The sequence below is a fragment of the Oceanospirillum sediminis genome, from assembly GCF_014164585.1.
GTDB classification, from domain to species: domain Bacteria; phylum Pseudomonadota; class Gammaproteobacteria; order Pseudomonadales; family Halomonadaceae; genus Oceanospirillum; species Oceanospirillum sediminis.
This window is the reverse complement of sequence record NZ_JACJFM010000010.1, coordinates 1-57,671: the sequence shown is the minus strand read 5'-3', so window position 1 is coordinate 57,671 and position 57,671 is coordinate 1. Positions and strand designations below refer to the sequence as shown.

Sequence of the window (57,671 nt, the reverse complement as noted above, 5' to 3'; positions counted from 1 at the left end):
ATTGTGGCGGACACACCCAATCAGACAAACAGTCCCAGTCCGGATAATCAATGCAACCATGAGGTGACATATGAAAAAACGTATTCTTTCTGCAGTAGTACTGAGTCAGGTTCTGTTACTGAGTACCCCAGCTATGGCTGGCTGGGGTGATCATGATGGAGGTAAGTGTGACAAAAGAGAGAAATCTGGTCAGAACCATGCCCATTCCGGTGGACATCATGACCGTAAAGGTGGCAAATGGGACCGGGACCTGGAACTGACCTCCGATGAAGTCAAAACACTGGTCACCTCCCGTCTTATTTATCGGGGCAATGACCGCCTGCAGGTTGGTAAAGTGACCTCTGGTGAAAAAAACACCTATAAAGTAGAAATCGTAACCAAAGACAACTCTCTGGTAGAAGTCCTCACGATCAGTGGAGCAACCGGCTTCCCTGTCGCTCAGAACTGAAACCTGCCGGTTTCATATCGATAAGGCCTGTATCTGACAGCGAGGGTACAGGCCCTATCCCGGAGTGCCATAAAAACTGGCGAATAAGCACAGCAGAAAAGCCTCCGTGTACCACATAAAAAATGAAAGGACACATGAGCTGAAAGCTCAGAACAGACTCAGGACCGTGAGATGAGTAACAATGAAATAGCGGTGAATCCCGCCGCATCAGACGACACAGATTCTGCAAACAGCACATTGGATAAAGCATCGGTGCTGTTACACTGGCTGACAGGCTGGACTATTATCGGACTGCTGGCGCTGGGCATTTATATGGAAGAGAACGAAGCCTGGCACCTGTATGACCTGCACAAATCCTTAGGTGCATTAATTTTTGTCATCGCACTGATCCGGGTATGGCGGCGCATACGCCAGGGCTGGCCTGAACCGGTCAGCCAGTACAGTAAACTGGAACAGTCGCTGTCTAAACTGGTGCATTACGTATTACTGATCGGCAGTGTGCTGATTCCGTTATCCGGCATTGTGATGTCTGTTGCCGGAGGCAATGGCCTGGGAGTATTCGGACTGGAGCTGATTGCTGAGAACCCGGACCCGGCGAACCCTGGTCAGTCCGCGCCTCTGTTCGGACCATTGGCCGGTATGGCTCACGGGATGCATGGTATGATCAGCAACCTGGTGATCGCAGCTCTGGTCCTGCATATTGTCGGTGCACTGAAGCATCATCTGATCGACAAAGACCGCACTCTGTCTCGTATGCTCGGTCGCTAAGCACGCCTTCTGCTCTGCTCAGGCCTCAGGTGTTATCTATCAGGTAACATCTGAGTCTTCAAAGGATAGATCCGGCTGCACCCTATGATGTCATCGGAATCATCCTGTAACAGAAAAATCAGTGAATCCTGATTATCCAATCGAGCCTGGATAAACGCTCTGGCGGCATAGAAGTCTGTCGGGCAATCACAAAACTGCCGGTAAAGATCAAATAAACGTGCAGTCTCATCCAGGTGCTGCCAGTCAGCCTGAAAAATTCTCATGATTACGTTCCTTCGGTTAACCAGACAACATCAGACAGTCTGTAACAAGACACATCACCGAACTATATCCCCGAAGGGGTAGCCTATAGCAGCTAAGGAGTCGTTGGTAAAAGCTCGGAGTAACCTGCTAGTCGTTAAGTTTCTCAACATGAATATTTCTTTCCTCCCCAGGCACTGGCCGGGGAGGAAAAGAGTATAAATATCGAAAAACCTTTGTAGGCATTTACAATACATAAAACGCTATTACAGGGAAAATAGCCGGTGTTTTACGTAAAATGAAGAATATTTCAGCTCTTTATGATTTCAAAATCGGCAATACATAAAAAATTCAATTAAGACCAGCCATGTTTCTATGAACGCCAGGGACGCAGAGTATCCACCAGTTGCTGGCACTGAGGCTGATCCAGTACCAGTAATGTCTCGTGATTCAGTCCGGCTGCAGACAGAGAATCCGTCACACGGAATAACGCATCCGGCAACAAGCCATAGCCTTCGCTTAAACGCCCGTCACTAATCAGAGCATAATTCAGTGGCTGTAAACGCTGTCTTTCCGGCAGGCAAAGCTTACCCACACGCTGCAGACTGTCCGATACTTTTCGATTCAGACCATCTCCCAGCGGCAAACTGGTTAATGGCAGGATCAGGTGCTGATCAATCAGGCTGCCTTCCTGCAATTGCTGTTGTAACCAGTCATAGAGATGATTAATACGTTGACGTGTACGCTGCTCCGGGGTCAGCGGCTGCAGAATCAGCTGTTGCTTCAACTGATCCAGTGAACTGGCAAAATAGATCCAGTGCTGCAAGTTAGTTTTCTGTTGTTCAGGTATAGAGCTCAGGCTGTTCTGACTCAGATGCTGATGCAGCGGTTGAATCGCCTGATGATGATGCAGGGATACCTGATAATGCCAGACCTGATTATGCCACTCCTGACTGATGGCAAAGGGTACACTGGCATGAATACGTTCGGAGAGTACCAACTGAACAGCCTGCAATGATGGCTCAGCTATGGAAGCAGACGTTAATTCCTGATGCTCTGAGACAGAATCCACCGGGGCAGATGCGGACTGTGGCAATACAGATGAAAACAGTTCGGACAGATAAGGTAGCAGGGAAGCTAAGGGGAAGCGGCACAGATGGCCAGAACAATCGCCAGCGGCGAAGAAAGATTGAAACGCGTGATTATCGACTGAAGTATTCTGAGCAAACATGATAATGATCCTGATTATAAAAAGCTGATGGTTCGACGGTCTGGTGTGCAACAGTGCGTTTCACAGGTTTAATCATTGGCATCATAATGCGTGTCATAATCATGGTTTTCATGGTCTTTTCCTCTGAGTTTCCGGTACTGATAATGAAGACCAGCACCTGAGTTGGTTGCTCCCACTGATAAAACGAATCAGCTTAAAAGAACAACCTTTTTAGAATTAAGAGTTATAAAAAACAGAAAAACCGGTGTTTTAACCGGTTTTTCTGTGTTGATATGAATATAGATAACATGTTCAGCCCTTGCCTGACAAGGGCTCCGGATCAGAAGAGATATCAGGGTGCTATTTTCTGCCGTTTATCCCTGAATACTTTTTTCTCCAGTTCCACCAGCACAAAGACACTGGAACTGACCAGAATAATGATCAGCCAGTCAGTCAGCGCAATCGCCTCGGTTGCAAACAGTGTCTGCATAGGGCTGGTATAGGTGAACAGCAACTGGAATACCACCAGCACTGCAATCGCATACAGTGCAATACGGTTACCCAGAATACCGGCTTTATTAACCACGGATTCAATAAAGAAACGCGAGCTGAACAGATAAAAGATCTCAAACATCACCAGGGTATTAACCGCAATGGTTCGCGCATACTCCACACTGACACCGGCGCTCTGATACCAGAGAAAGAGACCGAAGGTGCCAGCAACCAGAATCATGCCGACAAACAGGGTTCGCCAGATCAGAAAACCGGATAACAGGGGCGCTTTCGGATCTCTTGGCGGCCGCCCCATAACATTTTTCTCAGCGGGTTCAAAAGCCAGTGCCAGTGCCAGGGTGACAGCCGTGATCATATTCACCCACAGAATCTGCACCGGAGTAATCGGCAATATAGTCCCCATCAGGATCGCTCCCATAATGCTCAGAGCTTCACCGGCATTGGTCGGCAGAATGAACAGAATCGCCTTTTTCAAGTTATCGTAAACCGTGCGTCCTTCTTCTACCGCTCGGGCAATCGTGGCAAAGTTATCATCTGCCAGCACCATCTCAGCCGCTTCTTTCGATACCTCGGTGCCATTAATGCCCATGGCAATGCCTACATCGGCACGCCGTAGTGCCGGTGCATCATTGACGCCATCCCCGGTCATGGCAACCACCTTGCCTCTGGCCTGAAGGGCCGATACCAGACGCAGCTTATGCTCCGGACTGGTGCGGGCATAAACATCGACATCTTCAACGATTTTCTGCAGCTCATCATCAGACATCTCTTCCAGTTCAGAACCGGTCATTGCCCGATGCCCATCGCCAATACCCATCTGAGCACCGATGGCTTTCGCCGTATCCACATGGTCCCCGGTAATCATTTTGACCCGGATTCCAGCACTATGGCACAGCTTCACCGCAGCAATCGCCTCATCCCTTGGCGGATCAATCATGGCCACCAGACCTATCAGACACATATCGTCATTCAGATCAGAAAAGTTCAGTTCGATATGCTCTGCTGGTACTGATTTTTTCGCAATAGCCAGTACACGCTGCCCCTGGGCAGCCATGGCCTGCATACGATCCAGCCAGAACGTCTTATCAATGGCCTCTCGGGCCTGCTCCGGTGTTTCTGCTCCAGCCGCCGTTGCACTGCGCTGGAACTGGCACATATCCAGCACCCGTTCCGGGGCTCCTTTCAGATAAATCGTGCCATGCCCGGCATGATCATGATGCAGTGTCGCCATATATTTATGCTGAGATTCAAACGGAATAATATCCGTACGAGGATACTCTTCCTGCTCAAAAGCCGGGTCCAGACCCGCTTTTATTGCCAGAGCCACCAGCGCCCCTTCGGTCGGATCACCCGTCAGCAACCATTGTCCCTCTTTTTTGACCAGCGATGCGTCGTTACACAGCAAGGCAGCCCGAGCCAGTTTCATCAGCTCAGCTTCGTTATCCGAATCAACGGTCTCACCATTGAGAGTAAAACTGCCATGAGGATCATAACCGGATCCCGTCACTCCATAGCGTTGTGCACCCAGCTCAACAGTACGCACCGTCATCTCATTACGGGTTAGCGTACCGGTTTTATCCGAGCAGATATGACTAATCGAGCCCAGAGTTTCAACCGCCGGTAAATGCCTGATCACTGCACTACGTTGTGCCATCTGCTGCACGCCAATCGCCAGAGTAATGGTCATAATGGCAGGCAGACCTTCCGGTATTGCAGCGACAGCTAGACCTACTGCAGCCAGAAAGGTTTCAGCGCCGGTCATATCCTGCACGAACACCCCGTAGGCAAAGGTAAAGCTGGCCAGTATCACAACCGCCAGACTCAGCCATTTAGCCAGCTGATCCACCTCACGCAGGAGAGGCGTTTCCAGCGTTTCCACCTCACTGAGCATCTGGTTGATACGGCCAATTTCTGTTTTGGTCCCTGTGGCTACCACGACTCCCACAGCGTGACCATAAGTCACCAGGGTACCTGAGTAAGCCATATTACTCCGGTCTGCCACCACAGTATCCACCGATAAAGTGTTGTGATGCTTCTCTGTTGGTACGGACTCTCCGGTCAGAATCGCTTCATCAACCCTCAGATCGTGCACGTTAATCAGACGTATATCTGCCGGAATTTTATCTCCTGATTGCAGAGTTACAATATCTCCGGGCACCAACTGATCAGCATCCAGAGTGATATAAGCACCATCACGTTTCACCATGGCCTGGTGAGACAGCATATTGCGGATCGCATCCAGCGCTTTTTCTGCCTTACCTTCCTGGACAACGCCGATAATAGCGTTAACAATCACCACGGCAGCGATTACTGCCGTATCAATCCAGTGATTCAGTAGCGCCGTAGTCACACCTGCTGCCAGCAACACATAAATCAGAATATTATGAAACTGAAGCAAAAAACGCTGAAGCAGGCTTTTCTTCGGTGGTGAAGGTAAGCGGTTCAGCCCGTATTTCAACTGACGATCCGTCGATTCAGCCTGACTCAGACCGGCTTTCTCATCAGAATTCAGATATTGCAGACTTTCCTTATTATCAATGGCATGCCATTGAATCGCCGCCCCTTCAATCTCTGTTCTGTCCGGAGACAGTACAGATTGCGGTTTTATTTTTTCCCTTACAGACATAGGCCCACCTGGTAGTATCAAGAATCAGAGAGACGTTCTCTATCCGGTGTTATCTCTCCTGATAAATACTGAACAGCGGGTTCCGAAATTATCCAGCGACCAGTCGGATAATCAGGCAATAACAGGGAAACCTTTTGTTCAGATAATTTGCTTCTATTCAAGTAAACAGGAAATTTATTGCAATGCAATAACAATACGTTATTCCAGAGTAACTCTTAAGACCCTGTCATGATTCAGCTCAAATGATAGATAAAACCTATCACTTGAATTTATTTTTTATATTTCTAATGATGTACAAATCAGCCTATAGTTAATGCAACTTCACAGGTTACAGCCATACCCGGAATCATAAGCAATGTTTATCGGGAACAGGCAATATTCATTAAACGGAGATCGAGTATGTTAGAGAATCGCGAAGGCCAGGCAGTCCCTCAGGTTACGTTCAACACCCGTCAGAATAACGAATGGGTTCAGATCACATCCGATGATCTGTTTAAAGGTAAAAATGTTATTGTGTTTGCATTACCAGGTGCTTTTACGCCAACCTGCTCCAGTACGCACCTGCCACGTTATAATGAACTGGCTCAGGTTTTTGCAGAGAACGGTATTGATGACATCATCTGTCTGTCTGTCAACGATCCTTTTGTGATGGACGCCTGGGCAGGTGATCAGAGCGCTGAAAATATCTCTATGCTTCCTGACGGTAATGGCGACTTCAGCCGGGGTATGGGTATGCTGGTCAATAAAGCCGATCTGGGATTCGGTGATCGTAGCTGGCGCTACTCTATGCTGGTACGTGACGGTGTTATTGAAAAAATGTTTATTGAACCTGATGTACCGGGCGACCCGTTTGAAGTATCTGACGCAGATACCATGCTGAACTACCTGAACCCGGAAGCTCAGCCGCCAAAACGCATTACTCTGATTGGTAAGCCGGGTTGCAGCCACTGTACCCGTGCAAAAGCGGCACTGAATGAGCGCGGACTGAAATTCGAAGAGATTACTGTCGGCAGTCACGGTGTTAGTCTGGCCACACTGCACGCGGTATCCGGCCGGGGTACAACGCCACAAATCTTTATTGAAGGCGAACACGTTGGTGGTGCCGACGAGCTGGAAGCCTGGCTAGCCGCTCAATAATGCTCTGAACGAAAATATCAGAACACAACAGCAGTAAAAGAAAAGGGAAGATCGTCGGTCTTCCCTTTTTCTTTTTAACACAAGGTCAATCCTATCGGATCAGGAACACAGGGCCTGTGTGATCAGATACGGAACTGGCGTACCAGGTTATGCAGGTTATCCGCCTGACTGGCCAGTTCATCACTGGCCTGATTAACATGCTGGGTTGATTCTGCTGAAACCTGTGACAAATCGACAATATTCACAACATTACGATTAATCTCTTCTGCGACCAGTGATTGCTCTTCTGCCGCACTGGCGATCATATCATTCATATCCCGAATAGACTCAACCGCGGTCATAATCGAATCCAGCGACGCTCCGGCTTCTGTCGTTGTCGTCACTGTTTTCTGCGTCGATTCCAGGCTGATATCCATTGATTTAACGGCTTCCTGAGCGGCAGATTGCAGCTGCTCAATCATTGACTGAATCTCATCCGTACTTTCCTGGGTTCTCTGAGCCAGTGTACGCACCTCATCAGCCACCACCGCAAACCCCCGTCCCTGCTCACCTGCACGGGCTGCCTCAATGGCAGCATTCAGCGCCAGTAAATTAGTCTGCTCAGCCACACCACGAATGACATCCAGTACAGAGCCAATATTTTCACTGTCCGATCTCAGTTTCTGAATCACGCTGGCAGACCCCTGTACCTGACTTGCCAGGGTATTAATGGCTTCAATCGCGCCTTCAACCTGAATTTTACCCTGCCGGGCCTCCTGATCAGCCTGATTAGCTGCTCCAGCGGCTTCTCCCGCATTCTGTGCTACCTCGTGCACAGTAGCAGACATTTCGTTAATTGCTGTCGCCACCTGGTCTGTTTCTCTGGCCTGACGTTCAACCGTCTGACTCCCTTCATCCATAATCCGGGACAACTCTTCTGCCGAGGCTGATACTGCCGATGATGAAGTATTTACCTGTTCCATTACCCGATGTACTTTTTCAACAAAGCCATTGAAATAACGGGTCAGACCAGTAATTTCATCATTACCCCGTACCCGGAGACGGACCGTAAGATCGCCTTCTCCTTCACTGATATCCTTCAAGGCATTAACGGTCGTAACCAGTGGACGGGTAATACTTCGGGCCAGCATGATGCTGATCACAAATAACCCAGCCATCAGGATGGCAGAAATAGTGATTACAGAGATGGCCTGTTTCCAGAACTGGTTTTCGATATCATCGACATAGACACCGGTACCAATAGCCCAGCCCCACTGTGGATAAGCTTTCAGATAAGACAGTTTTGGTACTGGCTTTTCACTGCCAGGTCGGGACCAATAGTAACGTTCCAACCCTTCTCCCTTTGTTTTAACCTGCTGCACCATACTGGCAAAGAACAGCTTACCATTTACATCCTTAATACCATTCATATCACGGCCTTCCAGGGATGCTTTTATCGGGTGCATCAACATGGTGCCCTGCAGATCCTGAATCCAGAAATAGTCTGTGCCATTAAAACGCATACTGCGAACAATCGTGCGAACTTCCTGCTGAGCATCTGCCAGAGTCAGCTCTCCTGCAGATACTTTTTTATTCAGATCATCCACCACACTCAAAGCAGATTCAGTCAGATGCCGAAGCTCTGTTTGCTTGAGTTCTGTAAAGCTGGCTCTCTCCTGCTTAAGCACAATAAACAGCATCAATGCCATCACAGATAACGCGAGAAATAAAATCAGCCATATCCTTTGCTGGATAGGCACACGTCGGAACAACATCTCCATAGGGATACCTCGGGTTCGATTTGCATATGGAATTCGGCCGTATTATTTTTTTGATTACGACTCAAAATTCAGGCACTTAAAATACCTTTTATAAAAATGGACTGGATATTAAACAGTAACACTTCTATTCACACTATTTTTTTAGGGTTTAATTGCATTGCAAAATATAATCCTCCTGAATTAAGCAAGAAACAAGCCCATATAATAATTATAGTCTTTCTTCCGTGGTAAAGATCAGGCACTGGGATACAATGACGGCAGAGTCGGAGCAAAACTTGATCTTAAGCAAACCTGGCGAAAGTAACTGACAACCTGTTATCCATATGGATCAGGCTTTATCTTTGATCCGGCCATGTTGTTACCTGTGTTATATTTCTGAATCCGGAGAAGCAATCATGAAAGCAATGGTCATCAGGCAATACGGTGGTCCAGACCAGTTTGAACAGACAGAGTTATCAGAACCTGAACTTCAGTCTGGTCACGTCATTATTAAAGTGGCAGCCAGCAGTGTTAATCCTCTGGATACTAAAATCCGGGCCGGTCTGGTGCAGGCAAACCCCGCATTTCCGGCCATTCTTCATGGTGATGTTTCTGGCATAGTGACGGCAGTTGCTGAAGATGTTTCAACACTGCAACCCGGTGATGAGGTCTTCGGCTTTGCCGGTGGGCTTAAAAATTATCAGGGTGCTCTGGCAGAATACATGCTGGCAGATGCCCGCCTGTTGATAAAAAAACCAGAAAGCCTGGCTTTCGCCGAAGCCGCTGCGTTACCTGTTGTTTTTATCACAGCCTGGAAAGCATTGATTGAAAGGGCTCAGATTCAGCCCAGAGATAAGGTACTGATCCACGCAGGCACCGGCGGTGTAGGACATATTGCTATTCAGATTGCCAAATGGGCAGGTGCAAAGGTATATACGACAGTATCCAGCGAAGAAAAAGCTCGTATTGCAACCCGGCTGGGTGCCGATGAAACCATTAACTACCAGCAGGAAAGTGTGGAAGAGTATGTTCAGCGTTGTACCGGTGGACAGGGGTTTGATATGGTATTTGACACTGTCGGTACTGATAACATGGACAAATCCTTCCAGGCGGCCAGAGTCAGCGGCACAGTAGCGACTATCGCAGCCAGGTCCACCCACGACTTGTCACCTCTGCATGGTAAAAACCTGACCCTGCATGTTGTATTTATTGCCACCCCTTTACTGTATGGCCAGGATTTTGACAACCACAGAGACGCTCTGGAAGCGATGTTCAGTCTGACCGGAGACGGTTACGTACACCCTTTGCTGGATGAAGAAGTATATACTTTTACCGAAGTCGGCAAAGCCCATCAGAAAGTGGAATCCGGCCAGGCGCTGGGTAAAGTCGTGTTGTTACAGGGATGATTACGCTGATTACGATAAAAGTGCTGGTATCGGTTGCTATCGTACTGGCACTGTCCATGATTGCAGAACGTGTCAGCCCGAAAGTTGCCGGAATGTTATCTGGCTACCCTCTGGGAACAGCGATTGCACTGTTCTTTATTGGCTATGAGATCAGCCCTGACTTTGCTGCTGAAAGTGCTGTCTACACACTGGCTGGTTTTGCCAGTACCCTGATGCTGAGCACAGGCTACCTGCTAGGCTGCAAACCGGTAACAGACCAGCCATCAGAAGCAGAGCCACAGGCCATTCCTGTGGATAAAACGCAACCTGCAGCATCATGGCAAATTATTGGGCTTGCCAGTCTGTGCGGTATTACCCTGTTTCTCATATCCGGTTATCTGATTCAGATGCTGTCACTGAATCTGCTTACAGCGGCCTGTCTGCCAGCTGTAGCGATTCTACTGTGTCTGTGGGGATACCGGCATATTCCAGAGACACAGGTGACCCGTAAAGCCCCCATGTCTTTCATGGTTCTGATATTCCGGGCTCTGGTTGCTGCCGGTATTGTACTGGTAATTACCGGACTGGCTCATGTTGTACCAGCCAGCATTGCCGGTATTCTGGCCGCATTTCCCGTATCCATGTTCCCATTTCTGGTTCTTATGCACAGAAGTTATGGTTCGGGTAAAGCAGCTACCATCATTAAGCACTATCCCACAGGACTGGGGTCATTAATGGTTTATGCAACCAGCGTCGCCTGGTGTTATCCTTCCTCAGGTCTGCTGTGGGGCACGGTTCTGTCATTCGCTCTGGCCACAGTCTATCTGATGATAGCACCTCCCTGGATAGACAGATTGCGTAGTCTCTGGCAGAGGTAAGATGCCTGTCAGCAGGCAATAAAGCACCTGAGCAGCAGAACAGAAAGCAACCTGTCCCATAAGAAAGGAGTGATGTCAGTGACACCAGGTATCCGACAGGCTGAAAAAGCCGGTATCTCATTTGAAATAAAAGAATACAGTCATGATGCCAGCAGCGCGTCCTACGGCGAAGAAGCCGCTCAGGCTCTGGGCCTGAACAGTGAGGAAGTATTCAAAACGCTGCTGGCCCAGAGTAACGATGGCAAGCTGGTCGTGGCTGTAGTGCCTGTGTCCGGCACTCTGGATCTTAAGGCACTGGCTAAAGCAGCGAGTTGTAAAAAGATGGAGATGGCTGATCCGGTTAAAGCAGAAAAAACAACGGGATATGTTGTAGGTGGTATCAGCCCGTTAGGCCAGAAAAAAGCACTGCCAACCTTTATTGATGCCTCCGCACAATCCCTGGACAAAATCCACGTTAGTGCCGGAAAGCGTGGACTGGAAATCTGCCTGGCACCAGATGATCTGCTATCACTGACCCGAGGGCAATGGGCCAGTATTGGTCGTCAGAACTGATACCCTGCTGTATTCAGGATAGTTATCCTGTCGGTATCATTTCATTGCTACTTAATACAACAAAGCCTTGCCCTGCAGAAAGCAACAGAGTAAGGCTGTGCCAACAATGCTGATACGGTGACGGATACCAGACCAGAGCCTGTAGCCGGTACTGTCTGTTAATACCGGATATCAGAAGGCGTACATCAGGCGTACACGAGGCACAATCCAGGGCTCCTGCTTATCTTTCTCAGGATGATCTGGTCCGAATACCAGTTGAATATCTGCAGATAACACCCAATCCTGGAACGGGGAATACTCATAACCAACAGCCCCTTCGATACCAAAATCGGCACTGCCATCTTCCACATGCAGCATAGCACCCAGCTGCATAAAAGAACCCAGATAGTAACGGCGATTATAGACTTTATAATCCGCCCCCAGGATGTAGCGATCATCCTTCATAGAAAAGTCGATATGGATGGCGTCTTCCCGCCCCAGAGCCTTCTGAAACACAATATTAGCCATACCGTCATCCTGAGTCGGATCAACCCAGCGTATCAGGTCAGTACCTATGGCATAATCTGTCGCAGCAGCGGAGGCTGCCCCAGAAGTCAGAAACGCAGTCGCCAGCACGCAGGCCCGCATCAATCTCTTCATTATTCGCTTTCCTATTCCATCCAGGTCAAAATTGTCAGCTATTATACTGGAAACCTGCAATTGAGCGCAGCAAAGACTGAGCGGATAACTAATCGATGTATCAAAAAACCGAGCTGGCCCCTGTGCCAGAGCTAATCGCACGAATCGAGTCCCAAATTGGTCGGGCACCGAAAGGTATGCAGGCTATTACCGCAACCGATAGCCGGGGTACTCCTCTGGTGGTTCGTATGCCATCCATATCGGATAAAAAACCGTTTCCGACGCTATACTGGATGACCTCGGAGCTGCTGAAAAAAGAGATCAGCCATATTGAAGCCACCGGAGTGATTAAACAGCTGGAAGAGCGCCTGCTGGAAGACAGTGAGTTTATGCAGGCTTACCATGCCAGCCATCAGGACTATGTAGACCAGAGATTTCGTTATATGACGGGAGAAGACAGGGCTTTTGCCCAACAAGCCGGTTTTATGGCGTTACTGCAGAAAAGAGGCATTGGCGGTATTGCCAACTGGGACACCGTACGTTGCCTGCACACTCAGTATGCTCACCACCTGTGTGGATATAACGTAATCGGACAATGGATGGATGAAGAGTTTGGCATCATGGATATGATTCCCTGATGCAGCGCCTTTTCAACAGGCATACAGGAGCAGATGCACTGCTCCTGATTACCACAGAAAAACCTTAACTGCTGCGCAAACTTTCTCTGGCTTTGATGTAGTTCTCAATAAATTGCTGATCTTCAGCCGAAATCTTTTCGATCAGTATATCAAGACCGTAACTGCTCCCTGTGGATAACAACACGGAACTTCTGACCTTGCCATAAATAGTCAGCACCTGCTTTTTACCATCATGCAATGCCAGAACCTCAGCTCTGACCTTTTCAGACTCAGGAAGGCTCCATTCACTTTCCAGATGCAGGTGCTTAGGGGAAACACTCAGAGTACGGGCGATATAAGGTGCTTTATGAGCACGGGTTACCCGGGATTTCCAATGAACATTCACAGGTTTTTTCTGTATTTTTTTCTGCATTTAGTTATCTCGTTTAACCTGATATCACTGTAACAGGGATTACTGACCGTTATTATGCGCAACCAGATCAAAAAGACAAAATAGAAATTATTCTATCGCTCTTATGCCAAAAGATTCTAAATTCGCCACCTTAGAAGGGGTGCATTCCCATGACAAAAGCATTACATTGCCCAGCCCAATTATAAAATCCCCGAATGAGGCTGTAATTATGTACGTAGATGCTGCTGTAGTAGCTGGTCTGGCTGTTGTGATCGGTTGTGTGGCGATTTGTGGTTTTGGCATTCATTTTATTCGCCAGAACATCCTGGATGACGGTAAATAAGACGCGTCATTTTAGTCTGAATGCAGAAGCCTTCAGACAAAAAACGGGCTCCGGGCCCGTTTTTTTATTGGTATTGAAAGACATACCCGCTATCAGGAATCAGATGTCAGCTCATAGGTACGTTGTAGCATCCGGGCATCCGGCCCGGCCCGGTGACGATCAATATTCAGATCTGTTGTCACCTGCTGTTTAACTTTACTCCAGATCGCAATCTGCTTTTCCGAAAGTAACTTACTGAGTGTTTCTAACCGAAACAACTGCCGCAATCCAGCATGGTAGAACAGTAACGATAGCCAGCTGCTGTCAAACCCCCAACTGTCGGTATAAACCGTCTTGCCTTCCAGTTCTTCATTCAGCTTCTTTGCAACTTCCTGCACACTGCTGCCCTGCTCAAACAAAGTGGCTCGGGGAATGCCATGCACTTCCTCTGCACTCTCATCCCAGTGCTCCCAATCAGGTTCAGGCCTGATCAGGCAAGAGAATACACTGCCGTCAGGACGAGCAAAACCGACCTCAATGGGGTAACTTCCACGACCAAATCCCGAGGCTTCAACATCAATAATAAATGGCATATCTGTCTGCTTTGTCTGTGCTGTCAAAATAATCTCGTCCCGGATGGCGGCTCCCTGTGATACATGGACAACCACATCACGTCCGTTGTGCAACGTCTTTAGTCTAGTAGAAAAGCAATTAGCATGCCTGGAATTAGCTCACAGATTGTGACAGCGTCATCCCCGAGGTGTTCTCAAGCGATCGGTGGATTTTCTGTTGCCAGTACTGAACCTGATCCGGGTTCACTGCCAACCCTAATTTGCCCTGCTCACAGGCATCCGCCATTTTACGGCATGCAAGAGGGTGTCCCTGCTCAGCTGCTTTGACAAACCAGCGCACAGCATTTTCATAATTTTTCTGCAAATGGCCAAAGCCAGTCTCATAGATACAGGCAATCTGATACTGTGCCTTAGCATCTCCACGCTTAGCCGCATCCAGCAGATAGTTCGCCCCCTGCCCTTTATCCACCGGCGACGCGCCACGGAAATATAGCAAATGCCCATACATAGACTGGGCTTTAAGATGGCCTTCGCTGGCGGCCTGTTTAAACCACGCCATTATCCAGCGGTGTCTCAGTCTGGACCCTTTAAGCGCAGAAGAATGGAACATCCTCTCAGCCAGATAAAATTTCAGTCGGGTCACAACACTGATCTGCTCAGACATAATCAAACCGTTAGTCACCAGGTTATTTAAAAAGAATGCATGTCCTGCTCGGAGGCGGCATTCTATCACTCTGTTTTCGTGTCGCAAGACTGCACAGGATTATTATTGATACAAAAAGCAGAGTAAATCTGCAATATGGCAATAATGTGTTACACCACAAAATCATCTGTTTACCATAATTACCACAAGTGAAATCTGATCAGGAGCAAGAAATGATCTATCAGACACTGGCGAATACTCATCTCAATGTCAGCAAGCTTTGCCTGGGTACTATGACCTGGGGAGAGCAGAACACAGAGCAGGAAGCTCACCAGCAGCTGGATTATGCCCTGGAACAGGGCATTAACTTTATTGATACTGCAGAAATGTATCCTGTGCCGCCAATGGGTGAAACCCAGGGACGCACAGAGAGCTATATAGGCAGCTGGCTGGCAGCCCGTGCAAACCGCGACAAAGTGGTTCTGGCCACTAAAGTAGCAGGCCCCGGAGACTGGTTAACCTATCTGAGAGGAGGCCCTCGCCTGAATAAAGAGCATATACAGCAAGCACTGGATGCCAGCCTGCAACGTCTGCAGACCGACTATATTGACCTTTACCAGCTGCACTGGCCTGACCGTAACACTAACTTTTTTGGCCAGCTGGGCTACACCCATCAGGAAGAGGAAAATACCACACCTCTGCTGGACACTCTGGAAGCACTGAATGACCTGGTACAAGCCGGTAAAATCCGTCATATCGGTGTATCCAATGAAAGCCCCTGGGGCGTGATGAAATATATGCAGCTATCAGAGCAACATAACCTGCCACGCATGATCAGCATTCAGAACCCTTATAACCTGCTGAACAGAACCTTTGAAACCGGACTAGCAGAAATTGCTCATCGAGAACAGATCCCTCTGCTGGCCTATTCACCTCTGGGCTTCGGTGTACTGAGCGGTAAGTACCTGGATGGACAATGGCCTGAGAAAGGGCGTTTAACCCTCTATAAGCGCTTTCAGCGCTATACCAGCGAAAAAGCCGAACAGGCGACCAGTGCATACGTTGAGCTGGCCAGAGAACATGGCCTTGATCCGGCACAAATGGCGCTGGCCTTTGTCACCGGACGCAGCTTCACAGGCAGTAATATCATCGGCGCAACCACAATGGATCAGCTAAAAAGCAACATTGCCAGTGCTGAGCTGACGCTGAGTGAAGAGGTTCTGAACGGTATTGAGGCAATACACCAGCAGATGCCGAATCCATGTCCGTGATATCCTGACAATCGCTATAAGCCTGTGTGAAACGCTTCTGACCGACAGCCGGGGATATCTGCGTCCGGTTCGTCGGTTCTGTTAACCTCCACAGCTATATTCAGATAAACCGGATCTGGCCGATCTCAACAGATCCTTACTTTCCCAATCAGGCAGACACAGATACTATGATCTTTTCGACTATTACCATCTGGGCCGCTCTGGCCCTGCTGGCCGGAGCACTGATGCCAATGCAATCCGGCGTCAACAGTACTCTGGCACAGAACAGTGAAGGTGCAATATGGGCATCCTTTATCTCTTTTGTCGTTGGTACCCTTTCTTTATTTATTGTTGCCGTACTGACCCGTCAGGAATGGCCTGCTATGGCCAGTCTGAAACAAGCGCCCTGGTGGGCCTGGACCGGAGGACTAATGGGTGCGGTATTTGTCGCCACATCAGCATTTCTGGCTCCCAGACTGGGAGCCGCCACCATGATGGCACTGTTTGTTGCAGGTCAGTTAACCATGTCTTTAATGCTGGATCACTTTGGCTGGGCAACCTTCCCTCAGCACAGTATCAACCTGTGGCGAGTACTGGGCGTAGTCATGCTATTCTGCGGCGTGCTGCTTATCCGTTTTAACTGATCCGCAGAGTTACGGCACAGCCCCTTCGAGGTGCATCACAGATTCAACATGTATTTCAGCGCCTGAGAGACAAGTACCACACCCTGCTGTATATAACAGGCTCTGCAATATACAGCAGGATCGACTCAGGCAGGTTTACGGGCAATCACTGTTGCCAACCAGATACCCCCGAAAATCAGGGCAAAACCGGTAAAATGGAACAGTTGCAGGGTTTCCCCCAAAAACAGCACTGCCAGCGTAATTCCAAACACAGGAATCAGATGAATAAACTGACCACTGCGATTCGCCCCCAATTCAGCTACCGCTCGGTTCCAGAACAGATACGCCAGAATCGAAGCAAAAATGGTCACATACAACACACTGGCAACAGAAGTCACTGTAAATGGCATAGGTCGGCCATTCAGTGTCTCATAGAGGTAAAAAGGAAACAGCACAATCACGCCGACAAGAACGGTCAGGGCAAAAAAAGCAAAACCTCCCAACTCTGTCGGTTTCAGCCGCAACAGAGTGGAATAAACGGCCCAGCAGAACACTGCAGCCAGAATCCAGGCCGTACCACCATTCAGAAAATCCATATCAACAATGGATGCCGGGCTGCCCTGAGTCACTACAACCACAACACCTGCCAGAGATAACAGCATACCGGCGCCCTGTAACAGAGATACCTTTTCCCGGAAGAATAACCAGGACAACATCAGAATAATCACAGGACAGGCCGATTGCAGCAGAATACTGTTGCTGGCCGGAGCGGTTTGCAATCCCATATACACCATAGTATTGAAGCAGGCCACACTGAACACAGACAGTACCAGCAGAATAAGCCAGTGCTGACGAATGACCGGCCAGCTCTGTTTAAGACGAGGCAATGCAAACGGCAGGATAACAACCAGAGCAGTCAACCAGCGCCAGAAGCTGAGTCCAACCGGCGGCACATCCAGATGAACGGCACGACCCAGAACAAAGTTTCCGGACCAGAATAACGTAGTCATCACCAGCAAAAGATAGGGTGATACATTAAGAAATGAACGCTGCATCCTGTTTCCTTATCAGAACCAAACAAGTCATATCCATCCCAACCAATCTTAAACATGAGAGGACTGATTTGTGACTTGTCAGGATGGGTAGCACAGGATACTAGCGTAAAGCCTGGCTATCGCCTATCGCCCTTTTTGGGTGAGCAGATTAATTTTTCCCATCTGCTCGCCTCAGCTTATCACTGTACTACCTGCCGGACAGAGTAACTGGCCACCGAAGCCTGTAAGCCCTGCGCCAGAGATTCAATGTTCTGCCCCAGGCCGTTCAGTACCCTGACCTCTTCTGCGGTATGCAACACCACATCATTAATCTGACGAATATTATGATCCACTTCTATCGCAATCTGTGATTGCTGTTCCGCCACTGTGGCGATTTCAGCACTGCTATGGTTAATCGCATGAACCATATGATTAATCGCCGCAAAGGCATCACCAGAACCACTGACGGCTAATACACTGTTATCTGCCAGCTGATGCCCGCTTTTCACCAGATCAACGGCACTGCTGACCTCACTCTGCAGCTGACCAATGGTATCCTGAATATGCCGGGTATATCCCTGTGTCTGCTGAGATAGTGTACGCACCTCATCAGCTACTACAGCAAAGCCTCGTCCGGCCTCACCGGCTCTGGCTGCTTCAATCGCCGCATTCAGAGCCAGAAGATTGGTTTGTTCTGATACGCCTTCAATGGTTTCCAGTATTCCGGTGATGGCCGATGTTTTACTCTCCACCTGCTGCGTCACCCGATGCACTTGTGAGATCTGTTCGGCCAGTTCATGAATCCCTTTTACACTGTCTTTCACCAGATTGTGACCATTAGAGGATTGCTGAGTTGCTTCTTCTGTCTGAGCTGAGGTTTCACGTACACTGGCAGCCAGTTGTTTCACCGCAGCAGACAGCTGAGTAATAGCGGTAGTGATATGCAGACTCTGCTCTTTCTGACTGGAAACACCAGCCTCCAGCTCTTCGCTGGCTTTAGCCATCGCATGAGCATAATCGGTCAGCTCACCCGATGCGGATTTTATATCACCAATCGCTTTCTCGTAACTGTCCAGAAACAGGTTAAAAATAGCCCCCAACCGTTCATATTCACTGCCAGTGTCAACTTTCACTCTGCGGGTCAGATCACCATCTTTAATAATCATCTGCATTGCTTCCTGCATATCCAGCAGCGCAGAGCTGGCACCGTGCTCACTGACATTCAGGCCTCGCTCTTCATCTTCTGGTGGCACTCTTAATGCGCCAAAGGCTTTCAGCAGGGCAAAGATCACGTAACCCAGACCAAAACCCCAGACAAATACAGCAAATACACCGGTCAGTTGCACCAGCAACTGATCTGTCACACTGCCATTTACCAGAGCGGATTCCGGCGCAAAGAATGCCAGCATAATGGTTCCCAGAGCACCACAGACACCATGTGCTGCCACCACGTTAACCGGATCATCCACCCGCATCATATGCAGAATAATCCACTCCGCCAGATACAATACAGCACCTGCCGTAAAACCAATGACCACCGCACCGACAGGCTCTACCACAGCACAACCTGCAGTAATGGCCACCAGACCACCGACGACACCATTCAGCAGTTTTTCAACATTCACTTCACGGCGCTCATGCAGCATCATCGACAGGAAAAAACAGCTCAGGCCACTGGCACCGGCTGCCAGCATAGTATTGGCGATGATTTTAGCGATACTGGCATCGCCACTCAGAGTACTGCCACCATTGAAGCCAAACCAGCCAAACCAGAGAATCAGCACCCCGACTACAGCCAGAACCAGGCTATGTCCCTGAATTTTATTCACGCCACCCTGTTTATTAAACACACCTAAACGAGGCCCGACCACGATAGCCCCTGCCAGTCCGACCCAGGCTCCCAGAGAATGCACCACCGTTGAACCGGCAAAATCAATCATGCCTTGCTGAGCCAGCCAGCCATCACTATTCCAGATCCAGTGCCCGGACACCGGATAAATCACACAGGTCGTCAGAATAGCCACAACCACATAGGCCAGAAACTTTGTTCGTTCCGCTACCGCTCCGGATACAATTGTGGCTGCTGTTCCGGCAAAAGTGGCCTGAAAGGCAAAAGCAGCAAAATCAGAAGGTTCAGATAAACCGGACAGACCAAAACCGCTGCTGCCAATCCATCCACCCGAACTTGCGCCAAACATCAGGGCGTAACCGACCGCCCAGAAAGTCAGTACAGAAATAATGAAATCAGTAATATTTTTAATCGCAACATTGATGCTGTTCTTGGCCTGTGTCAGTCCTGACTCTAATGCAGTAAATCCAGCCTGCATAAACATCACCAGTGCAGCAGAGACCATAATCCAGACAAGATCCAGATTGGCCTGTACATTTGCCGCATCCATAAACCACACCCCATTTTTTCATCATAGTTATACCTGTCTCCTCGCAAGAGCTATGCCAGCAAAAAAAAGGTCAAATCATCTGACAAATAACTATATAACAGATGAATAAGCCACCAAAATTGTCATAAGACAGCAATACACTCGACACTTAGCGCACCAAAAAAGTGCAAAAAACACCATTCAGCAATATTATGGTGCACCGCAATAACCAACTATTTCACCAGGGTATAAGATGCTGTTATGATTACGCATTCAGTCAACAGCCTCCGGAATCTGCGATGAAAATTGTAATATCACCAGCCAAAACGCTGGATTTTGAAACCGCCCCTGTGACCGAACAATTCAGTCAACCGGACTGGCTTGATGATAGTCAGCTCCTGATTAATGAATTGAAGCATCTTTCTCAGGCTGATATTGCAACCCTGATGAAACTGAGTGATAAGCTGGCAGCACTGAACATGGCTCGTTTTGGCAGCTGGAGTCGCCCCTTTACCCAGGACAATGCCAAACAGGCTTTGCTGGCATTTAAAGGCGACGTTTACACAGGACTGGCGGCTGAAACCTTCTCGGAACAGGATTTTGTATTTGCTCAGCAACATCTGAGAATTCTGTCGGGTCTGTATGGGTTGCTGAAACCGCTGGATCTGATTCAGCCATATCGCCTGGAGATGGGCACAAAGTTTGCTAACCAGCGGGGCAAAGATTTGTACCAGTTCTGGGGTAATAAACTGACGGCAGCACTCAATCAGGAGTTAGCCGAACAGCCTGAACCGGTACTGATTAACCTGGCTTCAAATGAGTACTTTAAAGCAGTAAAGGCGAAAGAACTGCAGGCCCGGATTATCACACCGGTCTTTAAAGATTGGAAAAACGGACAATACAAAATGATCAGTTTCTATGCCAAAAAAGCCCGAGGACTGATGAGCGCTTACATTATTAAAAACCAGCTGACCGGACCTGAGCAGCTGAAACAGTTTGATCTGGACGGATATTATTTCAGTGAAGAGCAGAGTAAAGGCGATCAGTGGTGTTTCCTGCGAGATCATGAAGAATAACGCTGAACACGCTCAGATACCGGCATAGTCAAGATTTAAGCCTGATAATCACAATCGGAATAAATTTGATGAAGTTGTTCCGGAGCAACGAATCAGGGCACGATAACGATTATCCGGCCAAGACAAAAAAAGCCCGCTCATGGCGGGCTGCAAAGCACAATTGGCCTGGCAATAAACTTCCCCCTGCTAAGCAGAGATAAACAGGGAAAAGGACACGAACACAGTGCATACCGGACCTGGCAGGGCCCGGTATCTGTTCAGCGCAGCACTAAAGGCACTGAACAGCTGACAATAATGATCAGCCGAATGCCTGAATCCCGGTCTGTGCACGACCCAGAATCAGTGCGTGAATATCGTGAGTCCCTTCGTAGGTGTTCACCGCTTCCAGGTTCATGGAGTGACGGATTACGTGGAACTCATCAGAGATACCGTTACCACCGTGCATATCACGGGCAACACGGGCGATATCCAGCGACTTACCGCAAGAATTACGTTTAATCAGGGAGATCAGTTCAACCGGGCACTGGCCTTCATCCATCAGACGACCTGCCTGCAGACATCCCTGCAGACCCAGAGTGATTTCAGTCTGCATGTCAGCCAGTTTCTTCTGCACCAGCTGAGTCGCAGCCAGAGGGCGTTTAAACTGAATACGATCCAGAGAGTACTGACGCGCAGCATGCCAGCAGAATTCAGCCGCACCCAGTGCACCCCAGGCAATACCATAACGGGCTTTATTAAGGCAGCCAAACGGGCCTTTCAGACCTTTTACATTAGGCAGCAGGTTCTCTTCCGGTACAAAGACGTTGTCCATCACGATTTCACCGGTGATAGATGCACGCAGAGAGAACTTACCTTCAATCTTCGGTGTGCTCAGACCTTCCATACCACGTTCCAGAATGAAGCCATGAATTTCACCATCCAGTTTCGCCCATACCACCATCACATCAGAGATCGGCGAGTTGGTGATCCACATTTTGGCACCGGTCACACGGAAACCGCCATCAACACGCTCAGCACGGGTTTTCATACCACCCGGATCAGAACCAACATCTGGCTCGGTCAGACCAAAACAGCCAACCCACTCACCGGTGGCCAGTTTTGGCAGATACTTCTGACGCTGCTCTTCAGAGCCATACGCGTAAATCGGGTGCATGACCAGGGAAGACTGCACACTCATTGCAGAGCGATAGCCGCTGTCTACACGCTCTACTTCACGTGCCGCCAGGCCATAGCAAACATGGTTTACACCGGCGCAACCGTACTCTTCCGGCAGTGTGCTGCCCAGCAGACCCATTTCACCCATCTCATTCATAATTTCGCGATGGAAGATCTCTTCACGGTTAGCTTCCAGAACACGGGGCTGCAGACGACCCTGGCAGTATTCACGGGCCATGTCGCGCACCATGCGCTCTTCTTCTGTCAGTTGCTGATCAAGATTGAACGGGTCTTCCCAGTTAAACGCGACACGCTGGCTCATGTCTCACCTCTGTCTATTTACTCGTATCAGTTTGGAATTGTTATACCGCAGAAGACCACCCGGTCCGCTACGCTTATTGCTATTGGATAGGCAAGAAGTTATATCCCTGGAAGCAATAAGTACAATATATGAAATATATATTTTTTATAATTTTTGATTATCAAGCAACATATACAAAAACAGCGGGAATATTCAAAGATACTTCCGCTGTCAGTGATAGCTGGGTCTGTATAAGATCATTGAATCAAACAGATCTTTAAAAACAAAGCCTTAGCTATTGTTTGCTCTGATAACTCCGCAGTTTATATCTGTCCGGAGCCGGAGCTGATGCCAGCTCAGAGTCAGAGTATAAGCTCTGCTATCAGGCAAAATTTTCAGCCGCTTCCTGCAGAATATGTTTACCAATCGGAATCGCAGAGGTCGCTGCCGGAGAAGGGGCGTTACAGACATTAATGGTGCGTTTTGTCTTCACAAACAGGAAATCATCCACCAGATTACCATCCTCAGACACCGCCTGAGCACGTACACCTGCCGGGTAAGGCTGCAGATCCGATTTTACAATCTTCGGACAATATTTATTCACTTCCTTCAGGTACTGACCTTTAAACAGAGAGTTTTTCGTTTCGATCAGACCTGGCTTCAGATTTTTATACAGTACCTTCAGAATGCCCGGATAAGTCAGTGCTTCCAGACTGTCTTTCAGAGAGATATCGGTCTTTTTATAACCTTCACGCTTCCAGGCCATCACCGCATTCGGACCTACCGTTACCGTGCCATCGATCATGCGGGTCAGGTGTACCCCCAGGAAAGGCATGCTCGGATCAGGGATCGGATAGATCAGATGATTGACCACCTGATTATGCTCTGGTTTCAGCAGGTAATATTCACCCCGGAAAGGACAGATCTTAAAGGTCGGCTTAATGCCCAGCATTTTTACTACACGATCCGCCATCAGACCTGAACAGGAGATCATATACTGACTGGTAAAGCTGCCTCGACTGGTGAATACCGTTACATCAGAATCGCTTTCTTTCAGTGCCGTTACTTCGCAGTTAAACTGGATTTCGCCACCCATTTCACGGACTTTATCCGCCATCACTTCGGTCACACGGCGATAGCTGACAATACCGCTGGAAGGGACAAAGATACCGCCGATACCTGTGATATTCGGCTCACGCGCTTTCAGCTCTTCAGCATTCAGCCAGTAGCGCTCCAGGCCGTTGGCTTCAGTGCGCTCCCACAGCGCTTTCATGCGCTCCATTTCCAGCTCATTGGTCGCAACCAGCAGCTTACCGCATTCATCATACGGAATATCATTTTCATCACAGAAGGTTTTGGTCGCTTTATTACCTTCCAGGCAGAATTTAGCTTTAAGACTGCCCGGCGTGTAATAAACACCGGCATGAATCACGCCGCTGTTATGTCCAGTCTGATGCTGAGCGACCTGAGCTTCTTTTTCGACCACCAGCAGTTTTTTGCCGGGTTGTTGTTGCAGTAACTGCATCGCAGTGGACATACCAACAATGCCACCGCCGATGATGATGTAATCGTACATTTTATTCCTCGCCTGACGCGAAAACCCCTGAGAGGCAAGCCTCTCAGAGGTCTGAATTTATCTCAGCGACTATTGTTATGAATAGACACTGGATGAACAAGTCCCTGCCGGAACATTTACCTTAAGAAAACACGCCTCAGATTACTGACGTGGGTTGCGCAGCGTTTTCTTATGCGTGAAGTAACCACGCTGACGCATCAGCTCACGACGTAAACCGTCATGTGGTGTAAATTTATCGCGGCCGTGCAGCCACATGTGGTTGTTAATCAGCAGGAAACTGCCCACAGGTACACGGATCGACTGAATACCCTTGCTGCTTTCGAAAGATTCACCCAGCTCAGAGAGCCATACGCCTTCTTCAAAGTTAGCAGGCTGAGCAAACTGATCGATGTACGAGGTGATCAGGTCACCGTTTACATCCAGATCAAATACCGGGTGGTAAGTCTCTTTAGAGATATTCTTACTTGGCGGAACAGCCCAGCGGATATCACGGAATGCCAGAGGGTTAGTGGAAAACTTCTCCAGATCTTCCCAGTCATCCAGGTGCAGTAGCAGAGAGTTACCGCCTTCCATGTTCTGCTCATCAATCTTCAGCATCAGGTTGAAGTCAGTATCTTCTTCAACGTAAGTACCGTCGTTGTGCAGTTCCATAACACGGTGTGGCTGACGCAGGTAGCTGTCAGAGTTATCGCTGTTCACTACCGCAAAACGGGCATAGTACTTACCGCTCATGGCATCAAAGTTAGAACGACCCATCAGGTGACATACAGCTGTAGTGAAACGCACCATATCTTCTGCCTGAGATACATCATCCAGACCTTCAGGAGTAATCAGCAGAGCACCGGTATTACGGTCAACCAGCGTATCCACCAGCAAAGACTGCAGCTGATTACCACACAGATCATCCAGTACTTTCGCGACACGAAAACGCAGGAAAGATTTATACTCCAGCGCCTGAATCGGCCATTCCTCAATTGCAGCAAAGAATTGATCAACGGTTTCCTTGTTGAACGTCAATTGCAGCAGGCGGCCATTGCTCTGCTCAGATACAGCTAAAGTAAAACCTTGGTATTTCGTTTCTGCAGGAATGCCTGCCTGTTCAACAACACTCATCTCTCGACTCCTGAAGTGCATATAGGGTAATGCGACACATCAAATGCCATGTGCAGATGAATAATATATTTATTATTTAAAAATATCTACATTTTTATAATTTGAAGACAAAATAGCTGATTTATCCCTTTCCAGTCTGAGTTTATAATCAGACGATCTGGTCACAACGGATGCCGAAATGAGCAAAGACACCGCAGCACAAAGCAAGGCGAATCAGGCCACTATCGCTTACAGACTCCTGAAGCAGGATATCATCAAGGGAATACACCAGCCTGGCGATAAACTGCTGATGAGCCATCTGAAAGAGAGCTATGACATAGGTGCAGGCCCTATGCGTGAAGCTCTGTCACAGCTGGTGGCTGATCGCCTGGTAACCGCTATCAGTCAGCGAGGGTTTCGTGTTGCCGAAATGTCTTTAGAAGAACTGACCGATATCTATGATGCCCGCGCCCATCTGGAAGCACTGATCACCGAACTGGCCGTTGAGCGTGGTGATGACAGCTGGGAAGCCACAGTTCTGGGTGAAGCTCATAAATTATCCAGAGTGAACGAAGTCAATTCACCGGAAGAGATGCTGGAGGTCTGGGACAGTCGCCATAAATCCTTCCACAACGCGATTGCCAATGGCTGCAGCTCCGTCAAACTGCTGGAACTCAGAATGTCTTTACTGGACCAGGCCGAACGCTATCGTCAGCTATGGCTGCGTCAGACCGTATTTTCACAATCGGCCTTAGAAGGGAAGCGTCAGGAACACTCTGATCTGGTAGATGCCCTGCTTGACAGAGATAAAGCACGGGCTAAACAACTGATGTACGAACATATCCTCAGCCCGATCCCGGTTATCCGGAATCTTCTGCCATAACCGATAAACATTCTGTTAAAGGCGCATTGATCTGTCTGATGCGCCTGTCCAGAAAGGCCACCAATTATGGCAGCCTGTTCGGATCATCAGATACCGATAAGCATAATTAAGACGCTGTTTTACCAGCTATGATCATCCCGGATCACAAACACAGAACAATCCGCATGGCGCAGAATTTTCTCGGCATTAGAACCCAGCAGATAACTGGATAACCCCGGACGACCTGCCGCCACCAGAATGACATCCGGCTTGACCTTTCCCGCCTCTTCCAGCACCGCATCATAAACCACACCTTTACGCACCCGGCATTTACCCTGCAAAGCTTCCGGCACATGCTTTCTGAACAAGGCCTTCACCTGTTGTTTGGTTTCCTGTCGGGCCTGTTCAACAGCATCACCAGAAATAGAAAAATTGGCATGATGGATCATGGTTTCATCAACATAGACCCCATGAATAAAGCCATTCTCATTGCCTATCAGCTGTTGCGCCAGAGCGACAGCCTTAGGAAACATATCTTCATGTTCCAGATCCATCGGGATCAGAATCGATTTATACATATCAGTCCTTAAAGATCAGAGTCAGCGCTATGCTGCAAAACAAACGATAAGGGTGCGTCTCCGCACCCCTAATATGACACAAATAATTTATAGATCAGTCAGGGGCCCATCACCTTATTCGGCAGCCACATCACCAGATCAGGGAACAGCATACAAATGATCAGTACCATGAGTTTCAGCAAGATGAAAGGCGTCACCGATTTGTAGATATCCAGCATGGTCACTCCGGGAGGAGCGATCCCTTTCAGATAGAAAAGAGCAAAACCATAAGGCGGTGTCTGTACGGCAATCTCAATATTCAGAATCATCAGGATACCGAACCAGATAGGGTCAAAACCCAGATCCACAACAATTGGCGTAAACAGCGGCGCACACATCAGAACGATAATAAACTCGTCGATGATAAAGCCCAGCCCCAGCATCACCAGCTGCATCAGAATAATCACACCCAGAGGTGGTAATCCCAGATCTTCGGTAAAGCTGGCAATCATATCCTGAACGCCCATCAACAGATGGAAGTTACTGAACAGGGTCGCTCCGAGGATAATCCACATGGCCACACTGACCAGCATGGCGGTTTCCATACCCGCCATCTTAAACATGCCCAGTCGGAAACGTTTAAAGAAGAAGGCCAGAATCACGGCCCCCACGACCCCGATAGCACCGGATTCCGTAGGTGTGGCAATACCACTGATAATACTGCCCAGTACCGCAAAGATAAGCAGCACGGACATAAAACCATCACGCAGGGTGCGGGCCTTTTCTTTCGGCGTCATCGTCGCTTCCTGACCTGTGCCCAGAGGCGCTCGTTCAGGATTCAGCTTGCAGCTGATAATGATATAACTGACCAGGAAGATAATCGCCAGAACCGCCGGGAACAGCGCAGCAACAAACATCTTACCCACAGAGTTCTGCGTGGATGCTGCGAACATAATCATAGGTACACTGGGCGGAATCAGGATACCCAGACCACCACCGGCCATAATGACACCCAGTGCCAGCTTCTTATCGTAGCCACGATCCAGCATCGGTTTCAGTGCAATACTGCCCGAGGTCATAATCCCGGCGCCGATAATACCCACCATGGCACCGATCATGGAGCAGACGCCAATCACACTGATTGCCAGCGAGCCACGCAGCTTGCCAATTACCAGCTGGCTGGCATTAAACATCGCATCACCAATACCAGACCGGGTCAACAGCTGCCCCATATAGATATACAGAGGAATCGACAGCAGGATAAAGCTGAACAGTACCGATTCAAAGGTGTTCGGCAGAATATTGAAAATGCCGTCACCCCAGGAGGCGTATCCCACGGCCATAGCAATGCCGCCGAGGGCAAAACCTACCGGTGCACCCAGAGCAAAGCTCACCAGGATACACAATAATAAGATGCCAGTAAGTGCTTCAATTTCCATATTAAGCTTCCTCCTGGTCTGCGTCGATTTCAGGCTCAGGAATCAGATCCTGAGCAGTAAACAAATAATAAATGTCTTTAATCATATTGCAGGAGATCTGCAGCATAATCAGTGCGCCGGACACGATCAGCATCATCCAGAAATGGTGCGTAGGCGGAGCCCAGTTACTCATTTTCCGGTAGTCAAACTTCACCGCTTCGCCAAACTTTTCATATGCCACAATAATCAGAATAAACATGAAAAAGGCCGCCAGAATGCCAGTCAGAATATTAAATACCCGCTTAGTCTTACTGGAAACAGCCAGATAGAGAATGTCCACGTTAATATGAGCATTCTTCTGGTAAGCATAGGCGCCGCCTAATGCCGCCAGATAAGAAGAGAAAAACAACGAAGTATCATAGGCCCAGATCGTCGGCTGGTTAAAAACGTATCGTGAGCATACTTCGTAGGCGATTACTAATGCCAGACAGGGCATCAGAATCGAAATACTTTTTCCGATAAAACTGACAAGCCGGTCGATCCCTGAACAGTAGAAAACAAAAATTTTTTTAACCATAGCGCCACAGCCTGAAGTGAAAAAAATAAAGGGCGAAGTTTCGCCCTTTATTTAACAACGGAACATCAAGTCAGAAGATGAGTAAGATCAGTGCTTACTGCTTCTTCAGGATCTCGACCAGCTCAGCGCTGAATTTGTCTGTCTTAGAATACTCGTCCCACAATGTTTCACCGGCTTTAGCCCAGGCCTCTTTATCTGACTTACTTGGCTCAGGGCTCCACTCCATGCCTTTCGCCTGCATATCTGCTACCGCCTGAGATTCCCACAGACGCGACTTAGTCATCTGGTCACGAGCGTGTACTGCAGTAGCGGCTTTAACGATCTCTTTCAGATCATCCGGCAGTTTGTTCCATGCTTTCTGGTTTACGATAACCGGCAGTACCTGAGCACCTGCCAGTGGCAGACGGTACATGTATTTAGCCACTTCTACGTGGTTACCATCACGATGATCAATCAGGTTACTACCGATAGAACCATCGATTACACCTGTCGCCAGGCCCGTGTAAATTTCACTCCAGGTCATAGATACCGGAGAAGCACCCAGGTTACGAACGAACTTACCATAAGCACCTGGTGCACGCAGCTTCAGACCTTTGAAGTCTTCAACAGAGTTGATTGGCTTTTTCGTCAGCAGATATACAGGAGGCTGGATGTACGGGTTCAGGTAAACCAGACCCTGCTCACCGTAAGCACGGCTAAGAACATCATTGAAACCTTTCTCATGGAACAGAACACTCAGCTCGCCCACATCAGCCGTACCACCTGGCAGACCTACTTCAACAATACCAGCTGGCAATTCACCGGCATTCATTGGCTGGAAGTGTGCGCCCATAGTGATCAGACCGGATTTAACCGCGCCCAGAATACCCGTAGTGGATACACCTTCGCCAGCATACATCATCTTAACTTTGATGCGGCCGCCAGACATTTTCTCGATGTTTTCAGCCATGCTGCCGTAAACATCACCAAATGCAGTACCACGAGTGTACAGGTTAGCAAAACGCCAGTTATGCTCAGCACCGTATGCCGTCGATGTTGCAGCCAGAGTGCCAGCACCCAGAGCCACAGACAGAGTTCCGGTGATTACCTGTTTTTTCAGTTTCGAAAAGTTCTTCAGCATTTTTCTCTACTCTTATTAATTATTTTATAGGGCGCAATCCGGCAGCGGATGTCACCATCAGATCTTCAGGGCTAAATCCTGATTCCCGAACAAGATCCTGATCAAATCCTGCACAATTCCCGGCTTTTACACTGAATAGCGGCGATTAAAACCGATATCAGCACTTTCACTCAGGTCACAGAATTTTCCTCAGCACTGAACCCTTCTCCTGCCCATAGAGCCGGAGCAGCAGTAAAACAGTTCTCAATCACCGGATATAACTTCCAGTCCATGAAAACAGCGATTCAGGTGCTCAGAATTCTGGCTGTTTACAGTCCCTGCACAGACTATTTCCGAAGGTATAGATATCGTTAAAATAAGTAAAGTATATGGTATTTATAATTATCATAATATTTTCTTATGGACAAAAAACCATTTTTTTTACAAGGATAAACAACCACTTACAACCATTCATGCGTTTGTTTTTCTGTGCTTTTCTCTGCTGATTTATGTCTGTTTCAAGCGCAAGGTCATCTTTTTTACATGCTCGGAAATGCCTTGTCAGAGATGAATACGACACAAACTCTGAAGATTGGCTGAATCAAACTCTGAAATACAATATTCCACAGGAGAACAAAGCCATCGTGAATCGGGCCGTCATTATTCCCCAGACAACAGCTGGAGAATAATGAGTGGGTTAATTTCAGAATCCATCAGTGCAAATTGATTAAAACAATATAGAACAGGGAGCATCCAGCCAGCTTACTTTCCTCTAATGAAACACAGTACCTTCTGGTTATAATTACATAGCCTGAAGTACTGATATACAGGCTAAGAAAGCAGCTAATTAATGCCCTTGTCCCTTTTTAGAAACAATATAATCAGTCAAAGCAAAAAATACGCCAGTAAATACAAAAGTAATATGCACCCCCACTTTCCACATCATTACATCATTTGTATTATTATCAATGTTAATAATGGCGCGTAAAAGCTCGACTGACGATATAGCTACAATTGCAGTAATTAACTTCAGCTTTAAATCAGAAAAGGTCACTTTCCCTACCCAGCCAGGCTTTTTATCACTTTCAATATGACTGAATTTTGATACAAAAATATCATAACCACTAAAAACAATAATAATGATCAGACAAGCAATCAGGGTAACATCAAGCAGAGTCAATATAGATATTAATGAATCATTTTTTGATATTTCAGCAAAGCTATAAACCAGCCAGAACAGCTCTTTCAAAAACTTACCAAGCAGAATAAATAAAGCCAGAATAAGCCCAAGAAAAAAAGGAGCAAGCAGCCACCGACTTCTGAAAACAATGCTTTCAATTTTTTTCATATACTATCTCTCGATTTTCATCACTAGCATTAATTTAACAACTACTAATAAAATATCGTAACAGGATAGCTAAATAGCTTCTTCCAATAAAGAGATATTATTCTGGTACATAGCCTGTGTTTTCAAGCATGGAATTACATCAGCTCCATCCCCCCTCCAAGCGACTATTCAGCACAGAGACTTTAAGCCTCCTGGCCTGGATATTTCTTTTCTCTCGGATTGGAGGGGAAAGTGTATAAATATTGATAACTGGTTGTTCAGGCGCTTAAACACCTGAACATAAGCTTTAAAGTCAAAAGTTACCGGATCTCCCGGCTACACCCGGCAACACAGAATGCATCCGTTCAGATAAAGATCAAAAACAGAGACCAGCTTCCGGCATTAAGTTGCTTCTCCACCTGAAATAACTCCCTGTTCATAAAGATAAGTAATCTGATCTGAGCTCAGCCCTGCCTCTTTAAGAATATGCTGTGTATGCTCACCCAGCGTAGGTGCGGCTCTGTCATAACGTACCGGAGTACCCGACATTTTCAGCGGGTTAGCAACAGAAGGCATACTACCGGCCACCGCTGTATCATGGGCAACATCCAGTTTCATTCCCCTGGCCTGAATCTGAGGGTCCTCAAAAACATCCTTAATGGTATTAATCGGGCCACAGGGAACGGACAGTGCCTCCAGTGCGTTGATCCAATCTGTAGTGCTGCGCGTCAGAATCAGTTCTGCCAGGGTTTCTGCCAGAGTCTCTCTGTTAGCCACACGCTGAGCATTGGTCTGATACCTTTCATCATCAGCCAGATACTCAGCACCGGCCTCACGACAGAATTTTCTGAACTGATCATCATTGCCAACAGCCAGAATCATATAACCATCTGATGTGGCAAAACTCTGATAGGGCACAATATTAGGATGTGCATTGCCAAGGCGTTTCGGGGCCGTGCCAGACACCAGATAATTCATAGCCTGATTGGCCAGACAGGCCACCTGAACATCCATCAGAGCAACGTCAATATACTGACCTTCTCCGGTTTTCTCCCGAGCCGCCAGTGCAGCCAGTACACCAGTCGTGGCGTACATACCCGTCAGAACATCAGTCAGGGCAACACCAACCTTCTGAGGCCCTGCTCCGGGACGCCCGTCTTTCTCTCCGGTAATGCTCATCAGGCCGCTCATGGCCTGAATCAGGAAGTCGTATCCCGGACGTTTCGCATAGGGGCCATCCTGACCAAAACCGGTAATCGAGCAGTAAATAAGGCGCGGATTGATCGTTTTAAGGCTATCGTAATCCAGGCCATATTTTTTCAGGCCACCCACTTTATAGTTTTCCAGCAGGATATCGCAGTCTTTAACCAGATTACGGATTACTTCCTGCCCCTGAGGGCTGGTGATATCCAGTGCAAGGGAGCGTTTATTGCGGTTGGCACACAGATAATAAGCGGCTTCCCCCCGCTCCTGCTGATGCACATCCATCCAGGGAGGCCCCCAGCTGCGGGTATCATCCCCTCGCTGCGGTCGTTCGATTTTAATGACATCAGCACCAAGATCAGCCAGCAATTGGCCCGCCCAGGGGCCTGCCAGAATTCGGCTCATATCCAGTACACGAATATGAGATAACGCACCCATATCAACCTCCTTACAGAATCAGCCGGATATTTTCAGAGCTCAGGTCAAAAGCTCTGTGGTAACTCCCTCTCAGTCCGGATGACTCTTATTTTATTTATTGTGTCTGTAAGCAAATTAACGAGGCACGTTCAATAATTACAATATATAGTATGTATAATTTTAATAAGCATATCGAATGGCCGGATAATGGATATCAAGCGACTGAAATATTTCTGTGCTCTGGCACAGATCGGAAACTTCACACATACCGCCACTCATCTGGGGATTGCACAGCCCGCCCTGAGTATGGCAATCAAAAAGCTGGAAGAGGAAGTAGGTCTGAAACTGGTCAACCGTGCAGAACGGAAAATGACTCTGACATCAGACGGTGAAGTACTGCTCAGACACGCTCAGCGTATTCTGAATACGGTCAGTGAAGCGGAACTGGAGATCCAGGAGCTGAAAGGTTTTGAAACCGGTACTATTCAGTTCGGCGCCTCCAGCATGCTCAGCTCCTATTACCTGCCGGAGATGCTGGCCTCCTTCAAAAAGCAGTACCCGAAAGTCCGGGTTAATCTGATTGAAGCAGGTACCGCTTCATTGCAACAGATGTTGCTGGAAGGTGAGCTGGATATTGCCCTGATTCGTTCCGATCGCCCCCATGAACAGATTCGTTGTGTCGAGCTGTTTCAGGAGGAAGTCGCAGCCTGTGTTCCACAGGATCATCCTCTGAGTCAGCAGCAGGAAATTACTCTGGAAACCTTCTGTCGTGAACCTCTGGTGCTGTACAGAGAAGGCTATTTTTTACGGGAAGCGGTCAGCAAATACAGTCGTCAGCACCATATTAAACTGGATATTCGCTTTGAAACGAACCTGATTGATCTGCTGAAATCCCTGGTCGAGAATGAAGTAGGAATCAGTACAGTTCTGTCCCGCATTGTTACTGAAAAAGATAAACTGACTACAATTCCTTTCACGCCCAGAATACCGCTCTATATTGGCCTGGGCTGGAAAAAAAACCATTATCTGTCTAAAGCCAGCCGTGCTTTTGTTGATTTTATGCAGAATAATCTGCCAGAAGGCCTGGATTTAGCACTCCCCGTTAATCAGATAGAAACATTCTCCTGAAAGCCCTGCGATGATACCGGACAGATAGCCGGTATCATGATCCCTGATAACTCCGGGAAGAATAAAGCTGGCTGCGATTTCTGCCCTGTTGCTTACTTTGATACATGGCTACATCAGCATTCTTGATCAGCATTTTGGCATCCATACCATCGCCAGGAGCCAGAGTAATGCCGATACTTCCTGAAATTTCAACCTGCGCTACGCCAATATCGACAGGCTGGCTGATTACAGAGAGAATTTTATCCGCTACACTCAGGGCATCCTGAACGGAGTTCAGGTCATGCAGAATCAGATTAAACTCGTCACCACCAATCCGGGATACCACATCACTTTCTCGCACCGTATCTTCCAGATGCCTGGCAATAGCCTTCAACAACGCATCACCAGCTTCATGACCATAGTTATCATTGACCTCTTTAAAATGATCCAGGTCCAGATACAACAGAGCAATCCCTCCCTGATTGCGACGCACCTTTTTCAGCGCCTCATCCAGGCGATCCTTAAATAAGCGACGGTTTGCCAGACCTGTCAAAGGGTCATAAAACGCCAGCAGCTCCATGCGTTCCTGATCCTTTTTCAACTGAGTAATATCTTCACTGACACTGACCAGATGAGTAATTTCGCTTTCCTGATTTTTAATCGGAGCAATGGAACTGACTACCCAGAACTGATCACCATTTCTTTTCTGCAGCAGGCGCTCACCACGCCAGATATGTCCCGTCAGAACGGTACTCCAGATATCCCTGACAATCTCTGCTTCTTTCTCTTCACAGGACAGAAAACCGACTTTTCGCCCCAGTAATTCTTCGGCACTGTAGCCGGTACAGCTTTCCAGACTGGAGTTAACGTATTCCAGTGTCAGCTCAGCATCAGTAATCATGACAAAGCTGGCGGAGTACTCAATAGCCTGAGATAACATACGCAGCTGCTGATCCATCCGATCTGCATCAATCGCAATAGAAGCCAGTTGAGTATTCGCATGCATCAGCTCCAGCTGCGCCGTTGTCGGTTCAGCAATTTTTTTGTGATAGAGCGCGAATGTGCCCAGAATTTCACCATGCCGGTTTTTAATAGGAATGGACCAGCAGGCTTTAAGGCCTGCTCGCAATGCCAGCTCTTTATAGTCGCGCCAGTAATGATGAGTACTGATATCGCTGACAATGACAGGCCTTCCGGTAAAAGCCGCTGTACCGCAAGAACCCTGCTGTTCGCCAATTTCAGCACCGTTAATAGCCTGATTATAAAAGTCAGGCAGGCTGGGGGCCGCGGCAGTCAACAGGTAACGTCCGGACTTATCCAGTAACAGAATCGAACAATAAAGGCCGGGGAAGGTTTCTTCAGTAAAACCTATCAGGCTATTGAATACATTCTGTAAAGGTGCTCCCTGCGCCATCATTTCAAGGATATTATTCCTGTATTTATAAATGATTTCCCTCTGATGTTGCTCGGTAATATCCTGACTGATACTCAGAATACCTGTCCGCCCGTCTTTCACCGCCCTCAGTGGTGCTTTCGAGATATGCATCAGACGCAGCTTACCCTCAGAATCATGTAACCAGCGGGATGCTTTCTGAGTAATACCCGTGGTCAGTACCAGTTTATCCTGCTCCCGTATTCCAGCCGCTTCCGTATTTTCAAACAGCTCATACTCGGTATGCTGCAGAATCTGGCTGCGCTTTTTACCTGTGAAAGATTCAAATGAAGTATTAAACTCGATGTATTCGCCATTTTTATTCTTAAAACTGATCAGATGAGGCAGGTTATCCATCAAGGAACGCAATAACTGATGCTCTTCACTTAACTGCTCAGCTTTTTCTGCAAGACCAGAACTGAGCGCTTTAGCCCGCTTGGCCTGGCGGAATTTTTTCAGGGCAAAAATGCCCAGCCCGACGATAATCAGAAACTGTATACCACCAATAAAAATGGCCACAAAGCGCCAGAAATCCAGACTCTGGATCAGGTCTGCCAGATGATCATCTGCTTTCAGAGGTGCAGATAACCAGAACAGTATAATGCCTGTCAGGTAACTCTGTTTTAATGCAACTCTGACGAAAGCCCTCTGCATAAGTTGACAGATCATCCCTATTTCTCCCGGAAAAGCCGTTATACAGGCACTGCGGCACTTTTAGTTATATCTTTGATCATAGGATATAAATCGGCAGATGGAGAAAGTGGTATGAAATCCTTCCTATCAATTGTTCGCAGTGTGCTGGCTGCCTTTCTGGGTGTACAGAGTGAAAAAAACCGACAACAGGATTTTAAGTCAGGCTCAGCATGGCCCTTTATTGTCACAGGTATCATGTTGACAGTCCTGTTCGTTATTCTGCTAATTCTGCTGGTTCGCTGGCTGACTCAGACAACATAAGCAGATCAGACACCTGTAAGCTTTACTGTCGCAATCTGTCTTATGTGAAAAATATTTATTTTTCAGGATATTAAAAACCCAAAAGTGCGACCTGGTCCTTGTCAGACAACCCGGCTCATTCTATGCAACACGGTATAAGCTTCTGATAAGAGTTTTATCCTTTCATTACTTGCACTTTCAAATCCCTGTCTATACTCAAGCTGAAATCGCCCTTTTTCTGACTATCTGACAGGTGGAAGTAACAGCTTCTTTGCCAGGGCAGGATCAGAAAGAGAATCCTATTATCCGAGACTCTGCGCTAAGCCCATTATGGACACAGCCTGAGCGTGCCGGAATATGAACACTGACACGCCTGCTGTCTGACAGATCATCTGTCTGGCAGGAAGCATCCCGGCTGACAGACTATTTCTGCCAGTACTCATCCGTCGATGTTGATATTCCCGTACCCTGAGACCCTCCATGTCCGGAACTGAATGAGCGGGCCACGCGTATACAGTTTCAGCCAGCCGAACAGTACAGGTGGGCCTATGGACAAGTTAAGGGACTCAGGCAGCGGACCGCGTGCACAGGGTCTGATCCTGACAACGTTATTCGCCTCTTCAGCACTTGTGGCATCCACAGCAAAAGCCGACTGGGAACTCAATATGCCCGTGGGTGTGACAGAAATCAGTCAGTCGGTTTACTCCCTGCACATGATTATTTTCTGGATCTGTGTAGTGATTGCCGTGATCGTCTTTGGTGTGATGTTCTGGTCAATCTTTCATCACCGGAAATCCAAAGGTGTTAAACCAGCCAGTTTTCATGAAAGCACCACTGTAGAGATTATCTGGACGGTTATTCCATTACTGATTCTGGTGGGTATGGCCGTACCGGCTACAGCGACGCTGCGTCAGATGTACGACACCTCGGATGCAGAAGTGGATATTCAGATTACCGGCTATCAGTGGAAGTGGCGTTACCAGTATCTGAATGAAGAGATCGATTTCTTCAGTAATCTCACCACTCCCAAAGAGCAGATCGAAAATCAGGCGGAAAAAACCGACACCTACTTGCTAGAGGTGGATAACCCTCTGGTACTGCCCGTAGGTAAAAAAGTGCGTTTTCTGCTCACCTCCAATGATGTGATTCACTCCTGGTGGATTCCCGACTTTGCAGTGAAAAAAGATGCCATTCCCGGCTTTATCAATGAAGCCTGGACCAAGATTGATAAACCCGGCACCTATCGTGGTCAATGCGCCGAGCTATGCGGTAAGGATCATGGCTTTATGCCTATCGTCGTGGTGGCAATGAACGATGATGACTATGCAGCCTGGGTTGCTCAGCAACAAACTGCGAAACAGGCGAAAGCGGCATCAGCCGAAAAAGAATGGACGCTGGCGGAACTAATGACCAAAGGAGAACAGGTCTACAACACTGCCTGTGCTGCCTGTCACCAGGCTAACGGCATGGGTATTCCCGGCGCTTTCCCGGCACTGAAAGGTAGCCCGATGGCAACCCAGGACAAAGCAGGCCATATTAATATCGTACTGAATGGTAAAGCCGGAACCGCTATGGCTGCTTATGGCAGTCAGTTTGATGCCGTCGATCTGGCAGCGGTTATCACTTATGAACGCAATGCCTGGGGCAACGACACCGGAGAGATTGTCACCCCCCAGGATATTAAGCAGATTCAGGGCCAGTAGGTCAGCATAAGGAGCAGGATGATGAATGATATGACCCAACCTGAGCTGATGCATGGCCATCATGGCCCGGCTCGGGGTATTACACGCTGGATTTACACCACTAACCACAAAGATATCGGTACGCTCTATCTCTGGTTCAGCTTTGCTATGTTTCTGATTGGCGGCTGTATGGCGCTGGTGATCCGCAGTGAACTCTTTCAGCCCGGTCTACAGCTGGTGCAACCTGAGTTTTTTAATCAGATGACCACTATGCATGGACTGATTATGGTATTCGGGGCTGTGATGCCTGCCTTTGTCGGCCTCGCCAACTGGATGATTCCACTGATGGTAGGGGCACCGGATATGGCACTGCCCAGAATGAATAACCTGAGTTTCTGGATACTGCCGTTTGCTTTTGCCATGTTGCTATCGACACTGTTGATGGAAGGTGGTGGCCCTAACTTTGGCTGGACCTTCTATGCACCGCTTTCTACCACTTATGCCCCTCCAAGCGTAACCTTCTTTATCTTCTCAGTACACATGATGGGCATCAGCTCTATTATGGGGGCGATCAATGTCATCGCCACCATTCTGAATATGCGCGCACCAGGCATGACCATGATGAAGATGCCACTGTTTGTCTGGACCTGGCTGATCACCGCTTTCCTGCTGATTGCCGTGATGCCGGTACTGGCGGGTGTGATCACCATGATGCTGATGGATATTCATTTTGGCACCAGCTTCTTTGATGCCGGTGGCGGCGGTGATCCGGTCCTGTTCCAGCACCTGTTCTGGTTCTTTGGTCACCCGGAAGTCTACATTATGATTCTGCCTGCCTTTGGCATCATCTCTCATATCGTACCGACCTTTAGCCGCAAGCGCCTGTTTGGTTACGCCTCTATGGTATACGCCACAGCATCCATTGCCCTGCTGTCGTTCGTGGTCTGGGCGCACCATATGTTTACTGTAGGGCTACCCTTAGCCGGTGAGCTGTTCTTTATGTATTCCACTATGCTGATCGCCGTGCCCACCGGGGTGAAGGTGTTTAACTGGATCAGCACCATGTTCCGTGGAGCAATCAGTTTTGAAACACCTATGCTGTTTGCCATCGGCTTTATTGTGCTGTTTACCATTGGCGGTTTTTCCGGGTTGATGCTGGCGATCTCTCCGGCTGATTTCCAGTACCACGACACCTATTTTGTGGTGGCACACTTCCACTATGTACTGGTGCCGGGTGCGGTCTTTTCCATTATTGCCGGAGCTTACTACTGGCTGCCGAAATGGACCGGCCATATGTATGACGAACGCCTGGGACAGTGGCACTTCTGGTTATCAATGGTCGGCGTTAATCTCACCTTTTTCCCGATGCACTTCATCGGTCTTGCCGGAATGCCCCGGCGTATCCCGGATTACGCCCTGCAGTTTGCGGATTTCAATATGATTGCCAGCATTGGTGGTTTTCTGTTCGGTTTCAGCCAGCTGCTGTTCCTGTATATCGTGATCAAATGCGTTAAAGGTGGCCAGAAAGCAGAAGATAAACCCTGGGAAGGCGCTGAAGGGCTGGAATGGCAGGTGGCATCGCCAGCGCCCTACCATACTTTTGCTCAGCCACCCCGAATTGACTGAAATACCGGGCCGGACTCAGACGTTGTCATCCGGCCTGTTTTATGCCCGTGAGTACCGAATAACCAATAGAGGCACTTTCGAGGTAAACAACACAACCCGCTGCACTGAATGGTTTCCAGAACAGGAAGTCGGGAGGTAAGCATGAAAGATCAGAATCCACATAAAACCACAGTGAGCAAATTAGTGCTCGCTACCCTGGGCATGTTTCTGTTCGGCTTTTTGTTAGTCCCTTTATACGATGTTTTTTGTGATATTACCGGGCTGAATGGCAAGGTTAGCAACACCGCCTACGTAGAAAAAGAGGGCTTTACCATTGACCCTAACCGTAAGGTCACTGTGCAATTTCTCACCAATACTAATGCCAATATGAACTGGTTGTTTGAAGCAGAGGCTCGCTCCATTCAGGTTCACCCTGGTGAGCTGACCCGAGTTAGCTTTTCTGTCGTGAACCCTTCACTTAAACGCATGACCGCTCAGGCAGTACCCAGTGTCAGTCCTTCAGAAGGTGCAGAGTACCTGTTGAAAACCCAGTGTTTCTGTTTTGAACAGCAGGAACTGAATCCGGGAGCCAGCCAGCAGATGACCCTGTTATTCCGGGTTGACCCTCAGCTTCCTGATCATATTTCGACTCTGACTCTGGCGTACACCCTGTTTGATATCAGTTCAACCCGCCCTGTCAGCAGTATTGCGGAACGTCCTGGAACATACTCCGGTTTCCCGGCTGCAACAGACTCACTGTTCACGTCACAGTCCCTACTAATCTCACACGCTCAAACACTCCGGTTAGCAGGAGGATACTAAGATGAGTACTGCACACGCTCACCCCGATCATGATGATCACGCACAGAGTTATTATGTTCCCGCACAGAGTCACTGGCCCATTGTCGCGGCTTCCGGCCTGTTTCTTTTGATGTTTGGCATGGGGAATATGATGAATAATCCGGATGGGGCTGCCAAATGGCTTACTCTGGCAGGATTACTGGTCATTATCTGGATGTTTTTTGGCTGGTTCAGTGCTGTTGCCCGGGAAAGCATGGAAGGCCTGTACGATGAACAGATGGATCGCTCATTCCGCTGGGGCATGGGCTGGTTTATTTTTTCCGAAGTGATGTTCTTCGCAGCCTTCTTTGGCACACTTTTCTACGTGCGCCAATTTGCTGTGCCCTGGCTGGCCGGTGAAGGCAGCAATGCCATGACCAATGAGCTGTTGTGGCCAGGTTTCATGGCAGAGTGGCCTCTGATGACCACACCGGATACAGATAAATTTCCGGGACCAGAGCAGATCATAAACCCCTGGCATCTGCCTTTAATTAATACCGTGCTGCTGGTGGCATCCAGCGTCACTCTGACCTGGGCTCATCACGCTCTGCAAAAAGATAAACGAGCCGCAGTTAAAGGCTGGCTGGCACTGACTCTGGTACTGGGTGTCTGCTTTTTGATTATTCAGGCAGAAGAATATATCGAAGCCTATACCGAACTGGGACTGACCCTGGCGTCGGGGATTTACGGTGGCACCTTCTTTATCCTGACCGGCTTTCATGGCCTGCACGTCACTATGGGCAGTATTATTCTGCTGGTGATGCTGATACGAATTATGAAAGGGCATTTTGATGCGAAACATCACTTCGGCTTTGAAGCCGCAGCCTGGTACTGGCATTTTGTTGATGTGGTCTGGCTGGGACTATTCCTGTTTGTCTATGTTTTCTGAAACAGGCTTAATTGGATGCAACGTACCCTAATACAGTCTACCAGGGAGCCTGAGAGTGCAAGGCTCCACTGGAAAAGCCATACACCAGACAGATCAGTACCCCCACTGTCAGCAGGACACGTACCTTAAGTGACGTCAGCAGCTTCAGGCTGCTGTCTTCACTGGCAGGCCGTAATAAAAACCACAGACCACAGGCCAGACTGAATAAGATCAAACCAAATAGCAGCAGTATCATTGCTTTCAGCATATGTATCTCCGAATAAAGCCTGAGTCATAAAAAGAATGTAGTAATACAGCCAGGAAAAAACCTGTGAGGCGGACCAGGATAATAACAAGGACCGCTCAGAAGGATAACAGTCATGGCCTCTTCATGTTCCGAAAAATCAGCGATAAAACCAGACCGGCGCTATCCGGTCAGGATACTGTTTTTCCATCTGCTGGTATTAAGCATCATCAGTCTCTGCATCACTCTGGGCTTCTGGCAACTGGAAAGAAGCAATGAAAAAGCCCGCATGCTTGAGCAGATCCGACAGGGCTATCAGCAACCGGCATCAGCACAACAGATGGCTGATGCGATTGAACAAGGGCGAGTTGCTAACTACAGTCATTATTATCTCAGAGGGCGCTTTCACCCGGAGTACTCTTTCATTCTGGATAACAGGACCTACCAGGGGCGCGCCGGTTATCAGCTGCTAACCCTGTTTGAGCTGTTACCGGATACCAGACTACCGCTGGCCACGGATCAGACACAATGGATACTGATTAACCGGGGCTGGATTGCAGCACCTCGCCTGCGTTCTGAGCGCCCGACCTATCAGACACCTCAGGGAATCCATCAGCTACAAGTTCAGCTGGTACAGCCTCACCCTGTGGATAAAACAGAACAGCTGGATCTGAAATGGCCGGTCCGGATTCAATGGCTGGACCTGCATCAGCTATCCGGGCTGATAGAAAAGCCATTACTTCAATATGAATTTCGTCTGGTCGATGCCCACCAGCCGGGTGTTCAGATTGCACAACCCGCAGCTCCGGCTCTGCTACCGGCACAGCACATCGGGTATGCCGTGCAGTGGTTTTCTCTGGCCGGAGTCCTGCTTCTGATCTGGGGCTACTATCATCTGCCACACCCTGTCTGGCGTTCACGCCAGACATCCTGAGCCAGAAAACCATAACTTAAAAAATGTAAACACACACTCACTTAAATTTTATCTGGCCGGATAGCCCTGTCACATAAGGCAAGTTCAGGATTCTCTGCTAGCTTAAACAGTATGCCTGTAAAAATACCCGCTCTCGTATTTCTGTATCTGGCGAAGTAATCGGAATCCGGATAAAACATAAGTCATCAGAATCCGGGACAGACATGATCCGGCACTGCCTGCAGAACCAGTGAGCAACCACTTAAGCAATTAAAACCTGCACCTGTCTCCCGGTAAAACAATGACCGGCGAGATCCGGAATAACAATAAAAAACCTCACAGGATGAGGTCAGGAGTTTGTTATGCATGTGCTGACTGAACGACAAATCCGGCGTAACCGTCGTCGGCTCTCTTGTTTACTGATGTTACTGCTGGTGCCTTTTGTCCTGGCATGGATACTGGTACGTTTCGAAATCTGGCGACCGTCTGAAACCATCAATCAGGGTAGTATTATTCAGGAAAAACAGCCCTTTTATCGCTGGCCCTGGCAAGCCCGTGAGCACTTCCCGGATCAGCTGAAACAACATTGGTTACTGGTACTGGTTCAGGGTAAAGAGTGCCAGATACCCTGCGCTCAGTGGCAGTATCAGCTACAACAGATCCACAAAGCACTGGGTAAAGAAGGTGACCGGGTCAGACGAGTGTTACTACAGTCGGTGCTGAATACTCTGCCAGCTCCTGAAGCACCACAGGGCATGGGGGATATTGCCGTTCGACGGTGGCATAACCTAATGATGTCAGAACCGGCATGGCAGGCCCGTCCCTGGCTGGAAAAAGATTACCAGGTACTGGTGGTTGATCCCTTCGGCAATCTGGTTACCGGATATGCGCCGGATCATTCCGGGAGTGCTTTACTGAAAGATCTCAGGCGATTGTTAAAAGCCTCATCAGCAGGCTGAGCCAATATTGCTGCACAGGGCTCTGAATCGTCTCAGCACATCATCATTACAACACTGTATTTTCAGGGACAGTGACCTGCAAAACCCGAAAAATGAAAAAACCGGGTGCATACTGTCAGGGAGAATATCATATGAAACCTGCAAGAATAATTCACCCGGCACTGACTCTGGTCCGAACAGGGCTGGTGTTGGCGGTACTGGTGATAGGGCTTGGTGCCTGGACCCGTCTGGTCGACGCCGGTCTCGGTTGCCCGGACTGGCCGGGCTGCTATGGACACCTGATCGTACCCACAACGGAAAGTCAGCTGGCACGGGCAACAGAATTATTTCCCGACCATACCGTTGACGCCAGTAAGGGCTGGCCCGAAATGATCCATCGTTATGCGGCAACGGCCCTTGGTCTGGTGATTCTGTTGCTGGCGATTCAGGCCTGGCGCTGTCGCCATATCGCAGACTACCCGCAAAAACTCAGTCATATTCTGCTGGGGCTGGTGATACTACAGGGTATGTTTGGTATGTGGACTGTTACGCTCAAACTCTGGCCTCAGGTCGTTACCCTGCATCTGCTAGGCGGCATGACCACACTCAGTCTGCTTTATATTCTGCATCTTCGCCTGGATCGTCTGTATCAGCGGCTGGCGGATAATTATGGCTGGAGTGAAATGCGCTTTGAGAACCTGCTACAGGAACACAATTCCAAAGAGTGGTTTTTACTCTGGAAGTTGCGTCACTGGAGTGTCATGGCCCTGGCGGTGCTGGCCGTACAGATCGCGCTTGGAGGCTGGACCAGTGCGAACTACGCCGCATTTGCCTGCCCGGATTTTCCCCAGTGTCAGGGCCAGTGGATGCCAGATATTAATATTGAGCAGGGCTTTAATCTGAATCAGAGAGTCGGTCCGGATTATCTGGGTGGACAGCTCGACGGCGCTGCCAGAACCGCCATTCACTACACTCATCGGGTTGGTGCTTTAGTCACCTTTATTCTGGTTGGCGGACTGGCATTGTATATGATGCGTCGCCCCCTGAGCCTGTCACTGCAACATCGGGCATTAATGCTCTTTGTTGCTCTGGTTTTTCAGGTGTTTCTGGGCATTGCCAATGTCCTGCTGTTTTTCCCTTTAACTCTGGCGGTCATGCATAACCTGGGCGCAGCCTTTTTACTTCTGAGTCTGTGCAATCTACTCTGGTATCTGTATGCCCTGCATCCACCGCTGCCATTCGGAGGGGTGATTCATCATGCGTAACTCATATCAATTACCTGTACTGTCCGTGCGTCATATCTCCTGGCGCAGTTACTATCAGCTGTGTAAACCCAGAGTGGTCGCCGTTATGCTGCTCACCGCTCTGGTGGGCATGTGCCTGGCGCTGCCAGCAGCACTACCGGTTGATACAGTGATTTTTGCTCTGATCGGGATCGGACTGGCCGCAGGTTCTGCTGCAGCCATTAATCATCTGCTGGACGAAAAAATTGATCGGCTGATGTCCCGGACACGTTACCGACCTTTACCTCAGGGGCAGCTGAAGCCATCACAGGTACTCAGCTTTGCGCTGCTTATTGGCACCCTGGGTATCGCCATACTGTTCGCTCTGGTCAATGCCATCACCGCCTGGCTGACGCTGGCATCTCTGATCGGATATGCCCTGATTTACACCGCCGTGCTAAAACGGGCAACGCCACAGAATATCACCATTGGCGGGCTGGCCGGAGCGGCACCGCCGTTATTGGGCTGGACGGCAATGACAGGGCAGGTCGATGGCCATAGCCTGCTGCTGGTTCTGATTATTTTTGCCTGGACCCCCCCTCACTTCTGGGCGCTGGCACTGCACCGTAAAGATGAATATGCCAGGGCTGAAGTTCCTATGTTACCTGTGACTCATGGCGAAGCCTTTACCCGGCTGCAAATTCTGCTGTACACAGTGCTGATGATTATTACCACAGTATTACCCTACGCAACCGGCATGAGTGGTCTACTCTATATAACAGGCGTCATGATTCTGAATGGTCGTTTTCTGCAACATGTCTTGCGTCTGTACCGGGGTCAGGATCAACAAGCCGCAATAAGAACTTTCTGGTTCTCAATCCGCTACATCATGTGGCTGTTTGTGGTGCTGTTAGCGGATCACTATCTGCCGTTATGACCATGAAGGAATAACACCGGATAAAGAATAAAAAACAGCCTGTTCATCGTTTACGCAAATGATCTGTAAAGACCTGAAAAGGGTCAGGAGGTCCTCATGCTCCAGCATATGTTCGGGGTGATCTATCACCCAAAAGCTGAGTGGAAATTTATTAAAGAAGAAAAATACTCCTGGGTGGACTGCTACAAAAACGATATTCTCTGGCTGGCAGCCATCCCTCCTCTGAGTCTGTTTATCGGGACAACCCAGATGGGATGGAGTATTGCCGGAGGTGATTACATCAAGCTGACGGTGGCCAGTGCAATACCGATTGCCATTGCGTTCTATTTTGCTTTGCTTATCGGCGTCTACGCTATGGCGCACGCTGTGCACTGGATGGAAAAAACCTATGGCTCTGATGCCAGTTTTGATCGTTGTATGGTTCTGACTACATTTACAGCGACCCCTCTGTTTATGGCCGGTTTCGCAGGACTCTGGCCGATGCTCTGGTTTGTGGTCATGTCAGGATTAGCTGCTCTTTGCTATACCATTTATCTGCTTTATAACGGCGTAGAAACCATTATGGAAATCCCGGAGGAACAGGCATTTTTGTTTGGTACTTCCATCCTGACAGTCGGTCTTGTCTTCCTGGTCTGCATTATCACAGGAAGTGTTCTGCTCTGGGGAATGGGGATGATGCCGGTATTTACCAGCTGATATTACACAGGTTTTACCTCTGTGGCCCTTTTGGCCACCTGTCCTCCTGATCGCTTAGTAAGGCCGTTTGGGAGTGTAATGCCATGTTGAGCCGGGCTATGCCCGGCTATTTTTCGTCTGGCAAGCCACTTATCGAATCAGTAAAGAAACAGACTCATGCTAAGAGAGATATTATATCGCTATCTGTGCACTGTCTTTCCGATAGCCCATCCTCTACAATCCGCCTACTGTAATACTCATCCGCCTGTCCGGCCTGTCTTTGTAACCCGATAACCAGATACCTGTTTTATGGCCCGTAATCGTTCCGGTAAAAAATCTCCTGTATCGCCTTTGCCTATCAGAGATGGCATTGCCCCCAGTTACCTGAATTTGCCTCATGGCGAATGGCCTGACTTGCTGAGCTTCCTGATTGAACGTTTTCCTCACCTGCCAGCGGAAGTGCTGACAGATCGCCTGCGCCGAGGTGAGCTGGTGGACAATGATGGACAAGCCTTCACACTGGCCAGCCCGTTCCGACAAGGACAACGAGTCTGGTATTACCGCGAGGTACCGGATGAAAAGACTGTACCCTTCCAGGAGACCATCCTGTTTGAAGATGAGCTGATTGTCATTGCCGATAAACCTCATTGGTTATCCACTATTCCGGCCGGACGCCATCTGAAAGAGACCCTTCTGATCCGCCTGAGAAACCGGCTCAGCCTGCCAGAACTTGCGCCATCACACCGTCTGGACAGAGAAACAGCCGGTCTGGTACTGCTATGCAAACAACCAGAGCATCGTGGCGCTTATCAGACCATGTTCCAGAAACGGAATGTACAAAAGCACTACCAGGCCGTTGCACCTGTCAGAAATGACCTGACGCTACCTTATGTATATCGCTCAAATATTGTCAGGGGAGACACTTTTTTTACGATGAAAGAAGCGGAAGGGGAAAGTAACAGTGAAACAGAAATTAATCTGCTCCGACAGGAAGGTAACCGGGGCCTTTATCTTCTGAAGCCTCATACAGGTCGTCAGCATCAACTCAGAGTGCATATGTCAGCACTGGGCATACCGCTGGAAAATGATCCCTGGTATCCGATCGTTCAGCCTGAGGCGGATCATGAGGATTACAGTCAGCCTCTGCAACTGCTGGCATATACCCTGGAGTTTACTGATCCGGTAACAGGCCAGGCCCGCTTTTTCCGTAGTCAGCGGCAGTTAAATATTACAGCACCAAAGCCTCTGGATCAGGCTGACTCCTGACATCTCAGCCAGAAACGATTCAGGCTTCAATCAGAAAAGCTTCAGTCAGAATGGTTCTGGCTCAGATCAGAAGCCTGGTAGTAAAGATAAAGCCGACAGACAATATCGGCTTTATCTTTGATGTTATCAGACCGCCGTGATGCTCTTCACGCCGTCAGAACAGCCCAGTAGCAGTAAATCTGCCGGACGTAAAGCAAATAAGCCATTGGTCACAACACCGGTAATATTATTAATTCTCTGCTCCATAGCCAGAGGATCATCAATCGGGAAGTTGTACAGATCCAGAATCACATTGCCATTATCCGTGACAAAGTCTTCGCGATACACCGGGTTCGCTCCCAGCTTAACCAGCTCACGGGCGACGTAGCTACGTGCCATAGGGATCACTTCTACCGGCAGAGGGAAAGTCCCCAGAATATCCACCTGTTTGCTCTCATCAGCAATACAGATGAATTTAGTGGATGCCGCACCAATAATTTTTTCACGGGTCAGTGCACCGCCGCCACCTTTAACCATATGCAGGTGTGGATTAACCTCATCAGCACCATCAACATACACAGGCAGTGTGCCCACGCCATTCAGATCATAGACGTTGATGCCATGAGCCTGCAGGCGTTCACGTGTCGCTTCTGAACTGGCCACAGCGCCATCAAAGTCCAGCTTGATTTCAGCCAGCGCATCAATAAAGAAGTTCGCGGTAGAACCCGTACCAACGCCAATGATACTGTCTTTGCTGATAATCTTTTTTACTTCTTCCAGGGCTGCTTCAGCCACGGCTTTTTTCAGTTCATCTTGTGTCATGAGATCTCTGAGCCTGAGTGATATGATGCTTACAATAAAATCATGCCCGACTCCGAAGAGGGGCCGAATCAGTCCGCGCTATTATACGTCCAGAATGCGTGCAACTGTAGACGTTATCTCTTCTGAAAGCATATGATAGACCGCTTATCAGGAAATACCCTTACCCCCTGATATAACAGCACCGAAAACACTGACAAAATGCCATTGCAACCGGTTATTACTACAACCATTTGTCAGGCTGTGTTTCCGGTGCTTTTTATTGATTAGTATTGTTGTGCATAGAGTGAAGCCAGAAAATGTTGGAAAGATACGTTAAACGCATATTACAGGCACGCGTCTACGACGTGGCCAAAGAAACACCTCTGAGTGAGGCCCGTTTTCTCTCTAAGCGACTGAACAACAATATTTATATTAAACGCGAAGATCTTCAGCCTGTTTTTTCTTTTAAGCTGCGTGGCGCTTATAACGCTATGGCACAGCTGACTCAGGAACAGAGAGATCAGGGCGTCGTCACCGCTTCTGCTGGTAACCATGCTCAGGGGCTGGCGATGTCTGCTAAGCAGATGGGAGTCAAAGCCACCATCGTTATGCCCAAAATCACACCAGATATTAAAGTGGCCTCCGTTAAAGCCCGTGGTGCGAAAGTGGTTCTGAAAGGCGATGCTTTCGATGAAGCGCTTAAATATGCCTATCAGCTGGTGGAAGAAAAAGGCTACACTTATATTCCACCTTATGATCACCCTGAGGTCATTGCAGGCCAGGGCACCATTGCGATGGAAATGCTGCGTCAGCATCCTGGTGATATTCACGCGATCTTCGTACCAGTCGGAGGCGGTGGACTGATTGCCGGTATCGCCTCTTACGTGAAATACCTGCGCCCGGATATCAAAGTCATTGGTGTCGAAGCAGAAGACTCAGCCTGTCTGAAAGCAGCTCTGGATGCCGGTGAGCGAGTGGTACTGGATCAGGTAGGTATTTTTGCCGAAGGTGTGGCCGTTGCCCAGATTGGCGAAGAACCTTTCCGTATTGCACAGCATTTTGTTGATGGTGTGATCACGGTGAATACTGATGAGATCTGTGCTGCGGTAAAAGATGTGTTTGAAGATACCCGTGCAGTCTCCGAGCCTTCTGGTGCATTATCTCTGGCAGGCCTGAAGAAATACGCTCAGACAGAAGGCGTTGAAAATGAAACCCTGATCTGTATTAACAGCGGAGCGAACACCAACTTTGACCGTCTGCAACATATTGCAGAACGAGCAGAGCTGGGAGAAAAGAGAGAAGCGATTCTGGCTGTTACTATCCCGGAACGTCCAGGCAGTTTTGAGCAGTTCTGCAAAACCGTTGGTCGCCGTATGGTGACCGAATTTAACTATCGCTACTCAGATGATCATCATGCCCGGATCTTTGTTGGTGTTCAGCTGAAAGATGCGGATGACCGTAGCGAACTGATCACCTCTCTGGAGCAGGCCGACTACCCTGTAGAAGACCTCAGTGATAATGAGATGGCTAAGCTGCATATCCGTCATCTGGGGGGTGGTCGTAATGATGCGGTCAGTGATGAGCAGCTATTCCGTTTTGAGTTCCCGGAACGCCCAGGTGCTTTGCTGAACTTCCTGAAAAACCTGGGCCAGAACTGGAATATTTCTCTGTTCCATTACCGTAACCACGGAGCAGCTTATGGCCGTGTTCTGATCGGTATGCAGGTACCGGATGGTGATAAGCAGAAGGTAGCCGAGTACCTGGATCGTATCGGTTACCGTTACTGGGATGAAAGCCAGAACCCGGCTTACCAGCTATTTTTACGATAAATTAAAAAACGCTGTTTAAGCTATATAAAACAATATGTTAAAGGCCTGATTTTCCTTATGGATACAGGCCTTTTTTTGATATCTGGCATAACGCATTACATTAAAAATCGCTTATACTTAATGCGTAAGCACAATTGGCACAGATATTTCAGTTGGATATTGCAAAGTCAGAGTTAACCTTTTAGATTAACGACTGATTTATGGAGTCCCGATCTCAGTAGTCGGGGGAATTCTGGTAACCACGCAACATACGAAGGGATATTAGATGAAGAAGAAGAGTCCTGATCTGGTAACAGCGCTTATACTGGTATTTGGATTAGGTGTGGTTGTAACGAGTTATGCACAGGGACTGCTCTGATATCTTGAACAACTAACTGTTACCTTAATTATCCTAATCTCAGGAAAAAAGCCCTGCTTACTTAATAGTGCAGGGCTTTTTTTCTTTTATATCAAACAGATATATATTAACCCCAGACAAACTTCTCTTTTTCTCTGTCCCTTGCCTCTGAAACAGACGATTCATTAAAGATATCCAGTCACCAGACCAGAGTACTCAGCAAAAGAGAGTAAAAAATAAAGGCACACAGATAATAATAGCCGGGCAAGACAAAGTCAGGATGCCGGATAAACATCCTGATCCGTTACAATACCATGCAAAGGAATATCCCAGCTCTCTACCGGCAGATGCTCCGTTTTCTGGCATTCATGCGCCAGGCCAAGCAATGCCGGACGAACGGAGGCACTTTGCCGGGTAAAGGCAAAAGTCCGGTCATAAAAACCGCCTCCCATCCCCATTCGTCCTCCCTGAGTGTCGAAAGCCACCAGAGGAAACAATACCAGATCCAGATACTTAGCGGCACAGCGGTTAAGACGGTTATCACTGAACCCCTTTATTCTGGGCTCAGGAATACCGAACTTATTTCGGGTCATCGGCGTATTCAGGTCATAACGCACAAACCACAACTGGTTCACCACCAGGGGTTTCAGTACCGGCAGATAGCAGGTTTTACCCATTTTCCTCATCTGCTTAATCACATGCACCGGATCAATCTCACCATCATTGGCCAGATAAACGGCTATACGGCGGGCACGCAGGAACTGAGGTAATTTCTTAACCTGATTTAATAACTGCTGAGCCGCACGTTTTTGCTGAGCTGGAGATAGGCTACGGCGTCTGCGTCGCATTTCACGACGTAACTGAGGCCGGTTAAGGGAATATAGAGAATCAGAAGATGGCAGTGTCATGGTATCTCGTAAGAGGTACAGGTTCCCGGAAGTGCCGCTGTCACCGTTGCCCTTGAACCAATCGGTTCAAGGTGGGTAATCATCGAAATACCTAAGGCTTTCCGTCGCGCGGACTTGCACACGGGTATCTACGGACGACTCCCTGGGTACAGAATTAGGCTCGAGGACGTTAGTGACTGGCAAACACTCCAGGAAACTGGAGAAAGAGTATAACCTGATTTCAGAAAAAAATCAGGCTGCGTTTGTTTTTTCGTCTTCATCCTGCTGACGCAACGCCTGAATAGCAGACGACAGTTTCTGGTTAATACGCTTGAGCTGATCACTGGACGCTTCATCAGAAGTGTTCTGATTCAGCATTTCATAAGTAATATTCAGAGCTGCCATAATCGCAATACGCTCTGTACCTATCACTTTGCCACTCTCTCTGATCTCGCGCATTTTACGATCAAGATATTTAGCGGACTTTATCAGTTCTTCTTGCTTCTCTTCCGGGCAGCCTACCATATAGCTGCGTTCAAGAATCCTGACTTCAATGCTCTGACTATTATGTTCACTCATGACCCGGCTCCGAAGCCCCAAGACTGGAAAGAAGACTCCCTACCTTTCCTTCAATTAATTGTTTTTGCTGTTCCAGTTCCTGGATCTGCTCATCCTGCTTTTTCAGTTGAAGTTTCAAAGCATCATTCTCTTTGCGCAGATCAACACAAATCATAAACAGCTCATGCAGTTGCTTTTCCAGCTGATTCAGATCATCAGTGTCCATAAATTCAACTTTTGCTCAGGATATCCGTAATATAGAACTGAGATTGTAACTGGTCAATTCGCGCGAATGAATACTAACTTCCTGACAAAACCATATTTTATGTTCAGAATAGAGAGAGACAATACATTTATTAAGTCATTTATCGTAAATTTCTGCATCGTTATGAAAAGGCATACAGCATGAATGAAACTCAACAGCCCGGTTTTGCTGAGATCAGTAATCTTTTTTTACGAAACGGTTGCCTTCACTCACCGGCTGAGTTACACGGCGATCTCTGTGGTCAGCTATGCGCCGGACGTCAACCCGCTCTGGACGCCTGGCTGATACAGTCTATTCAGTTTATGGAAGCGGAACAACTGGATTCTTCCAATTCAAAAGTAGAACTGGCTGAGCTACTGGAAACAACAACCAGTGGACTACAGGATGAGGAATTAGGTTTCAGTCTGCTGATTGCAGATGAAGATTATTCGCTGAATGAACGCATGCAAACCCTGCTGGAATGGTGCGAAGGCTTCCTTTCTGCACTGGCGGATAATCAGCAATTTAAAGAAGGCGCGCTATCAGAAGAACTGAAAGAAGCCATTGAAGATCTGGAACAGATCGCCTCTGTCAGCGAAGCCATTGACGATGATGAACAGAATGAACAGGACTTTTTCGCCGTCAGTGAATACGTACGCATGACAGCAATGATGTTGTATACCGAATGTAACCCTGGCACTCCGGACGTGATGGCCGATCAGTCTGGTGCCGCTTTGCAATAACGCCAGCCATCGGATTCGCAGCCCGGCAACGCCAGTTGCAGGTTGCGATTCCTGCCCCGCTATTGACCCTGCGTTTAAATAAAACCCGGACCATCTGTCTCAGGATTATGCACGTACAAAAGCTGTCAGTGGTATCATCCGGCAGCTGTGTGTTTAAAAAATAGTATTTCCCGGTTTCAGGTCTAACAATCAGGATAATCTTGATGAAAAGCAACAAGCCCGTATCTCAGGACGAGTATGATCAGCGTCGTAAGGCTCTGATGGCTCAGTTACCGACTCACTCCGTCGTTATAATCCCTGCAGCAGAGATCCGTTATCGCAATAACGATGCAGATCACGCCTTCCGTCAGGACAGTGATTTTTTCTATCTGACGGGCTTTAATGAGCCGGATGCATGGCTGGTTCTGACTCCCGGACATACTGACGGCGACTGTCATCTGTTCGTACTGCCTAAAGACAAAGTGCAGGAGATCTGGACAGGCTACCGTACAGGGACAGAAAAGGCGATGAGTCATTACCAGATGAATCAGGCCTATGAACTGAATAAGCTGGATGAACGTCTACCGGCCCTGCTGGATGGCCGGGAACATTTGTATTACCCCATGGGCCGCTCTGAAGCACTGGATCAGAAAATAGCGTCCTGGTGTCAGAAATTACGTCAAAAGGCCAGAGCAGGAGCTATTGCACCGGAAAGTCAGCACAATTTATTACCGTTGCTACATGAGATGCGCCTGAAGAAAAGTGATCAGGAGCTGACGATTATGCGTCAGGCCGCAGAGATATCATCACAGGCACATTGTCAGGCAATGACGATTTGCCAGCCAGAGATGATGGAATACCAGCTGGAAGCTGAGTTTATCTATTACTTTATGCGCTCAGGCAGCCGCTCTGTTGCCTATAACACCATTGTCGGCGGCGGCGCTAACGCCTGTGTACTGCACTACGTCGAAAATGATCAGCCGCTGAAAGACGGTGATCTGGTACTGATTGATGCGGGCTGCGAACTGCATAACTATGCCGCAGACATTACCCGTACTTTCCCGGTTAACGGACGCTTCAGTGAAGATCAGGCCACACTTTACCAGCTGGTACTGGATGCTCAGCTGGCAGCGATAGAACAGGTTAAACCCGGACTGGACTGTCATGCTCCTCACCGGGCCGCTGTGCGGGTACTGACCAGAGGTTTAATGGATCTGGGACTGCTATCTGGCAGCTCTCTGGATGAGCTGATCGATAACGAAAGTTACCGTCAGTTCTACATGCATGGCACAGGCCACTGGTTAGGGCTGGATGTACACGATGCCGGGCGGTACAAAGTTAACGGGCAGTCACGCCCACTTGAAGCCGGTATGGTACTGACGGTAGAGCCCGGACTTTACATCGCCCTGGATGATGACAGCGTAGATGAGCGTTGGCGTGGCATAGGTATCCGTATTGAAGACAACGTGATTGTCACCAGAGATGGTCATGAGGTCATCACGCAGGATGTGCCTAAAACCATTGCCGAAATTGAACAGCTGATGGCAGCAACACCAAACAGATAAAAGTGATCCGGATATGACTAAGACTCAGGAATTTGATATTGCAATTATTGGTGGCGGGCTGGTCGGTGCCAGTCTGGCCTGTGCTCTGGAGGGCTTTGCCCGTGAGCATCAATGGTCTGTTGCAGTGATAGAAGCTGTCGATATGCCTGAAACCACTGATGGCAGTCATCCGGATAAATTTCAGCCCAGCTACGATGCCCGCTCGACAGCATTATCCTGGGGCACCCGACAAATCTATCAGCAGATGGGTCTCTGGCAGGACCTTGCCCCCCATGCCGCTGCCATCAGACATATTCATGTCTCTGATCAGGGACATCTGGGAGCCACCCGCCTGAGCGCCCATGAACATAACGTCGAAGCCCTGGGCTATGTTGCCCCTAATCAGTGGCTGGGACGGGTACTGTTGAATGGAGTAAAAAGCGCTCAGCACGTTCACTGGCTCTGTCCGTATAAAGTCACTGCTTATCAGACCGGAAGCGATCAGCATCAGCTACAGCTGACCAGTAATCATGGCGAAGAACAAACTGTAAAAGCCCGATTAGTGGTACTGGCTGATGGAGGTCAGTCCGGCCTGAAAGAGCAGTTGCAGATATCTGACGTCAGTCGCTCTTATGATCAGTTTGCTCTGGTGTGTAACCTGACGACCAGTGAACCCCATAACAACCGGGCTTTTGAACGCTTTACACCATCCGGCCCTATGGCATGGCTGCCATTAACAGGAGAGAGGGACATTGCTCTGGTCTGGACAGTCCCTTCGGATCAGATAGACGAAGTCGCCGCTCTGGATGATGATGCCTTTAAGTCCCGCCTGCATGATCTGTTTGGTTTCCGGCTAGGTGGCATCGAACGTATCGGAGAACGTTACCAGTATCCTCTGACACTGAAACGAGCTACAGAACAGGTACGTCCCGGATTAGTGGTACTGGGCAATGCTGCTCACTATATGCATCCAGTTGCCGGTCAGGGTTACAACCTGGCGTTAAGAGGCGTAGCTGAACTGGCCGGAGTACTGAATGAAGCCGCGCTGGCCGGAAAATCACCAGGCGATCTGAAGGTGTTACTGGAGTATCAGCAACGCCGCCAGCAGGATCAGGATACGGTGATTGGCTTCAGCGATGGACTGATTCGTCTGTTTGCAAACAATAACTTTCTGCTGGGCCATGCCAGAGCAGGCGGGCTTATGCTACTGGATCGTCTGAAACCCGCTAAACGCTGGTTTGCCCGTCAGGCAATGGGCCTGGGCAGCCAGGCTGTCAGACTGAAACCCATTCAAACCAATAATGCCAGAGAAGCGAGATAAACCATGACCCAGGCAGCTCCGATAAACCATTACGACCTGATTATTGTGGGCGGCGGCATGGTCGGCGCCTCAATTGCCTGTGGACTATCCGATACAGGAATGCGCATTGCCGTGCTGGAAGCCTCTGAGCAGACTCAGCCCTGGCAACCGGATCAGGTTGATCCCAGAGTCAGCGCCCTGACAGAAGCATCCCGTACTTTTCTGGAATCCCTGAATGCCTGGCCGGGTATGACGCAGATGCGTGTGACGCCATATCAGCAGATGAAAGTCTGGGAAGCCGATGGCACCGGGCATATTGAATTCAGCTGTGACGATATTCATGCTGAAAATATTGGCCATATCGTTGAAAACAGTGTCACTCTGAATGCATTGATACAACAGCTGGAGCAGAAATCTCAGGTCGAGATACTTCGTGGGGCCCGACTGACGGGCATCACTGATGCTTTTAAAGATGAATATGGCAGTTGCCGAAGCGTTATGCTGGCTGATGGTACACAACTCAGTGCTCAACTGATTGTCGCGACTGACGGTGCCCGTTCAAAAGTACGGGAGTGGGGCGGCTTCGAAACCCGTGAGTGGGACTACGGTCATGACGCCATCGTTACAACTATTAAGCTGGAGCAGCCTCATCAGGGTACGGCATGGCAGCGTTTTATGCCTACAGGTCCTCTGGCATTGTTGCCCGTTACCTTTAATGCAGATGACCATTACTGCTCCATCGTCTGGTCCACCACACCGGATGAGGCCCAGCAACTGAGTGAGCTATCTGACGAAGCCTTTTGTGCCGAGCTGACACTGGCCTCAGAGCAACGCTTAGGTAAAGTCATCAGTTGCGATCCTCGTTTTACTTTTCCTTTGCGCCAACGTCACGCAAAAAGTTACTGGAAAGAGAGTCTGGTACTGGCTGGTGATGCCGCACATACCATTCATCCATTAGCAGGGCAGGGCGTTAACCTGGGCTTACTGGATGCCGCCACCCTGACAGAAGAGCTGGCTAATGCCTGGCAACGCCAGCAGCCTCTGGGAATTGCTCAGACTCTGGGGAAATATCAGCGCCGCCGGATGCCAGACAACCTGAAAATGATGGCACTTATGGAAGGGTTTAAGCGCTTATACGGCCCAGTCCCTGTAGGTTTACGCTGGGCTCGCAATGTTGGGATGAACCTGGTCAACGACACGCCTGTAGTCAAACAACAGCTTCTGCGTCAGGCACTGGGAGAAAGAGGCGGTTTACCTGAAGCTGCAACCGTTAAGCTGGCTTAGCCAGAAAACTCATAAACCCTCGCCCGACAGGGCGGGGAGCCGTCACGCTTAATATCGCATTACATATAACTATTGCTACTTTCTGACCTCGCCGTCAGTTTATTTCTTAACACCACATCGTAAATAGCCTTCCAGCCAGTATCCCGATGCCCCCTGAACATATGATCCCAAGGGCATCATACGCCTGCTCCGAACAGAAATGAGATAAGCCTCACAATTACAGCTTAATGCGAGGGAATTTGTCAGGTTCAGACTTGTCAGGTGATTAATAAAGGCGCACAGTTGCAGCTAATAACACCTGAAAACCTGCCCTGATTTTTATCCAGAGGAGTAAAATAATGTCCACAAAACTGGAAAAGAAAAAGACTGATGACCAAACCGAAGAAGAAACTGCAGTAGCCCAGAATAATAACGGCAATGGCAACGACAACGGCAACGGCAACGGCAACGGCAACGGCAATGGCAACGGCAACGGCAACGGCAACGGCAACGGCAACGGCAACGGCAATAATTCTGATACAGATGAAGACGCCGAAGATAACACCGATAGCAACGATGCCAGCGATGAAAATAGTGTTGATGATGCTGATAGCAATGAAGATGACGATATCGTAGAAGACGACGACGCAGAAGACGACGACGCAGAAGACGACGACGCAGAAGACGACGACTCAGAAGACGACGACTCAGAAGACGACGACGCAGAAGACGACGACGCAGAAGACGACGACGCAGAAGACGACGACGCAGAAGACGACGACGCAGAAGACGACGACGCAGAAGACGACGACGCAGAAGACGACGACTCGGAAGACGACGACTCGGAAGACGACGACTCGGAAGACGACGACGCAGAAGATAATGTGTCCGATCACGTCAATACAACTCTGAAAAATCT

At 48.6% G+C, this 57,671-nt stretch carries 54 protein-coding genes and 1 other RNA gene; 29 read left to right on the top strand and 26 right to left on the bottom strand.

All coding sequences use genetic code 11. From position 1 onward, the window contains the following. Positions 1-70: 70 nt before the first annotated feature. A complete protein-coding gene (locus H4O21_RS09840) occupies positions 71-448 on the top strand; it encodes a hypothetical protein (protein WP_182808695.1) in 378 nt (125 codons plus the stop codon). Between the two features lie 171 nt (positions 449-619). After that, positions 620-1,216, top strand: a complete 597-nt coding sequence (locus H4O21_RS09835) for a cytochrome b (protein WP_182808694.1) — start codon at positions 620-622, stop codon at positions 1,214-1,216. A gap of 32 nt (positions 1,217-1,248) precedes the next feature. Here the strand turns inward: H4O21_RS09835 and H4O21_RS09830 are convergent, their stop codons facing one another. From H4O21_RS09830 to H4O21_RS09820, 3 genes are all read right to left on the bottom strand, one after another. Continuing rightward, the gene (locus H4O21_RS09830; RefSeq protein ID WP_182808693.1) at positions 1,249-1,479 is read right to left on the bottom strand and encodes a hypothetical protein; all 231 of its coding nucleotides are present in this window, start codon (positions 1,477-1,479) and stop codon (positions 1,249-1,251) included. A gap of 350 nt (positions 1,480-1,829) precedes the next feature. Then, positions 1,830-2,687, bottom strand: coding sequence for a hypothetical protein (locus H4O21_RS09825; protein WP_182808692.1), 858 nt, complete (start codon positions 2,685-2,687; stop codon positions 1,830-1,832). A 331-nt stretch (positions 2,688-3,018) separates the two neighbouring features. Beyond that, the gene (locus H4O21_RS09820; protein WP_182808691.1) at positions 3,019-5,805 is read right to left on the bottom strand and encodes a cation-transporting P-type ATPase; all 2,787 of its coding nucleotides are present in this window, start codon (positions 5,803-5,805) and stop codon (positions 3,019-3,021) included. Positions 5,806-6,204: 399 nt separating this feature from the next. Between H4O21_RS09820 and H4O21_RS09815 the strand changes: the two genes are divergently transcribed. After that, positions 6,205-6,942, top strand: coding sequence for a glutathione peroxidase (locus H4O21_RS09815; protein ID WP_182808690.1), 738 nt, complete (start codon positions 6,205-6,207; stop codon positions 6,940-6,942). A 122-nt stretch (positions 6,943-7,064) separates the two neighbouring features. On the opposite strand, the gene H4O21_RS09810 is transcribed toward H4O21_RS09815, so the two are convergent. After that, complete coding sequence (locus H4O21_RS09810) at positions 7,065-8,702, bottom strand: methyl-accepting chemotaxis protein (RefSeq protein ID WP_182808689.1); 1,638 nt, start codon at positions 8,700-8,702, stop codon at positions 7,065-7,067. Positions 8,703-9,097: 395 nt separating this feature from the next. On the opposite strand from H4O21_RS09810, the gene H4O21_RS09805 reads away from it, so the two are divergent. From H4O21_RS09805 to ybaK, 3 genes are all read left to right on the top strand, one after another. After that, on the top strand, positions 9,098-10,087 hold the full coding sequence (locus H4O21_RS09805) for a zinc-dependent alcohol dehydrogenase family protein (RefSeq protein ID WP_182808688.1): 990 nt from the start codon (positions 9,098-9,100) through the stop codon (positions 10,085-10,087). Continuing rightward, a complete protein-coding gene (locus H4O21_RS09800; protein WP_182808687.1) occupies positions 10,084-10,944 on the top strand; it encodes a hypothetical protein in 861 nt (286 codons plus the stop codon). Before H4O21_RS09805 ends, H4O21_RS09800 begins: the two co-directional genes overlap by 4 nt. Before the next feature lie 72 nt (positions 10,945-11,016). Next, positions 11,017-11,496: a Cys-tRNA(Pro) deacylase gene (gene ybaK / locus H4O21_RS09795; protein WP_220495600.1), complete on the top strand. Its 480-nt coding sequence runs from the start codon at positions 11,017-11,019 to the stop codon at positions 11,494-11,496. Positions 11,497-11,667: 171 nt separating this feature from the next. Here the strand turns inward: ybaK and H4O21_RS09790 are convergent, their stop codons facing one another. Next, entirely contained in the window at positions 11,668-12,135 is a 468-nt protein-coding gene (locus tag H4O21_RS09790) for a hypothetical protein (protein ID WP_182808686.1), read from the bottom strand. Positions 12,136-12,230: 95 nt separating this feature from the next. On the opposite strand from H4O21_RS09790, the gene H4O21_RS09785 reads away from it, so the two are divergent. Further along, positions 12,231-12,752, top strand: a complete 522-nt coding sequence (locus H4O21_RS09785) for a DUF501 domain-containing protein (protein ID WP_182808685.1) — start codon at positions 12,231-12,233, stop codon at positions 12,750-12,752. A 64-nt stretch (positions 12,753-12,816) separates the two neighbouring features. Here H4O21_RS09785 and H4O21_RS09780 read toward each other — a convergent pair whose 3' ends face one another. From H4O21_RS09780 to H4O21_RS09770, 3 genes are all read right to left on the bottom strand, one after another. After that, complete coding sequence (locus tag H4O21_RS09780; protein WP_182808684.1) at positions 12,817-13,137, bottom strand: hypothetical protein; 321 nt, start codon at positions 13,135-13,137, stop codon at positions 12,817-12,819. 441 nt (positions 13,138-13,578) lie between these two features. Continuing rightward, a complete protein-coding gene (locus H4O21_RS09775; RefSeq protein ID WP_182808683.1) occupies positions 13,579-14,058 on the bottom strand; it encodes a 3'-5' exonuclease in 480 nt (159 codons plus the stop codon). A gap of 133 nt (positions 14,059-14,191) precedes the next feature. Further along, a complete protein-coding gene (locus H4O21_RS09770; RefSeq protein ID WP_182808682.1) occupies positions 14,192-14,701 on the bottom strand; it encodes a tetratricopeptide repeat protein in 510 nt (169 codons plus the stop codon). Between the two features lie 212 nt (positions 14,702-14,913). Here H4O21_RS09770 and H4O21_RS09765 point away from each other — a divergent pair, with 212 nt between their 5' ends. Both H4O21_RS09765 and H4O21_RS09760 read left to right on the top strand, forming a co-directional pair. Next, positions 14,914-15,951: an NADP(H)-dependent aldo-keto reductase gene (locus H4O21_RS09765; RefSeq protein ID WP_182808681.1), complete on the top strand. Its 1,038-nt coding sequence runs from the start codon at positions 14,914-14,916 to the stop codon at positions 15,949-15,951. Positions 15,952-16,118: 167 nt separating this feature from the next. Beyond that, positions 16,119-16,574 carry a DMT family transporter gene (locus tag H4O21_RS09760; RefSeq protein WP_182808680.1) on the top strand — a complete coding sequence of 152 codons (456 nt, stop codon included), beginning with the start codon at positions 16,119-16,121 and terminating at the stop codon, positions 16,572-16,574. Positions 16,575-16,699: 125 nt separating this feature from the next. Here H4O21_RS09760 and H4O21_RS09755 read toward each other — a convergent pair whose 3' ends face one another. Next, positions 16,700-17,608, bottom strand: coding sequence for a DMT family transporter (locus tag H4O21_RS09755; RefSeq protein ID WP_182808679.1), 909 nt, complete (start codon positions 17,606-17,608; stop codon positions 16,700-16,702). Between the two features lie 179 nt (positions 17,609-17,787). Beyond that, complete coding sequence (gene amt / locus H4O21_RS09750) at positions 17,788-19,986, bottom strand: ammonium transporter (protein ID WP_182808678.1); 2,199 nt, start codon at positions 19,984-19,986, stop codon at positions 17,788-17,790. Between the two features lie 278 nt (positions 19,987-20,264). On the opposite strand from amt, the gene yaaA reads away from it, so the two are divergent. After that, positions 20,265-21,041: a peroxide stress protein YaaA gene (yaaA, locus tag H4O21_RS09745; RefSeq protein WP_182808677.1), complete on the top strand. Its 777-nt coding sequence runs from the start codon at positions 20,265-20,267 to the stop codon at positions 21,039-21,041. Between the two features lie 298 nt (positions 21,042-21,339). Here the strand turns inward: yaaA and H4O21_RS09740 are convergent, their stop codons facing one another. The 3 genes from H4O21_RS09740 to glaH form a co-directional block, all read right to left on the bottom strand. Next, positions 21,340-22,518 (bottom strand): acyl-CoA dehydrogenase, encoded by a 1,179-nt coding sequence (locus tag H4O21_RS09740; protein WP_182808676.1) that lies wholly within the window; start codon positions 22,516-22,518, stop codon positions 21,340-21,342. 361 nt (positions 22,519-22,879) lie between these two features. Then, positions 22,880-24,073, bottom strand: coding sequence for an L-2-hydroxyglutarate dehydrogenase (gene lhgD, locus H4O21_RS09735; protein WP_182808675.1), 1,194 nt, complete (start codon positions 24,071-24,073; stop codon positions 22,880-22,882). A gap of 141 nt (positions 24,074-24,214) precedes the next feature. After that, on the bottom strand, positions 24,215-25,186 hold the full coding sequence (gene glaH, locus H4O21_RS09730; RefSeq protein WP_182808674.1) for a glutarate dioxygenase GlaH: 972 nt from the start codon (positions 25,184-25,186) through the stop codon (positions 24,215-24,217). Positions 25,187-25,364: 178 nt separating this feature from the next. On the opposite strand from glaH, the gene csiR reads away from it, so the two are divergent. Continuing rightward, entirely contained in the window at positions 25,365-26,048 is a 684-nt protein-coding gene (csiR, locus tag H4O21_RS09725) for a DNA-binding transcriptional regulator CsiR (RefSeq protein ID WP_182808673.1), read from the top strand. Positions 26,049-26,167: 119 nt separating this feature from the next. Here the strand turns inward: csiR and H4O21_RS09720 are convergent, their stop codons facing one another. The 6 genes from H4O21_RS09720 to H4O21_RS09695 form a co-directional block, all read right to left on the bottom strand. Beyond that, entirely contained in the window at positions 26,168-26,605 is a 438-nt protein-coding gene (locus H4O21_RS09720; RefSeq protein ID WP_182808672.1) for a universal stress protein, read from the bottom strand. Positions 26,606-26,703: 98 nt separating this feature from the next. Next, positions 26,704-28,023 (bottom strand): TRAP transporter large permease, encoded by a 1,320-nt coding sequence (locus tag H4O21_RS09715; protein ID WP_182808671.1) that lies wholly within the window; start codon positions 28,021-28,023, stop codon positions 26,704-26,706. Position 28,024: 1 nt separating this feature from the next. Continuing rightward, on the bottom strand, positions 28,025-28,579 hold the full coding sequence (locus H4O21_RS09710; RefSeq protein WP_182808670.1) for a TRAP transporter small permease subunit: 555 nt from the start codon (positions 28,577-28,579) through the stop codon (positions 28,025-28,027). Between the two features lie 94 nt (positions 28,580-28,673). After that, the gene (locus tag H4O21_RS09705; RefSeq protein WP_182808669.1) at positions 28,674-29,699 is read right to left on the bottom strand and encodes a TRAP transporter substrate-binding protein; all 1,026 of its coding nucleotides are present in this window, start codon (positions 29,697-29,699) and stop codon (positions 28,674-28,676) included. 826 nt (positions 29,700-30,525) lie between these two features. Beyond that, entirely contained in the window at positions 30,526-31,026 is a 501-nt protein-coding gene (locus tag H4O21_RS09700; RefSeq protein ID WP_182808668.1) for a TIGR00645 family protein, read from the bottom strand. A 381-nt stretch (positions 31,027-31,407) separates the two neighbouring features. Beyond that, entirely contained in the window at positions 31,408-32,646 is a 1,239-nt protein-coding gene (locus H4O21_RS09695) for a CaiB/BaiF CoA transferase family protein (protein WP_182808667.1), read from the bottom strand. A gap of 186 nt (positions 32,647-32,832) precedes the next feature. On the opposite strand from H4O21_RS09695, the gene H4O21_RS09690 reads away from it, so the two are divergent. Then, positions 32,833-33,753: a LysR family transcriptional regulator gene (locus H4O21_RS09690; RefSeq protein WP_182808666.1), complete on the top strand. Its 921-nt coding sequence runs from the start codon at positions 32,833-32,835 to the stop codon at positions 33,751-33,753. A 34-nt stretch (positions 33,754-33,787) separates the two neighbouring features. On the opposite strand, the gene H4O21_RS09685 is transcribed toward H4O21_RS09690, so the two are convergent. Beyond that, complete coding sequence (locus H4O21_RS09685) at positions 33,788-35,833, bottom strand: sensor domain-containing diguanylate cyclase (protein WP_182808665.1); 2,046 nt, start codon at positions 35,831-35,833, stop codon at positions 33,788-33,790. A 96-nt stretch (positions 35,834-35,929) separates the two neighbouring features. Between H4O21_RS09685 and H4O21_RS09680 the strand changes: the two genes are divergently transcribed. The 5 genes from H4O21_RS09680 to H4O21_RS09660 all read left to right on the top strand — a co-directional run bounded on the left by H4O21_RS09680 (position 35,930) and on the right by H4O21_RS09660 (position 41,113). Further along, a complete protein-coding gene (locus H4O21_RS09680) occupies positions 35,930-36,118 on the top strand; it encodes a DUF2970 domain-containing protein (protein WP_182808664.1) in 189 nt (62 codons plus the stop codon). A gap of 527 nt (positions 36,119-36,645) precedes the next feature. Beyond that, positions 36,646-37,800, top strand: coding sequence for a cytochrome c oxidase subunit II (gene coxB / locus H4O21_RS09675; protein WP_255487236.1), 1,155 nt, complete (start codon positions 36,646-36,648; stop codon positions 37,798-37,800). A 30-nt stretch (positions 37,801-37,830) separates the two neighbouring features. Beyond that, the gene (gene ctaD / locus H4O21_RS09670; protein WP_220495599.1) at positions 37,831-39,405 is read left to right on the top strand and encodes a cytochrome c oxidase subunit I; all 1,575 of its coding nucleotides are present in this window, start codon (positions 37,831-37,833) and stop codon (positions 39,403-39,405) included. 141 nt (positions 39,406-39,546) lie between these two features. Next, positions 39,547-40,206 carry a cytochrome c oxidase assembly protein gene (locus H4O21_RS09665; protein ID WP_182808662.1) on the top strand — a complete coding sequence of 220 codons (660 nt, stop codon included), beginning with the start codon at positions 39,547-39,549 and terminating at the stop codon, positions 40,204-40,206. A 1-nt stretch (position 40,207) separates the two neighbouring features. Next, positions 40,208-41,113, top strand: a complete 906-nt coding sequence (locus H4O21_RS09660) for a cytochrome c oxidase subunit 3 (RefSeq protein WP_182808661.1) — start codon at positions 40,208-40,210, stop codon at positions 41,111-41,113. 37 nt (positions 41,114-41,150) lie between these two features. Here the strand turns inward: H4O21_RS09660 and H4O21_RS09655 are convergent, their stop codons facing one another. Further along, entirely contained in the window at positions 41,151-41,360 is a 210-nt protein-coding gene (locus H4O21_RS09655) for a DUF2909 family protein (protein WP_182808660.1), read from the bottom strand. Between the two features lie 112 nt (positions 41,361-41,472). Here H4O21_RS09655 and H4O21_RS09650 point away from each other — a divergent pair, with 112 nt between their 5' ends. From H4O21_RS09650 to H4O21_RS09625, 6 genes are all read left to right on the top strand, one after another. After that, positions 41,473-42,270: an SURF1 family protein gene (locus tag H4O21_RS09650; RefSeq protein WP_182808659.1), complete on the top strand. Its 798-nt coding sequence runs from the start codon at positions 41,473-41,475 to the stop codon at positions 42,268-42,270. A gap of 341 nt (positions 42,271-42,611) precedes the next feature. Next, on the top strand, positions 42,612-43,208 hold the full coding sequence (locus tag H4O21_RS09645) for a redox-active disulfide-containing membrane protein (RefSeq protein WP_182808658.1): 597 nt from the start codon (positions 42,612-42,614) through the stop codon (positions 43,206-43,208). Positions 43,209-43,339: 131 nt separating this feature from the next. Continuing rightward, positions 43,340-44,452: a COX15/CtaA family protein gene (locus H4O21_RS09640; protein ID WP_182808657.1), complete on the top strand. Its 1,113-nt coding sequence runs from the start codon at positions 43,340-43,342 to the stop codon at positions 44,450-44,452. Further along, the gene (gene cyoE / locus H4O21_RS09635) at positions 44,445-45,347 is read left to right on the top strand and encodes a heme o synthase (RefSeq protein ID WP_182808656.1); all 903 of its coding nucleotides are present in this window, start codon (positions 44,445-44,447) and stop codon (positions 45,345-45,347) included. The genes H4O21_RS09640 and cyoE overlap by 8 nt, the downstream gene beginning before the upstream one ends. A 96-nt stretch (positions 45,348-45,443) precedes the next feature. Continuing rightward, the gene (locus tag H4O21_RS09630) at positions 45,444-46,043 is read left to right on the top strand and encodes a Yip1 family protein (protein WP_182808655.1); all 600 of its coding nucleotides are present in this window, start codon (positions 45,444-45,446) and stop codon (positions 46,041-46,043) included. A gap of 288 nt (positions 46,044-46,331) precedes the next feature. After that, positions 46,332-47,288 carry a pseudouridine synthase gene (locus tag H4O21_RS09625; protein ID WP_182808654.1) on the top strand — a complete coding sequence of 319 codons (957 nt, stop codon included), beginning with the start codon at positions 46,332-46,334 and terminating at the stop codon, positions 47,286-47,288. A gap of 126 nt (positions 47,289-47,414) precedes the next feature. On the opposite strand, the gene rpiA is transcribed toward H4O21_RS09625, so the two are convergent. Then, entirely contained in the window at positions 47,415-48,089 is a 675-nt protein-coding gene (gene rpiA / locus H4O21_RS09620) for a ribose-5-phosphate isomerase RpiA (RefSeq protein WP_182808653.1), read from the bottom strand. Between the two features lie 296 nt (positions 48,090-48,385). Between rpiA and ilvA the strand changes: the two genes are divergently transcribed. Further along, complete coding sequence (ilvA, locus tag H4O21_RS09615; protein WP_182808652.1) at positions 48,386-49,897, top strand: threonine ammonia-lyase, biosynthetic; 1,512 nt, start codon at positions 48,386-48,388, stop codon at positions 49,895-49,897. Between the two features lie 612 nt (positions 49,898-50,509). Here ilvA and H4O21_RS09610 read toward each other — a convergent pair. The 4 genes from H4O21_RS09610 to H4O21_RS09595 all read right to left on the bottom strand — a co-directional run bounded on the left by H4O21_RS09610 (position 50,510) and on the right by H4O21_RS09595 (position 51,905). Further along, complete coding sequence (locus H4O21_RS09610) at positions 50,510-51,142, bottom strand: 5-formyltetrahydrofolate cyclo-ligase (protein ID WP_182808651.1); 633 nt, start codon at positions 51,140-51,142, stop codon at positions 50,510-50,512. An 18-nt stretch (positions 51,143-51,160) separates the two neighbouring features. Continuing rightward, positions 51,161-51,340: non-coding RNA, 6S RNA (gene ssrS, locus H4O21_RS09605), on the bottom strand. Positions 51,341-51,373: 33 nt separating this feature from the next. Continuing rightward, the gene (locus H4O21_RS09600; protein WP_182808650.1) at positions 51,374-51,700 is read right to left on the bottom strand and encodes a cell division protein ZapA; all 327 of its coding nucleotides are present in this window, start codon (positions 51,698-51,700) and stop codon (positions 51,374-51,376) included. After that, a complete protein-coding gene (locus tag H4O21_RS09595) occupies positions 51,693-51,905 on the bottom strand; it encodes a coiled-coil domain-containing protein (RefSeq protein ID WP_182808649.1) in 213 nt (70 codons plus the stop codon). Before H4O21_RS09595 ends, H4O21_RS09600 begins: the two co-directional genes overlap by 8 nt. Before the next feature lie 179 nt (positions 51,906-52,084). Between H4O21_RS09595 and H4O21_RS09590 the strand changes: the two genes are divergently transcribed. From H4O21_RS09590 to H4O21_RS09570, 5 genes are all read left to right on the top strand, one after another. Then, positions 52,085-52,666: a UPF0149 family protein gene (locus tag H4O21_RS09590; protein WP_182808648.1), complete on the top strand. Its 582-nt coding sequence runs from the start codon at positions 52,085-52,087 to the stop codon at positions 52,664-52,666. Positions 52,667-52,869: 203 nt separating this feature from the next. Continuing rightward, positions 52,870-54,210, top strand: coding sequence for a Xaa-Pro aminopeptidase (gene pepP / locus H4O21_RS09585; protein WP_182808647.1), 1,341 nt, complete (start codon positions 52,870-52,872; stop codon positions 54,208-54,210). A gap of 13 nt (positions 54,211-54,223) precedes the next feature. Beyond that, entirely contained in the window at positions 54,224-55,510 is a 1,287-nt protein-coding gene (gene ubiH, locus H4O21_RS09580; RefSeq protein ID WP_182808646.1) for a 2-octaprenyl-6-methoxyphenyl hydroxylase, read from the top strand. 3 nt (positions 55,511-55,513) lie between these two features. After that, entirely contained in the window at positions 55,514-56,773 is a 1,260-nt protein-coding gene (locus H4O21_RS09575) for an FAD-dependent monooxygenase (protein ID WP_182808645.1), read from the top strand. A gap of 338 nt (positions 56,774-57,111) precedes the next feature. After that, the coding region (locus H4O21_RS09570; RefSeq protein WP_182808644.1) for a hypothetical protein at positions 57,112-57,671 on the top strand (560 nt) is incomplete at its 3' end.

Bases quoted from the DNA above. Each gene is read 5' to 3' on its own strand.
- csiR (WP_182808673.1), top strand. From the start codon at position 25,365: ATGAGCAAAGACACCGCAGCACAAAGCAAGGCGAATCAGGCCACTATC.
- H4O21_RS09595 (WP_182808649.1), bottom strand. From the start codon at position 51,905: ATGGACACTGATGATCTGAATCAGCTGGAAAAGCAACTGCATGAGCTG.
- H4O21_RS09655 (WP_182808660.1), bottom strand. From the start codon at position 41,360: ATGCTGAAAGCAATGATACTGCTGCTATTTGGTTTGATCTTATTCAGT.
- H4O21_RS09575 (WP_182808645.1), top strand. From the start codon at position 55,514: ATGACCCAGGCAGCTCCGATAAACCATTACGACCTGATTATTGTGGGC.
- H4O21_RS09775 (WP_182808683.1), bottom strand. From the start codon at position 14,058: ATGCCATTTATTATTGATGTTGAAGCCTCGGGATTTGGTCGTGGAAGT.
- H4O21_RS09840 (WP_182808695.1), top strand. From the start codon at position 71: ATGAAAAAACGTATTCTTTCTGCAGTAGTACTGAGTCAGGTTCTGTTA.
- yaaA (WP_182808677.1), top strand. From the start codon at position 20,265: ATGAAAATTGTAATATCACCAGCCAAAACGCTGGATTTTGAAACCGCC.
- H4O21_RS09660 (WP_182808661.1), top strand. From the start codon at position 40,208: ATGAGTACTGCACACGCTCACCCCGATCATGATGATCACGCACAGAGT.
- H4O21_RS09610 (WP_182808651.1), bottom strand. From the start codon at position 51,142: ATGACACTGCCATCTTCTGATTCTCTATATTCCCTTAACCGGCCTCAG.
- H4O21_RS09830 (WP_182808693.1), bottom strand. From the start codon at position 1,479: ATGAGAATTTTTCAGGCTGACTGGCAGCACCTGGATGAGACTGCACGT.
- H4O21_RS09825 (WP_182808692.1), bottom strand. From the start codon at position 2,687: ATGTTTGCTCAGAATACTTCAGTCGATAATCACGCGTTTCAATCTTTC.
- H4O21_RS09715 (WP_182808671.1), bottom strand. From the start codon at position 28,023: ATGGAAATTGAAGCACTTACTGGCATCTTATTATTGTGTATCCTGGTG.
- H4O21_RS09650 (WP_182808659.1), top strand. From the start codon at position 41,473: ATGGCCTCTTCATGTTCCGAAAAATCAGCGATAAAACCAGACCGGCGC.
- amt (WP_182808678.1), bottom strand. From the start codon at position 19,986: ATGGATGCGGCAAATGTACAGGCCAATCTGGATCTTGTCTGGATTATG.
- H4O21_RS09740 (WP_182808676.1), bottom strand. From the start codon at position 22,518: ATGAGCCAGCGTGTCGCGTTTAACTGGGAAGACCCGTTCAATCTTGAT.
- ybaK (WP_220495600.1), top strand. From the start codon at position 11,017: ATGTCAGTGACACCAGGTATCCGACAGGCTGAAAAAGCCGGTATCTCA.
- H4O21_RS09720 (WP_182808672.1), bottom strand. From the start codon at position 26,605: ATGTATAAATCGATTCTGATCCCGATGGATCTGGAACATGAAGATATG.
- ubiH (WP_182808646.1), top strand. From the start codon at position 54,224: ATGACTAAGACTCAGGAATTTGATATTGCAATTATTGGTGGCGGGCTG.
- H4O21_RS09765 (WP_182808681.1), top strand. From the start codon at position 14,914: ATGATCTATCAGACACTGGCGAATACTCATCTCAATGTCAGCAAGCTT.
- H4O21_RS09705 (WP_182808669.1), bottom strand. From the start codon at position 29,699: ATGCTGAAGAACTTTTCGAAACTGAAAAAACAGGTAATCACCGGAACT.
- H4O21_RS09760 (WP_182808680.1), top strand. From the start codon at position 16,119: ATGATCTTTTCGACTATTACCATCTGGGCCGCTCTGGCCCTGCTGGCC.
- H4O21_RS09835 (WP_182808694.1), top strand. From the start codon at position 620: ATGAGTAACAATGAAATAGCGGTGAATCCCGCCGCATCAGACGACACA.
- H4O21_RS09600 (WP_182808650.1), bottom strand. From the start codon at position 51,700: ATGAGTGAACATAATAGTCAGAGCATTGAAGTCAGGATTCTTGAACGC.
- H4O21_RS09645 (WP_182808658.1), top strand. From the start codon at position 42,612: ATGCATGTGCTGACTGAACGACAAATCCGGCGTAACCGTCGTCGGCTC.
- lhgD (WP_182808675.1), bottom strand. From the start codon at position 24,073: ATGTACGATTACATCATCATCGGCGGTGGCATTGTTGGTATGTCCACT.
- rpiA (WP_182808653.1), bottom strand. From the start codon at position 48,089: ATGACACAAGATGAACTGAAAAAAGCCGTGGCTGAAGCAGCCCTGGAA.
- glaH (WP_182808674.1), bottom strand. From the start codon at position 25,186: ATGAGTGTTGTTGAACAGGCAGGCATTCCTGCAGAAACGAAATACCAA.
- cyoE (WP_182808656.1), top strand. From the start codon at position 44,445: ATGCGTAACTCATATCAATTACCTGTACTGTCCGTGCGTCATATCTCC.
- coxB (WP_255487236.1), top strand. From the start codon at position 36,646: ATGGACAAGTTAAGGGACTCAGGCAGCGGACCGCGTGCACAGGGTCTG.
- H4O21_RS09820 (WP_182808691.1), bottom strand. From the start codon at position 5,805: ATGTCTGTAAGGGAAAAAATAAAACCGCAATCTGTACTGTCTCCGGAC.
- H4O21_RS09665 (WP_182808662.1), top strand. From the start codon at position 39,547: ATGAAAGATCAGAATCCACATAAAACCACAGTGAGCAAATTAGTGCTC.
- H4O21_RS09680 (WP_182808664.1), top strand. From the start codon at position 35,930: ATGAAATCCTTCCTATCAATTGTTCGCAGTGTGCTGGCTGCCTTTCTG.
- H4O21_RS09685 (WP_182808665.1), bottom strand. From the start codon at position 35,833: ATGATCTGTCAACTTATGCAGAGGGCTTTCGTCAGAGTTGCATTAAAA.
- H4O21_RS09590 (WP_182808648.1), top strand. From the start codon at position 52,085: ATGAATGAAACTCAACAGCCCGGTTTTGCTGAGATCAGTAATCTTTTT.
- H4O21_RS09800 (WP_182808687.1), top strand. From the start codon at position 10,084: ATGATTACGCTGATTACGATAAAAGTGCTGGTATCGGTTGCTATCGTA.
- H4O21_RS09755 (WP_182808679.1), bottom strand. From the start codon at position 17,608: ATGCAGCGTTCATTTCTTAATGTATCACCCTATCTTTTGCTGGTGATG.
- H4O21_RS09785 (WP_182808685.1), top strand. From the start codon at position 12,231: ATGTATCAAAAAACCGAGCTGGCCCCTGTGCCAGAGCTAATCGCACGA.
- H4O21_RS09695 (WP_182808667.1), bottom strand. From the start codon at position 32,646: ATGGGTGCGTTATCTCATATTCGTGTACTGGATATGAGCCGAATTCTG.
- H4O21_RS09690 (WP_182808666.1), top strand. From the start codon at position 32,833: ATGGATATCAAGCGACTGAAATATTTCTGTGCTCTGGCACAGATCGGA.
- ctaD (WP_220495599.1), top strand. From the start codon at position 37,831: ATGACCCAACCTGAGCTGATGCATGGCCATCATGGCCCGGCTCGGGGT.
- H4O21_RS09810 (WP_182808689.1), bottom strand. From the start codon at position 8,702: ATGGAGATGTTGTTCCGACGTGTGCCTATCCAGCAAAGGATATGGCTG.
- H4O21_RS09625 (WP_182808654.1), top strand. From the start codon at position 46,332: ATGGCCCGTAATCGTTCCGGTAAAAAATCTCCTGTATCGCCTTTGCCT.
- H4O21_RS09630 (WP_182808655.1), top strand. From the start codon at position 45,444: ATGCTCCAGCATATGTTCGGGGTGATCTATCACCCAAAAGCTGAGTGG.
- H4O21_RS09815 (WP_182808690.1), top strand. From the start codon at position 6,205: ATGTTAGAGAATCGCGAAGGCCAGGCAGTCCCTCAGGTTACGTTCAAC.
- H4O21_RS09805 (WP_182808688.1), top strand. From the start codon at position 9,098: ATGAAAGCAATGGTCATCAGGCAATACGGTGGTCCAGACCAGTTTGAA.
- H4O21_RS09710 (WP_182808670.1), bottom strand. From the start codon at position 28,579: ATGGTTAAAAAAATTTTTGTTTTCTACTGTTCAGGGATCGACCGGCTT.
- pepP (WP_182808647.1), top strand. From the start codon at position 52,870: ATGAAAAGCAACAAGCCCGTATCTCAGGACGAGTATGATCAGCGTCGT.
- H4O21_RS09640 (WP_182808657.1), top strand. From the start codon at position 43,340: ATGAAACCTGCAAGAATAATTCACCCGGCACTGACTCTGGTCCGAACA.
- H4O21_RS09700 (WP_182808668.1), bottom strand. From the start codon at position 31,026: ATGAAAAAAATTGAAAGCATTGTTTTCAGAAGTCGGTGGCTGCTTGCT.
- H4O21_RS09770 (WP_182808682.1), bottom strand. From the start codon at position 14,701: ATGTCTGAGCAGATCAGTGTTGTGACCCGACTGAAATTTTATCTGGCT.
- ilvA (WP_182808652.1), top strand. From the start codon at position 48,386: ATGTTGGAAAGATACGTTAAACGCATATTACAGGCACGCGTCTACGAC.
- H4O21_RS09790 (WP_182808686.1), bottom strand. From the start codon at position 12,135: ATGAAGAGATTGATGCGGGCCTGCGTGCTGGCGACTGCGTTTCTGACT.